53 protein-coding genes and 1 pseudogene (1 of these 54 cut by a window edge) are annotated in these 57,134 nt (G+C 52.8%); 24 read left to right on the forward strand and 30 right to left on the reverse strand.

Features of this window, described 5'->3' with window-relative positions:
- The first annotated feature begins 164 nt into the window (after window positions 1-164).
- On the forward strand, window positions 165-371 hold the full coding sequence (locus tag OGW44_RS07295; RefSeq protein WP_016154958.1) for a hypothetical protein: 207 nt from the start codon (window positions 165-167) through the stop codon (window positions 369-371).
- A gap of 12 nt (window positions 372-383) precedes the next feature.
- Here the strand turns inward: OGW44_RS07295 and mtlR are convergent, their stop codons facing one another.
- The 3 genes from mtlR to mtlA all read right to left on the reverse strand — a co-directional run bounded on the left by mtlR (window position 384) and on the right by mtlA (window position 4,256).
- The gene (gene mtlR / locus OGW44_RS07300) at window positions 384-974 is read right to left on the reverse strand and encodes a mannitol operon repressor MtlR (RefSeq protein WP_005120486.1); all 591 of its coding nucleotides are present in this window, start codon (window positions 972-974) and stop codon (window positions 384-386) included.
- Window positions 971-2,119, reverse strand: coding sequence for a mannitol-1-phosphate 5-dehydrogenase (gene mtlD / locus OGW44_RS07305; protein WP_016154957.1), 1,149 nt, complete (start codon window positions 2,117-2,119; stop codon window positions 971-973). The genes mtlR and mtlD overlap by 4 nt, the downstream gene beginning before the upstream one ends.
- A 220-nt stretch (window positions 2,120-2,339) precedes the next feature.
- Window positions 2,340-4,256, reverse strand: coding sequence for a PTS mannitol transporter subunit IICBA (gene mtlA, locus OGW44_RS07310; RefSeq protein WP_016154956.1), 1,917 nt, complete (start codon window positions 4,254-4,256; stop codon window positions 2,340-2,342).
- A gap of 533 nt (window positions 4,257-4,789) precedes the next feature.
- Here mtlA and OGW44_RS07315 point away from each other — a divergent pair.
- The 9 genes from OGW44_RS07315 to OGW44_RS07355 all read left to right on the forward strand — a co-directional run bounded on the left by OGW44_RS07315 (window position 4,790) and on the right by OGW44_RS07355 (window position 14,922).
- Window positions 4,790-5,152, forward strand: coding sequence for a DUF3302 domain-containing protein (locus tag OGW44_RS07315; RefSeq protein ID WP_016154955.1), 363 nt, complete (start codon window positions 4,790-4,792; stop codon window positions 5,150-5,152).
- Window positions 5,153-5,154: 2 nt separating this feature from the next.
- A complete protein-coding gene (locus OGW44_RS07320) occupies window positions 5,155-6,291 on the forward strand; it encodes an HlyD family secretion protein (RefSeq protein WP_016157740.1) in 1,137 nt (378 codons plus the stop codon).
- Between the two features lie 70 nt (window positions 6,292-6,361).
- The gene (locus OGW44_RS07325; protein WP_016157739.1) at window positions 6,362-6,970 is read left to right on the forward strand and encodes a glutathione S-transferase; all 609 of its coding nucleotides are present in this window, start codon (window positions 6,362-6,364) and stop codon (window positions 6,968-6,970) included.
- A gap of 98 nt (window positions 6,971-7,068) precedes the next feature.
- Complete coding sequence (gene selA / locus OGW44_RS07330; RefSeq protein WP_016154951.1) at window positions 7,069-8,460, forward strand: L-seryl-tRNA(Sec) selenium transferase; 1,392 nt, start codon at window positions 7,069-7,071, stop codon at window positions 8,458-8,460.
- The gene (gene selB / locus OGW44_RS07335) at window positions 8,457-10,301 is read left to right on the forward strand and encodes a selenocysteine-specific translation elongation factor (RefSeq protein WP_185654913.1); all 1,845 of its coding nucleotides are present in this window, start codon (window positions 8,457-8,459) and stop codon (window positions 10,299-10,301) included. The genes selA and selB overlap by 4 nt, the downstream gene beginning before the upstream one ends.
- 188 nt (window positions 10,302-10,489) lie before the next feature.
- Entirely contained in the window at window positions 10,490-11,641 is a 1,152-nt protein-coding gene (gene yiaY, locus OGW44_RS07340) for an L-threonine dehydrogenase (RefSeq protein ID WP_016157737.1), read from the forward strand.
- A 92-nt stretch (window positions 11,642-11,733) separates the two neighbouring features.
- Window positions 11,734-13,272, forward strand: a complete 1,539-nt coding sequence (aldB, locus tag OGW44_RS07345; protein WP_019078065.1) for an aldehyde dehydrogenase AldB — start codon at window positions 11,734-11,736, stop codon at window positions 13,270-13,272.
- Between the two features lie 184 nt (window positions 13,273-13,456).
- Window positions 13,457-13,780, forward strand: coding sequence for a DUF3302 domain-containing protein (locus OGW44_RS07350; protein WP_003024200.1), 324 nt, complete (start codon window positions 13,457-13,459; stop codon window positions 13,778-13,780).
- A gap of 5 nt (window positions 13,781-13,785) precedes the next feature.
- A complete protein-coding gene (locus OGW44_RS07355; RefSeq protein ID WP_016154946.1) occupies window positions 13,786-14,922 on the forward strand; it encodes an HlyD family secretion protein in 1,137 nt (378 codons plus the stop codon).
- Between the two features lie 48 nt (window positions 14,923-14,970).
- On the opposite strand, the gene OGW44_RS07360 is transcribed toward OGW44_RS07355, so the two are convergent.
- Window positions 14,971-15,924 (reverse strand): LysR family transcriptional regulator, encoded by a 954-nt coding sequence (locus OGW44_RS07360; protein WP_016157735.1) that lies wholly within the window; start codon window positions 15,922-15,924, stop codon window positions 14,971-14,973.
- 121 nt (window positions 15,925-16,045) lie between these two features.
- On the opposite strand from OGW44_RS07360, the gene OGW44_RS07365 reads away from it, so the two are divergent.
- Window positions 16,046-16,786: a MipA/OmpV family protein gene (locus OGW44_RS07365; protein WP_016154944.1), complete on the forward strand. Its 741-nt coding sequence runs from the start codon at window positions 16,046-16,048 to the stop codon at window positions 16,784-16,786.
- Between the two features lie 108 nt (window positions 16,787-16,894).
- Window positions 16,895-17,374, forward strand: a pseudogene (locus tag OGW44_RS07370) (helix-turn-helix domain-containing protein); the annotation flags it as partial.
- A 4-nt stretch (window positions 17,375-17,378) separates the two neighbouring features.
- Here OGW44_RS07370 and araD read toward each other — a convergent pair.
- The 8 genes from araD to yiaK all read right to left on the reverse strand — a co-directional run bounded on the left by araD (window position 17,379) and on the right by yiaK (window position 24,955).
- Window positions 17,379-18,074: an L-ribulose-5-phosphate 4-epimerase gene (gene araD, locus OGW44_RS07375; RefSeq protein WP_047359020.1), complete on the reverse strand. Its 696-nt coding sequence runs from the start codon at window positions 18,072-18,074 to the stop codon at window positions 17,379-17,381.
- Window positions 18,068-18,928, reverse strand: coding sequence for an L-ribulose-5-phosphate 3-epimerase (locus OGW44_RS07380; RefSeq protein ID WP_047415838.1), 861 nt, complete (start codon window positions 18,926-18,928; stop codon window positions 18,068-18,070). The genes araD and OGW44_RS07380 overlap by 7 nt, the downstream gene beginning before the upstream one ends.
- On the reverse strand, window positions 18,921-19,583 hold the full coding sequence (ulaD, locus tag OGW44_RS07385; RefSeq protein WP_185654954.1) for a 3-keto-L-gulonate-6-phosphate decarboxylase UlaD: 663 nt from the start codon (window positions 19,581-19,583) through the stop codon (window positions 18,921-18,923). Before ulaD ends, OGW44_RS07380 begins: the two co-directional genes overlap by 8 nt.
- Window positions 19,583-21,085: an FGGY-family carbohydrate kinase gene (locus tag OGW44_RS07390; protein WP_185654914.1), complete on the reverse strand. Its 1,503-nt coding sequence runs from the start codon at window positions 21,083-21,085 to the stop codon at window positions 19,583-19,585. Before OGW44_RS07390 ends, ulaD begins: the two co-directional genes overlap by 1 nt.
- A 98-nt stretch (window positions 21,086-21,183) precedes the next feature.
- Window positions 21,184-22,503 carry an MFS transporter gene (locus OGW44_RS07395; protein ID WP_075848034.1) on the reverse strand — a complete coding sequence of 440 codons (1,320 nt, stop codon included), beginning with the start codon at window positions 22,501-22,503 and terminating at the stop codon, window positions 21,184-21,186.
- A 31-nt stretch (window positions 22,504-22,534) separates the two neighbouring features.
- Window positions 22,535-23,467, reverse strand: a complete 933-nt coding sequence (locus OGW44_RS07400; RefSeq protein ID WP_047415844.1) for a DUF4862 family protein — start codon at window positions 23,465-23,467, stop codon at window positions 22,535-22,537.
- 13 nt (window positions 23,468-23,480) lie between these two features.
- Window positions 23,481-23,945 carry a YhcH/YjgK/YiaL family protein gene (locus OGW44_RS07405; RefSeq protein WP_115190069.1) on the reverse strand — a complete coding sequence of 155 codons (465 nt, stop codon included), beginning with the start codon at window positions 23,943-23,945 and terminating at the stop codon, window positions 23,481-23,483.
- 11 nt (window positions 23,946-23,956) lie between these two features.
- Window positions 23,957-24,955, reverse strand: coding sequence for a 3-dehydro-L-gulonate 2-dehydrogenase (gene yiaK / locus OGW44_RS07410; RefSeq protein WP_137366826.1), 999 nt, complete (start codon window positions 24,953-24,955; stop codon window positions 23,957-23,959).
- A 217-nt stretch (window positions 24,956-25,172) separates the two neighbouring features.
- Between yiaK and yiaJ the strand changes: the two genes are divergently transcribed.
- Both yiaJ and OGW44_RS07420 read left to right on the forward strand, forming a co-directional pair.
- A complete protein-coding gene (yiaJ, locus tag OGW44_RS07415) occupies window positions 25,173-25,988 on the forward strand; it encodes an IclR family transcriptional regulator YiaJ (protein WP_016154934.1) in 816 nt (271 codons plus the stop codon).
- Window positions 25,989-26,105: 117 nt separating this feature from the next.
- A complete protein-coding gene (locus OGW44_RS07420; RefSeq protein ID WP_049042776.1) occupies window positions 26,106-26,579 on the forward strand; it encodes a 4Fe-4S binding protein in 474 nt (157 codons plus the stop codon).
- A 36-nt stretch (window positions 26,580-26,615) separates the two neighbouring features.
- Here the strand turns inward: OGW44_RS07420 and avtA are convergent, their stop codons facing one another.
- The gene (avtA, locus tag OGW44_RS07425) at window positions 26,616-27,866 is read right to left on the reverse strand and encodes a valine--pyruvate transaminase (RefSeq protein WP_353622526.1); all 1,251 of its coding nucleotides are present in this window, start codon (window positions 27,864-27,866) and stop codon (window positions 26,616-26,618) included.
- 176 nt (window positions 27,867-28,042) lie between these two features.
- The gene (gene malS / locus OGW44_RS07430; protein ID WP_080859287.1) at window positions 28,043-30,073 is read right to left on the reverse strand and encodes an alpha-amylase; all 2,031 of its coding nucleotides are present in this window, start codon (window positions 30,071-30,073) and stop codon (window positions 28,043-28,045) included.
- A gap of 316 nt (window positions 30,074-30,389) precedes the next feature.
- On the opposite strand from malS, the gene OGW44_RS07435 reads away from it, so the two are divergent.
- Window positions 30,390-31,214, forward strand: a complete 825-nt coding sequence (locus tag OGW44_RS07435) for a protein bax (protein WP_016154930.1) — start codon at window positions 30,390-30,392, stop codon at window positions 31,212-31,214.
- 42 nt (window positions 31,215-31,256) lie between these two features.
- Here OGW44_RS07435 and xylR read toward each other — a convergent pair whose 3' ends face one another.
- The 4 genes from xylR to xylF all read right to left on the reverse strand — a co-directional run bounded on the left by xylR (window position 31,257) and on the right by xylF (window position 36,318).
- Complete coding sequence (xylR, locus tag OGW44_RS07440; protein ID WP_016154929.1) at window positions 31,257-32,435, reverse strand: D-xylose utilization transcriptional activator XylR; 1,179 nt, start codon at window positions 32,433-32,435, stop codon at window positions 31,257-31,259.
- An 80-nt stretch (window positions 32,436-32,515) separates the two neighbouring features.
- Window positions 32,516-33,697 carry a xylose ABC transporter permease XylH gene (xylH, locus tag OGW44_RS07445; RefSeq protein WP_016154928.1) on the reverse strand — a complete coding sequence of 394 codons (1,182 nt, stop codon included), beginning with the start codon at window positions 33,695-33,697 and terminating at the stop codon, window positions 32,516-32,518.
- Entirely contained in the window at window positions 33,675-35,216 is a 1,542-nt protein-coding gene (locus tag OGW44_RS07450; protein ID WP_046275786.1) for a xylose ABC transporter ATP-binding protein, read from the reverse strand. The genes xylH and OGW44_RS07450 overlap by 23 nt, the downstream gene beginning before the upstream one ends.
- 109 nt (window positions 35,217-35,325) lie before the next feature.
- Window positions 35,326-36,318, reverse strand: a complete 993-nt coding sequence (gene xylF / locus OGW44_RS07455) for a D-xylose ABC transporter substrate-binding protein (protein WP_016154926.1) — start codon at window positions 36,316-36,318, stop codon at window positions 35,326-35,328.
- Between the two features lie 365 nt (window positions 36,319-36,683).
- Between xylF and xylA the strand changes: the two genes are divergently transcribed.
- The 4 genes from xylA (at window position 36,684) to yiaA (ending at window position 40,505) form a co-directional block, all read left to right on the forward strand.
- Window positions 36,684-38,006 (forward strand): xylose isomerase, encoded by a 1,323-nt coding sequence (xylA, locus tag OGW44_RS07460; protein ID WP_185654916.1) that lies wholly within the window; start codon window positions 36,684-36,686, stop codon window positions 38,004-38,006.
- A gap of 71 nt (window positions 38,007-38,077) precedes the next feature.
- Window positions 38,078-39,532 (forward strand): xylulokinase, encoded by a 1,455-nt coding sequence (gene xylB / locus OGW44_RS07465; protein WP_185654917.1) that lies wholly within the window; start codon window positions 38,078-38,080, stop codon window positions 39,530-39,532.
- 166 nt (window positions 39,533-39,698) lie between these two features.
- Window positions 39,699-40,067 (forward strand): inner membrane protein YiaB, encoded by a 369-nt coding sequence (gene yiaB, locus OGW44_RS07470; RefSeq protein ID WP_103283330.1) that lies wholly within the window; start codon window positions 39,699-39,701, stop codon window positions 40,065-40,067.
- Window positions 40,068-40,505: an inner membrane protein YiaA gene (gene yiaA, locus OGW44_RS07475; RefSeq protein WP_016154922.1), complete on the forward strand. Its 438-nt coding sequence runs from the start codon at window positions 40,068-40,070 to the stop codon at window positions 40,503-40,505.
- A gap of 40 nt (window positions 40,506-40,545) precedes the next feature.
- Here the strand turns inward: yiaA and OGW44_RS07480 are convergent, their stop codons facing one another.
- Window positions 40,546-41,541, reverse strand: coding sequence for an acyltransferase (locus OGW44_RS07480; protein WP_109017937.1), 996 nt, complete (start codon window positions 41,539-41,541; stop codon window positions 40,546-40,548).
- Between the two features lie 173 nt (window positions 41,542-41,714).
- On the opposite strand from OGW44_RS07480, the gene OGW44_RS07485 reads away from it, so the two are divergent.
- The 3 genes from OGW44_RS07485 (at window position 41,715) to glyS (ending at window position 45,109) form a co-directional block, all read left to right on the forward strand.
- The gene (locus OGW44_RS07485; RefSeq protein WP_016154920.1) at window positions 41,715-42,023 is read left to right on the forward strand and encodes a YsaB family lipoprotein; all 309 of its coding nucleotides are present in this window, start codon (window positions 41,715-41,717) and stop codon (window positions 42,021-42,023) included.
- A 95-nt stretch (window positions 42,024-42,118) separates the two neighbouring features.
- Window positions 42,119-43,030 (forward strand): glycine--tRNA ligase subunit alpha, encoded by a 912-nt coding sequence (gene glyQ / locus OGW44_RS07490; protein ID WP_185654918.1) that lies wholly within the window; start codon window positions 42,119-42,121, stop codon window positions 43,028-43,030.
- A 9-nt stretch (window positions 43,031-43,039) separates the two neighbouring features.
- Entirely contained in the window at window positions 43,040-45,109 is a 2,070-nt protein-coding gene (glyS, locus tag OGW44_RS07495; protein ID WP_016157728.1) for a glycine--tRNA ligase subunit beta, read from the forward strand.
- A 63-nt stretch (window positions 45,110-45,172) separates the two neighbouring features.
- On the opposite strand, the gene cueP is transcribed toward glyS, so the two are convergent.
- The 3 genes from cueP to OGW44_RS07510 form a co-directional block, all read right to left on the reverse strand.
- Complete coding sequence (gene cueP, locus OGW44_RS07500; RefSeq protein WP_104651747.1) at window positions 45,173-45,712, reverse strand: copper-binding periplasmic metallochaperone CueP; 540 nt, start codon at window positions 45,710-45,712, stop codon at window positions 45,173-45,175.
- A 187-nt stretch (window positions 45,713-45,899) separates the two neighbouring features.
- Window positions 45,900-46,112, reverse strand: a complete 213-nt coding sequence (gene cspE, locus OGW44_RS07505) for a transcription antiterminator/RNA stability regulator CspE (RefSeq protein WP_000014594.1) — start codon at window positions 46,110-46,112, stop codon at window positions 45,900-45,902.
- A 279-nt stretch (window positions 46,113-46,391) separates the two neighbouring features.
- Window positions 46,392-46,682: an HTH-type transcriptional regulator gene (locus OGW44_RS07510; protein ID WP_016157726.1), complete on the reverse strand. Its 291-nt coding sequence runs from the start codon at window positions 46,680-46,682 to the stop codon at window positions 46,392-46,394.
- Window positions 46,683-47,062: 380 nt separating this feature from the next.
- Here OGW44_RS07510 and OGW44_RS07515 point away from each other — a divergent pair, with 380 nt between their 5' ends.
- The gene (locus OGW44_RS07515; RefSeq protein ID WP_016154915.1) at window positions 47,063-47,773 is read left to right on the forward strand and encodes a DUF3053 domain-containing protein; all 711 of its coding nucleotides are present in this window, start codon (window positions 47,063-47,065) and stop codon (window positions 47,771-47,773) included.
- Window positions 47,774-47,831: 58 nt separating this feature from the next.
- On the opposite strand, the gene ghrB is transcribed toward OGW44_RS07515, so the two are convergent.
- The 6 genes from ghrB to OGW44_RS07545 all read right to left on the reverse strand — a co-directional run bounded on the left by ghrB (window position 47,832) and on the right by OGW44_RS07545 (window position 53,751).
- A complete protein-coding gene (gene ghrB, locus OGW44_RS07520; RefSeq protein WP_016154914.1) occupies window positions 47,832-48,806 on the reverse strand; it encodes a glyoxylate/hydroxypyruvate reductase GhrB in 975 nt (324 codons plus the stop codon).
- A 22-nt stretch (window positions 48,807-48,828) separates the two neighbouring features.
- Window positions 48,829-50,109: an MFS transporter gene (locus OGW44_RS07525; protein WP_003827389.1), complete on the reverse strand. Its 1,281-nt coding sequence runs from the start codon at window positions 50,107-50,109 to the stop codon at window positions 48,829-48,831.
- Between the two features lie 70 nt (window positions 50,110-50,179).
- Window positions 50,180-51,118, reverse strand: a complete 939-nt coding sequence (locus OGW44_RS07530) for a sugar kinase (RefSeq protein WP_046275780.1) — start codon at window positions 51,116-51,118, stop codon at window positions 50,180-50,182.
- Between the two features lie 3 nt (window positions 51,119-51,121).
- Entirely contained in the window at window positions 51,122-51,871 is a 750-nt protein-coding gene (locus OGW44_RS07535) for a sugar phosphate isomerase/epimerase family protein (RefSeq protein WP_185654919.1), read from the reverse strand.
- A 99-nt stretch (window positions 51,872-51,970) separates the two neighbouring features.
- Window positions 51,971-52,987 carry a LacI family DNA-binding transcriptional regulator gene (locus OGW44_RS07540; protein ID WP_005133828.1) on the reverse strand — a complete coding sequence of 339 codons (1,017 nt, stop codon included), beginning with the start codon at window positions 52,985-52,987 and terminating at the stop codon, window positions 51,971-51,973.
- Window positions 52,988-53,088: 101 nt separating this feature from the next.
- A complete protein-coding gene (locus tag OGW44_RS07545; RefSeq protein ID WP_016157720.1) occupies window positions 53,089-53,751 on the reverse strand; it encodes an OmpA family lipoprotein in 663 nt (220 codons plus the stop codon).
- A gap of 159 nt (window positions 53,752-53,910) precedes the next feature.
- Here OGW44_RS07545 and OGW44_RS07550 point away from each other — a divergent pair, with 159 nt between their 5' ends.
- Window positions 53,911-56,244, forward strand: coding sequence for a molybdopterin guanine dinucleotide-containing S/N-oxide reductase (locus OGW44_RS07550; RefSeq protein ID WP_185654920.1), 2,334 nt, complete (start codon window positions 53,911-53,913; stop codon window positions 56,242-56,244).
- On the opposite strand, the gene OGW44_RS07555 is transcribed toward OGW44_RS07550, so the two are convergent.
- Both OGW44_RS07555 and tag read right to left on the reverse strand, forming a co-directional pair.
- Complete coding sequence (locus OGW44_RS07555) at window positions 56,213-56,653, reverse strand: N-acetyltransferase (protein WP_016157718.1); 441 nt, start codon at window positions 56,651-56,653, stop codon at window positions 56,213-56,215. The two genes, OGW44_RS07550 and OGW44_RS07555, sit on opposite strands and share 32 nt — an antisense overlap.
- A protein-coding gene (tag, locus tag OGW44_RS07560) for a DNA-3-methyladenine glycosylase I (RefSeq protein ID WP_016154908.1) crosses the window boundary here: on the reverse strand, window positions 56,643-57,134 show its 3' portion. Its footprint extends 78 nt past the window's final position; 492 of the gene's 570 nt are visible here — the last part of the coding sequence; its start codon lies off the right edge, out of view; its stop codon occupies window positions 56,643-56,645. The genes OGW44_RS07555 and tag overlap by 11 nt, the downstream gene beginning before the upstream one ends.

Raw genomic sequence — 57,134 nt, forward strand, 5'->3', positions numbered from 1 at the left:
TTTGATTAATAAGGAATTTTAAGTGATAAGGTCGGCCGTGGTGCTTTTTATTGACGGGTTCATAGTGAAGCACGTTTTCCTCAATATAATCGCCCAACCGATCCTAAACTTAAATGAGCAACCGCGCAGGCTGAGCGCGGTTAATACATGGAGGAGGGAAGATTATGGCGAAAATAGGTGAGAACGTTTCGGCCCTTATTGATAAGACGGTCGATTTTATGGCTTCAAGCCAGGCTTTTCGCGAATATCTGAATAAAACACCACCGCGCAACGTTGTCCCTACTGAAATACCGCAGGAGAATGCGCAGCTGTATCTGCAACGTCTGGCGTATTATCGGCAGCTGTATCGACCGCAGCAGGAAGAGAAGTAAGCCTGCAGGGTCTTATTTTTGAAAGGCTTTTTTTAAGCTGATTTTAGAAATCAGCTCGGTCAGGGAAAGTACCATCGTGGAGCGTACCATCTGCTGGTAGCGCTGAATCTGCATTGCGTGCAAACCTGAGTCTGAGGTATCAAACTGCGGTGGCGGCGGGAGTGCCGTCACGCAGTGGAGTTCGCCAAACGGGCCAAGAATTTCGTCGTCGGTGAACGCGTATTCATTACCGTCATGGTTTAACTCTTCCCGCAGCGCCATCAGAAGCTCCGCATCTTCATACTCCGGCCGGCTGAGTACGCCCAGACCGTAAATTAGCTTCAGACGAACGGAAAGATCGCCCAGCGGACCGTCGCCGTCGAGCAGGGGTTCTACGGCATATTTTACCGCATAGTCATCTTTGCGAAATACCTGAAGCACAAGGATATTCACCGCTTCGGTGAGCAGTTCTACGGCGGTGATGAGGAAGCTGCGTACGGTTTTGCCAGCATTCAGACGCTCAAGCACACGATTTTCAAAGGCCTGCGTTTGTTCCATTATTGCCTGCATATCTGACAATCTGTCATTTGGGCGCAGGCTGACCTGCGCCACATTCTCTATCATTTGGTTGCGTTATATGCGTTAACCGCCTCCGCCACCACATCACTGTTGGCATCCAGACCGGAAACCTGCGCCAGCGCGGCCTGTGGACCTTTTTCGTCAATCAGCGCGGCCAGTTCCTGGGCCTGCGGATCTTCTTCACTGCGATAGTGCATCGCTGCAGCAATACCGGTGACCAGATTCGCGTGCGGCAGGCCATACTCCAGCGTGCCCAGCAGCGGTTTAATCAGACGGTCGCCCGCGCTCAGTTTACGCAGCGGCTGACGCCCCACGCGCTCAACGTCATCTTTCAGATACGGGTTTTCAAAGCGACCGAGGATTTTCTGAATGTATGCCGCATGTTTTGCTGCATCAAAGCCATAGCGTTTGATCAGTACCGCGCCGCTCTCTTCCATCGCACCTTTTACCACTGCACGGATTTTCTCGTCGAGAATCGCGTCACGGATGGTCTGATGACCGGTCAATTTTCCGAGGTACGCGGTTATAGCATGCCCGGTGTTCAGCGTGAAGAGTTTACGTTCGACAAATGCCATCAGGTTATCAGTTAATTCCATTCCCGGGATGTCAGGCAGTTCGCCTTTGAACTGTGTTTTGTCGACAATCCACTCACTGAAGGTTTCGACGGTGACTTCCAGCGGATCGTTGGTCGCAGAAGCCGAAGGGGGAACAATGCGGTCCACGGCGGAATCGACGAAGCCAACATGTTCTTCAACCCAGGATTTGTCTTCATCTGCCAGCGCGTTCATAACGTGGCCTTTCAACTGGGTGGTTCCGCGCACCATGTTTTCACAGGCGATAATATTCAGCGGAGTGGCGATGCCCTGCGCCTTGCGTTTAACCAGCCCTTTGGCGATGGCCGGAGCGATACGCTCAAGCACGACCGGACCGACGGCGGTAGTGACTAAATCTACGTGGGCAATCAGGTCGACAACATCATCGCCGATGCTGCTTACGGCGTTGACGCCGGAAACGGTATCAACCTGCTCGTTTTCACCCACCACATGAACCTGATAGCTATGACGGGCATTCAGGGCATCGAGCACGACCTGGTTTACATCCGCGAACGTCAGTTGTATCCCCGCGTCCGCCAGCAGTTTGCCGATAAAGCCACGACCGATATTACCTGCGCCAAAATGTAATGCTTTCATAGTATTAACCTTCATTAATGATTTTACCCAAGAGGGCTGGGGTGAGGCGTTTCCCTCAACCTAACCCTCTCCACAAGGGAGAGGATATCGCCTTCATATTTCGAACTGCAGATGCGTTGGCTCTCCTCGCTCACCCCAGTCACGTACTTATGTACGCTCCTGGGGATTCGCTGCGTTGCCGCCTTTCTGCAGCTCGAACTATTTTGGAGATACTTAATGGTTAAGCTTTTTTACCAGCCAGCAGTTCCAGAACTTCATCCACGCTGGTGGTATGGGCCAGACGTTCGATCACGGATTCGTCATCCAGAGCGTTGGTCAGGCTGGTGATCACCTGGATATGTTCATTGTTACGTGCGGCGATACCAATGACCAGGCGGGCAATGTCGTCTTCTTCTTCACCGAAGCGCACGCCTTCTGGGTACTGGCAGAACACCACGCCGGTTTTCAGCACGCGGTCTTTGGCTTCAACCGTACCGTGCGGCACTGCGATGGACTCACCGAGGTAAGTCGGGGTCAGTTTTTCGCGGTCCAGCATCGCCTCGACGTATTCTGGCTCAACGTAGCCGCCTTTCACCAGTTGCTCACCGGCAAAGCGAATCGCTTCTTCTTTGTTAGTGGCTTTACGGCCGAGGAAGATATTCTCCGCACCCAGTTTGAACAGGTGGGTATCACCCTCTTCAAAGCTGTCTTTCAGGTGATCGCGGACTTTCTCTTCGTTCACGTTGTGGCGCTGTGCTGCAACCAGACGTTCGGTCAGGCTGGCGTACAGGCCGCTGTCGAGGAAGTTGGTCAGCGAAATGTGCTGTGCCTGAGGCACCTGGCGCATCGCACGTTCGGTCAGGTCACGGTGAGTAATGACCAGATCGACATCCGGCGGCAGATTGTTAATCGCGCTGTTGGTGACGGAAATCTGAGACAGACCGGCATCCTGCACTTTCTTGCGCAGTACGCCCGCACCCATGGCGCTGGAGCCCATACCCGCATCGCAGGCAACGATGATTTTACGCACATGGCTCAGGTCGTTAGTCACGTCGCCAGCCGCCAGCGGAGATGCACCTTTGGATTCCGCTTTCATGTCGTGCATACGACGAGTTGCGGCATCAATGTCATCATCTTCTTTCACTTTGCTGGTTTTCAGCAGAATGGCTGAGACGACAAAGGAGACAGCCATTGCGGCACAGATAGCAGCGATGTTCGCGAAGTAAGCACCCTTCGGCGTCATTGCCAGCACGGCCAGGATAGAACCCGGAGAAGCCGGAGAAACCAGGCCGCCGTTCAGGATAGTCAGGGTAAATACGCCAGTCATACCGCCGAGGATAACGGCCAGGATCAGACGCGGGTTCATCAGCACGTACGGGAAGTAAATTTCGTGGATACCACCCAGGAAGTGGATGATAGCCGCGCCGCCTGCGGACTGCTTAGCGCTGCCGCGACCGAAGAACATGTATGCCAGCAGAACGCCCATACCCGGACCCGGGTTAGCTTCAATCAGGAAGAAGATGGATTTGCCCATCTCGTGGGACTGCTGAATACCCAGCGGTGAGAAAATACCGTGGTTGATGGCGTTGTTGAGGAACAGGATTTTCGCCGGTTCAACGAAGATAGACGCCAGCGGCAGCATGTCATGGACAACCATGAAGTTAACGCCTGCCGCCAGGATTTTGGACAGTGCTTCAACCAATGGGCCAATGCCAAGGAATGCCAGAATGGCGAGGATCATCCCGATGATGCCTGCGGAGAAGTTATTCACCAGCATCTCAAAACCGGACTTGATCTTACCGTCTACCCAGTTGTCGAAATGTTTGATAGCCCAGCCGCCCAGCGGACCTGCGATCATCGCGCCGAGGAACATTGGCATATCGGCACCGACGATAACGCCCATGGTGGTGATAGCACCCACCACGCCGCCACGCTCGCCGCCAACCAGCTTACCACCGGTATAACCGATCAGCAGCGGCAGCAGATAGGTGATCATTGGGCCGACAAGCTTCGCCAGCGTTTCGTTCGGCAACCACCCTGTCGGAATGAATAATGCGGTGATAATACCCCACGCGATAAACGCGCCGATATTTGGCATCACCATGTTACTGAGGAATCGACCAAAGCTTTGCACTTTGATCTTAATATCGGATGACATAAAAACACCCCTTCTTATGTTTGCTGTCGCGCAGGCTAAAAGCCCGAGGTTTGTTAATGTAGCGGCAGGAGGTAGCCGGACCCTGTAGATACTGCGAAATCTGGCACTGAATCGTTCAACTGTCCAGTCGACGGCTTTTTATGTGACGTTTGTCACGTAAATATAGGGTGTATGGCGTTAGTTAATGTGATTTTCATCACAAAATATCGGTACAAAAAAACATCACAGGTCAAAGATTGTCTAAAAATGGGCGTTAAGTGTGAAGTTGTTCACGTTTTTGCTTTGGCTGTTTGTTGAGTATTTGTGATCTACTTCGCAATAAATATTTGTCTGGATTTTTCCTGGTGTGATCTGGAGCGGATTCTGTTTCATCACCTATTTCTTGCAACTACCCCGCAAGCCATCAACCTGAAAATTTATACCCTGGTGGTATGGCGGAAATGACTAACTGCAATTATGTTCAAATTACCAGCCATGACTCCTTTCGGCTGCCTGCAATTGAAAGCTCTGATTAGCGTGAATACGAGGCGGGTATGTTTCTAAACTATTTCGCGTTAGGTGTGCTGATCTTCGTTTTTCTGGTTCTGTTTTACGGAATCATCGCCATCCATGATATTCCCTATAACATGGCTAAGAAGCGCAACCATCCCCATGCCGATGCCATCCATACGGCGGGTTGGGTGAGTTTATTTACGCTGCATGTTATTTGGCCCTTCCTGTGGATCTGGGCCACGCTCTATCAGCCAGAACGAGGCTGGGGAATGCAGTCACACATCACTCCGTCCGGGAAGGAACCTGACCCTGAAATTGCCGCGCTGGCCGCGCGCATCACCCAGTTGGAAAATAGACTGGATGGGGAGAAAAAAAACGATAACTCCACCTTTCCGGAGATTTGATCATGGACTTGTTGATTGTCCTGACCTATGTGGCATTCGCCTGGGCCATTTTTAAAATATTCCGTATTCCGGTAAATCAATGGACGCTTGCTACCGCCGCATTAGGTGGGGTGTTTATTGTGGCGGGACTGATTTTATTAATGAACTATAACCACCCGTATACCTTTACGGCGCAAAAGGCGGTTATTTCAATTCCTGTTACCCCACAGGTCACCGGAATTGTTAGTGAAGTGACAGATAAAAATAATCAGCTGATTAAAAAAGGCGAGGTGTTATTTAAACTCGATCCCGTTCGTTATCAGGCGCGGGTCGACAGGCTACAGGCCGACCTGGTGACCGCTACGCACAACATCGACAATATGAAAGCGCAGCTGTCTGAAGCCGTAGCCAATACCACCCGCGTTTCCGCTGAACGAGATCGCCTGTATAAAGATTATCAACGCTATTTGAAGGGTAGTCAGGCGAAGGTTAATCCATTCTCTGAAAGCGACATCGACAATGCCCGGCAAAACTATCTGGCGCAGGATGCGCTGGTCAAAGGCTCCGTTGCTGAACAGACGCAGATTCAGAGCCAGTTAGACAGTATGGTCAATGGAGAGCAATCTCAGGTTGCGTCTCTGCGCGCCCAGCTCGCTGAAGCCAAATACAATCTTGAGCAGACTATCGTACGTGCGCCCAGCAACGGTTATGTAACACAGGTGCTTATCCGGCCCGGGACCTATGCCGCCGCGCTGCCTCTGCGCCCGGTGATGGTATTTATTCCGGAACAAAAACGGCAAATCGTGGCGCAATTCCGCCAGAATTCGTTGCTGCGCCTTAAACCGGGTGATGAAGCGGAAGTGGTCTTCAACGCGCTGCCAGGCCAGGTATTCTCCGGCAAGCTTACCAGCATTCTGCCGGTTGTTCCGGGCGGTTCTTATCAGGCGCAGGGAGCATTACAGTCCTTAACGGTGGTGCCGGGTACCGATGGCGTGCTGGCCACGATTGAGCTGGCTCCCAATGCCGATGTGGATGCGCTGCCGGACGGTATCTATGCCCAGGTGGCGGTCTATTCCGACCATTTCGCTCACGTTTCAGTGATGCGAAAAGTGCTGCTGCGCATGACCAGTTGGATGCATTACCTTTATTTGGATCATTGAGACCGTCATCACCTGCCATTTGCACTGACCTGAGCCATACTGATATTTTTGTTGGCAAAAAGGACCCGGCATGAAACTCATTGGCAGCTATACCAGCCCTTTTGTGCGTAAAATTTCTATTCTGTTACTGGAAAAGGGCATCACTTTCGAATTTGTGAATGAACTCCCCTATAACGCAGATAGCGGCGTGGCACGCTATAACCCGTTAGGAAAAGTGCCCGCGTTGGTTACCGATGAGGGCGAGTACTGGTTTGACTCTCCGATCATCGCGGAATACATAGAACTGCTGGATATTGCGCCAGCGATGCTGCCGCGTGAACCACTGGCGGCGCTGAAGGTACGCCAGTTGGAAGCGCTGGCCGATGGCATTATGGATGCCGGTTTAGTCTCGGTACGCGAACAGGCTCGCCCCGCCGCGCAGCAGTCAGAAACCGAACTGTTACGCCAGCGAGAGAAGATTACCCGTAGTCTGGATATGCTGGAAGGTTATCTGGCGGAGGGTACGCTGAAAACGGATACGGTTAACCTGGCAACCATTGCGATTGCCTGTGCCGTCGGTTATCTCAATTTCCGTCGGGTTGCGCCCGGCTGGTGTGTTGATCGCCCGCGTCTGGTCAAACTGGTGGAAACGCTCTTTCAACGCGAAAGTTTTGCCCGTACGGAACCGCCAAAGGCTTGATACACATTATACTCGCCTAAGCAAAGTCACGGTACAATCCTTCCTATATCGATATCCCTCTCCACGGTGGAGAGGGCCACCAACAGCCAGGCCCTTTCATGACAACCGACATGCGTTCACTCTACAGCCAGCTTCCTGCGATCGATCGTTTATTGCGCGATAGCGCCTTCCCAGCTTTACGTGAGTCTCACGGTCATACCCGGGTGGTTGACCTGCTGCGTCACATGCTCGACGAAGCCAGAGAAGCTATTCGCGACACGCACGCGCTCCCGGCATGGTGTGAGGACTGGGCGCAAGAGGCCTGCGCCCGGCTGGAACGAGAATCGCAAAGTGCGCTGCGTCCGGTGATTAACCTGACCGGAACGGTGCTGCATACCAATCTTGGTCGCGCATCGCAGGCCGAAGAAGCGATCGAGGCGGTGGTGCAGGCGATGCGCACGCCGGTGACGCTGGAATACAGCCTGGATGATGCCGGGCGTGGACATCGGGATCGGGCCCTGGCGGATTTACTCTGCCGTCTGACGGGGGCGGAAGACGCCTGTATCGTCAATAACAATGCGGCAGCAGTTTTGCTGATGCTGGCGGCCACGGCTAACGGCAAAGAGGTGGTCGTTTCACGCGGAGAACTGGTAGAAATTGGCGGCGCATTTCGTATTCCGGACGTGATGTGTCAGGCCGGATGTATTCTGCGCGAAGTGGGTACCACCAACCGGACCCACACGAAAGATTATCGTCAGGCGGTAAATGAAAACACCGGTCTGCTGATGAAAGTACATACCAGTAATTACAGCATCGAAGGCTTTACGAAGTCGGTGGATGAGGCAGAGCTGGCCACTATTGGCAAGGAGCTGGATGTTCCGGTAGTGGCGGATCTCGGCAGCGGCTCGCTGGTTGATCTCAGCCAGTATGGATTACCGCAGGAGCCGATGCCGCAACAGCTGATTGCCGCTGGCGTTAGCCTGGTGAGCTTCTCTGGCGATAAATTACTGGGAGGGCCGCAGGCAGGGATTATTGTCGGTAAAAAAGAGATGATCGCGCGCTTACAGAGCCATCCGCTGAAACGTGCATTACGGGCTGATAAAATGACGCTGGCTGCGCTGGAAGCGACGCTGCGGCTCTACCTGCACCCGGAAGCGCTGGCAGCGAAGTTGCCGACGTTACGCCAGCTCACCCGCTCGCAGGAGGCTGTCCACGCGCAGGCACAACAATTACAGGCACGGCTTGCTGATCATTACGGCGACGAATTCGCCCTGAACGTTATGCCTTGTTTATCGCAGATAGGCAGCGGTTCGCTACCTGTTGATAGGCTGCCCAGCGCGGCATTAACCTTTACTCCACATGACGGGCGCGGTAGCCGCCTCGAAGCACTGGCCGCCCGTTGGCGTGCGCTGCCCGTGCCGATCATTGGGCGAATTTATGATGGTCGCTTATGGCTGGATCTGCGCTGCCTTGAGGACGAGACCCGGTTTATGGAGATGATGCTGAAATGATTATTGCAACCGCCGGACACGTTGACCACGGAAAAACAACGTTATTACAGGCGATTACCGGCGTGAATGCCGACCGTTTGCCGGAAGAAAAAAAGCGCGGCATGACCATCGATCTCGGTTATGCCTACTGGCCGCAGCCGGACGGAAGGATTCTGGGATTTATCGATGTTCCCGGACACGAAAAGTTTTTGTCCAACATGCTGGCGGGTGTCGGCGGGATCGACCATGCGCTGCTGGTGGTGGCGTGTGATGACGGCGTGATGGCGCAAACGCGTGAGCATTTGCAAATTCTGCAACTGACGGGCAACCCGCAGATCACCGTGGCGCTCACGAAAGCCGATCGCGTGGATGACGATCGCATCAACGCGGTACGTACTGAGGTGCATACTGCGCTTGAAAACTATGGATTCGCCGATGCGGTTCTGTTCGTGACGGCGGCCAGTGAAGGTCGTGGAATCGAAGAACTGCGCGATCATTTACAGCAATTAACGTCGCGCGAGCATGCCCGCGATCGCAGCTTTCGCCTGGCGATTGACCGTGCCTTTACGGTCAAAGGCGCGGGTCTGGTGGTGACCGGGACGGCGCTTAGCGGTGAGGTGACTGTTGGTGACACGCTGTGGCTCACGGGCGTCAACAAACCGATGCGCGTACGTAGCTTGCATGCGCAAAATCAGGCCACCGATCACGCGCAGGCGGGGCAACGTATTGCGCTGAATATTGCCGGTGATGCACAAAAAGAAGAGCTTAACCGCGGCGACTGGCTGCTGTCCGATGCACCGCCAGAGGCGTTTACCCGCGTGATTGTCTCTTTAGAGCATGCCGCGCCGCTGATGCAGTGGCAACCGCTGCATATTCACCACGCGGCCAGCCACGTCACCGGCAGAATCTCCCTGCTTGAAGGGACGCTGGCGGAACTGGTGTTTGATACACCGCTCTGGCTCGCCGATAACGACCGTCTGGTGCTACGCGATATTTCGGCCCGCACGACGCTGGCTGGCGCGCGTGTGGTAACGCTCAATCCGCCGCGTCGCGGGAAGCGTAAGCCGGAATATTTGCAATGGCTGGCAGCGCTGGAGAAGGTACAGAGTGACGGCGAAGCTCTGGCGCTGCATCTGACGCGCGGGGCGGTGAATATTCCTGACTTCGCCTGGGCGCGTCAGCTCAACGGCAACGGTATGCGTCCGTTGATTGAGCTGCATGGCTTTATTCAGGCGGGATACAGTCTGTTGAATGCTGCCGTTGCAGCGCGCTGGCAGCGGAAAGTCCTTGATACGCTGGCAACGTACCACGAGCAGCACCGTGATGAACCAGGACCTGGGCGAGAACGCCTGCGCCGTATGGCTTTGCCGATGGAAGATGAAGCGCTGGTCCTGCTGCTGATTGAAAAGATGCGTGAGAGCGGCGCCATCCATAGCCATCATGGCTGGCTGCATTTGCCGGATCATAAGGCCGGTTTCAGCGAAGAGCAGCAGGCTATCTGGCAAAAAGCAGAACCGCTTTTTGGCGATGAGCCGTGGTGGGTGCGCGATTTGGCAAAACAGACGGGCACAGATGAGCAGATGATGCGTGTGGCGTTACGACAAGCAGCGCAGCAGGGCATCATCACCGCGATCGTCAAAGATCGCTATTACCGTAACGATCGGATTGTGGCCTTTGCCAATATGATCCGCGAACTGGATCAGGAGAAAGGATCGACCTGTGCTGCCGATTTCCGCGACAGGCTTAACGTTGGACGAAAATTGGCTATCCAGATTCTGGAATATTTTGACCGCATTGGTTTTACGCGTCGCCGGGGAAATGATCATTTATTACGCGATGCTTTGTTGTTTCCCGAAAAGTAATGAAACAATTAATTCAGGAATTAAATGAATTAATACAAAATAAATATTGATTGAAATAAGCACATTAGATTATGAACCTAATGTGCTTTTTAATTGTGGGTGTTATTAAAATAACAACCACGATCATATTTTGTTGGATATTTCACTCGTATGCTTCCTGACTCTTTAGAGTAATTAAGGATCGTACAATGGCTGCTTCAACATTTTTTATTCCTTCCGTGAATGTAATCGGCGCTGATTCATTAAAAGACGCAATGAATACAATGGCGGAATATGGTTTTCGTCGTACGCTGATTGTCACGGATGCCATGCTGACAAAATTAGGTATGGCTGGCGAGATTCAAAAAGCATTACAGGAACGTGATATTTTCAGCGTCATTTTCGACGGTACGCATCCTAATCCCACGACCAGTAACGTCGCTGCTGGCCTGCATATACTGAAAGAAAACGAATGTGATAGCGTTATTTCCCTCGGCGGCGGTTCTCCGCACGATTGTGCGAAGGGCATTGCGCTGGTGGCGGCTAACGGCGGCGATATTCGCGATTACGAAGGTGTGGACCGTTCTGCAAAACCACAACTGCCGATGATCGCCATTAACACCACCGCGGGCACGGCATCTGAGATGACCCGTTTCTGCATCATTACCGATGAAGTACGTCACATTAAAATGGCGATTGTGGATAAGCACGTTACGCCGCTGCTGTCCGTTAATGACTCCTCGCTGATGGTCGGCATGCCGAAGTCCCTGACAGCGGCAACCGGTATGGATGCGCTGACCCACGCCATTGAAGCCTACGTTTCTATTGCTGCAACGCCGATTACCGATGCGTGCGCGTTGAAAGCGGTCACCATGATTGCGGAAAACCTGCCGGTCGCCGTTGCAGATGGCAGCAATGCTCAGGCGCGCGAAGCCATGGCTTACGCGCAGTTCCTCGCGGGCATGGCCTTTAACAACGCTTCTCTTGGTTATGTGCACGCAATGGCGCACCAGTTGGGCGGCTTCTACGATCTGCCGCACGGTGTATGTAACGCAGTGCTGCTGCCGCATGTGCAGGTCTTCAATAGCAAAGTGGCTGCCGCTCGCCTGCGTGATTGCGCTGAGGCAATGGGCGTGGATGTTGCTGGCTTGAGCGCAGAGCAAGGGGCGGAAGCCTGCATCGCGGCGATCCGCGAACTGGCGCAGAAAGTGAATATCCCGGCCGGTCTGCGTGAGTTGAACGTGAAGGAAGAGGATATTGCCGTACTGGCGACCAATGCTCTGAAAGATGCCTGCGGTTTCACTAACCCGATTCAGGCGACTCATGAAGAAATCATGGCGATTTATCGCGCTGCTATGTAATTCGTGATACCTGTCGTAAAGCAGTAAATGGCTGGCGAATAATTCGCCAGCCCCGTCTACCCTTGTAGTACCCCTACAGCAAGGAGATGGTCATGACCAATAACCCCCCTTCAACGCGTATTTATCCCGGCGAGTATGGTTACCCTCTGAAGTTAAAAGCCCGATACGATAACTTTATCGGCGGTGACTGGGTTGCCCCGGTGGACGGCGAGTATTACCAAAACCTGACGCCGGTAACCGGGCAATTACTGTGCGAAGTGGCCTCTTCCGGCAAAAAGGATATCGATCTGGCACTGGATGCCGCGCACAAAGTAAAAGACAAGTGGGCACAGACATCCGTGCAGGACAGGGCAGCGATACTGTTCAAAATCGCCGATCGTATGGAGCAAAACCTGGAACTGCTGGCGACGGCAGAAACCTGGGATAACGGTAAGCCCATCCGCGAAACCAGCGCGGCAGATGTTCCGCTGGCGATTGACCATTTCCGCTATTTCGCTTCCTGTATTCGTGCGCAGGAAGGGGGAATAAGCGAGGTTGATAGCGAGACCGTGGCTTATCACTTCCATGAACCTCTTGGCGTGGTAGGGCAAATTATCCCGTGGAACTTCCCGCTGCTGATGGCCAGCTGGAAGATGGCGCCCGCGCTGGCGGCGGGTAACTGCGTCGTGCTTAAACCCGCGCGCCTCACGCCGCTGTCCGTGCTGTTGCTGATGGAAGTCATCGGCGATCTGCTCCCGCCGGGCGTGGTGAACGTGGTAAACGGTGCGGGTGGGGAAATCGGTGAGTATCTGGCGACGTCTAAACGCATTGCGAAAGTGGCGTTTACCGGCTCAACGGAAGTTGGGCAGCAGATCATGCAATACGCCACGCAGAACATTATTCCCGTCACGCTGGAGCTGGGTGGGAAATCGCCCAATATCTTCTTCGCTGATGTGATGGATGAAGAGGATGCGTTTTTTGACAAAGCGCTGGAAGGTTTCGCGCTGTTTGCCTTCAATCAGGGTGAAGTGTGTACCTGTCCGAGCCGTGCGTTAGTACAGGAATCTATTTACGAACGTTTTATGGAAAGAGCTATTCGCCGGGTGGAGAGTATTCGCAGCGGCAACCCGTTAGACAGCGTGACGCAAATGGGTGCGCAGGTCTCGCATGGTCAACTGGAAACCATTTTGAATTACATCGATATTGGTAAGAAAGAAGGGGCTGATGTTCTCACCGGTGGGCGGCGCAAGCAACTGGATGGCGACTTAAAAGAAGGTTATTACCTCGAACCAACCATTCTGTTTGGCAAGAACAACATGCGGGTTTTCCAGGAAGAGATCTTCGGGCCCGTGCTGGCCGTCACGACCTTTAAAACCATGGAAGAGGCGCTGGAAATCGCCAATGACACCCAATATGGGCTTGGCGCTGGTGTCTGGAGCCGTAATGGAAATCTGGCGTACAAGATGGGCCGTGGGATTCAGGCGGGGCGTGTTTGGACCAACTGTTACCATGCTTACCCGGCCCATGCGGCATTCGGTGGCTATAAGCAGTCGGGCATCGGGCGCGAGACGCATAAGATGATGCTCGAGCATTATCAGCAAACCAAATGTCTGCTGGTGAGCTACTCAGATAAACCGCTGGGACTATTTTAATTTCTCATCACTTATTGCCCGGTTTTGCGCCGGGCATATCTTTATTCTGCAGTTATATATAAACCCATATATCGTTATATAAATAAGACGATTGCATCCAATCTGGTCATTCCACTACTATTATCAACTCTATTGTGTAAATCAAATTGCAGCCGAATTTTCAATTTAAATCCCTGAGGCAAATATGTTCCTTAATTATTTTGCATTAGGAGTGCTTATTTTTGTATTCCTGGTCATTTTTTACGGGATTATTATTCTGCATGATATTCCCTATCTCATTGCAAAGAAACGTAACCATCCTCATGCTGACGCAATACATGTCGCGGGCTGGGTGAGTTTGTTTACCTTACATGTCATTTGGCCCTTTTTATGGATCTGGGCAACGCTTTATCGCCCGGAACGCGGGTGGGGTATGCAAAGCGCGGATTCTTCCCTGATTCAGTTGCAGGCCAGGGTTGCCGATCTGGAAAAGAAACTGGGTGAGGCGAAGACCTCTCCGGCGGAGTAATATCGATGGATTTATTGATCGTTCTGACCTATGTGGCGTGCGCATGGTCAATATTTAAGATTTTTAAAATTCCTGCCAATAAATGGACAGTACCCACTGCAGCATTGGGCGGTATATTCATTGTTTGCGGGCTTATATTACTGATGAATTATAACCATCCGTATACATTTAAGGCGCAAAAGGCGGTAATTTCTATTCCCGTAGTACCGCAGGTCACGGGGGTCGTGACGGAAGTGACGGATAAGAAGAATACGCTGATCAAAAAAGGTGAGGTACTGTTTAAACTTAATCCGGGACGTTATCAGGCACGAGTTGATCGCCTGAAAGCTGATATTGTCACCGCACAACATAAAGAGCAGGTGCTGGTGGCGCAGTTAGACGAAATGCAAGCCAACACGCAGCGGGCAAAGGCTACGCGTGACAAGCTAGCTAAAGATTACCAGCGCTATGCGCAGGGGAGCCAGGCGAAGGTCAATCCTTTTTCTGAACGCGATATCGATGCTGCGCGGCAAAACTATCTGGCGCAGGAAGCAGCGGTGAAATCCTCCGTTGCGGAACAACAGCAAATCCAGAGTCAGTTAGACAGCCTGGTGCAGGGTGAGAATTCGCAAATTGCCAGCCTGAAAGCGCAGTTAGCCGAAGCGGAGTTCAACCTGGACCAGACAGTGGTTCGCGCGCCCAGCGATGGTTACGTTACGCAGGTGCTGATGCGACCGGGAACCTATGCCGCCGCGCTGCCTATGCGTCCGGTGATGGTGTTTATTCCGGATCAAAAACGGCAAATTATCGCCCAGTTCCGGCAAAACTCGTTGCTGCGATTGGAGCCAGGCGATGAAGCTGAAGTGGTGTTTAACGCCCTGCCGGGTAAGGTTTTCAGCGGCAAACTGGCTGCCATCAGTCCGGCCGTACCGGGGGGAACATACCAGTCGAATGGGGCGCTGCAATCCTTAAATTCTACGCCCGGATCGGAAGGGGTGATCGCCACAATTGAGCTGAATGATAATGTGGATGTGAACGCTCTGCCTGATGGGATTTATGCGCAGGTCGCGGTTTATTCTGATCACTTCACCCATGTGTCAGTGATGCGTAAGGTTCTGCTGCGTATGACCAGTTGGGTGCATTATCTGTATCTCGATCACTAGGCGCAGGCTATTTTGCTTACCATTTTGAACCTGGTACCCTAATTTCGCTTACTCAGGCTGCTGTTCCAGCGCCTGAGTAAGTTGCTGGCGGATCTCTGCCAACATCTCATCAAGAATAAACTGTACCCGCCATGGCTGATATTCACGTTTGCGGAAAATCACCACCAAATCCAGCCACCATTCATGTTGTTCTGAGAAACATGGAACCAGCGACCCGGATTCAACATCTTTTTGCACACTCGCATTTGGCGCAAAAACAATGCCCAGATGGTTACGTGCCAGCGCCAGTGCAGATTGTGTATTGTCGCAGACATAATTTCCGGTTACCCGATAATCGTGCATCTCCTTGCCTCCGGCAGAAGTGAAACGCCAGATATTAGCCTCATCTATCATCATGGAATCAATCAGGATACAGGAATGTTCTTCCAGTTCATCAGGGCTACTAATAGGATGTGCTTTGATATACTCAGGGCTGGCAAAAGCCGTCACCGCATACTTAGTAATGAAACTGGCAACCAGAGATTCATCTTTAGGATGCGCATAGGTAATTAAAATATCACAATCTTCAGGGAAGTCGACACCTTCAAAAAATGCCTTTCGTTCCAGGTTACATGTTTTAAGTGAGAGGCTAATTCCACCGATATCCTGAATTTTTGCGATCACATGTTGCGATAAATAAGCAATTATGCCCGTCGGAGCATATACGGTTACCCGGCCACGTTTTTCGTGCTTATAATCAGCAATGAAATTATTGAGCTGATCGTTTCTGTCCAACATGTCATTGATGTAAGGAAGCAGCGCTGTACCAAACGGTGTGAGGGTGAGCTGTCGAGTGGTGCGATCAAATACCTTTAGTCCAACTTTGGATTCAAAATCAGCAAGATACTTACTAACGTTGGCTTGTGCGATGCCGAGAACCGTAGCGGCATGACTGATGTTTTCACTGGCAGCAATTACCGAAATAATCTTCAGTTCCCGGTGTTTGAGTTGTAATTTGTTCATTGCCAAACCCAATATATATATGTTTGTATATATTACTATATAAATATGAATCTTGCACCGATGAAATTGTAAGCATTATTATGCACGCGTTTTGTATCTTATTTTAAAATGGAATGTGGGCATGTTAATTAAACGCAATATTGTGGCGCTATTCGCCTTTTCATTTATGGCGAGCGCAACTGCCGCAGAATTTTCTATTGGCGGCGGCGCTGTATATAACGAATCTCCTTATCGTGGATATAATGATAACGTTCACGCAGTACCGCTTGTCAGTTATGAAAGTGAATCATTTTATTTTAGGCAAACAACGTTAGGTTATATTCTTTCAAAAAATGAAAGTAATGAATTTAGCATTACTGCCTCGTACATGCCGCTTGAGTTTGATCCGGGTGATAACGACGATCAAGCGATGAAGCAACTGAACAAGCGTGACGCAACCGCGATGGCGGGTGCTGCATGGTATCACCATGAGAAATGGGGCAGCGTGAAAGTCTCCGCAGCAGCGGATGTGCTGGACAACAGCAACGGTTGGGTTGGCGAAATGTCTCTGTTTCGCCAAATGCCGATGGGCAAGCTGACGCTGACGCCGGCGATTGGCGTGCTCTACTATGACGAAAACTTCAACGAATATTACTACGGCATCTCTGGCAATGAATCCCGCCGTAGTGGGTTATCAAGCTACTCCCCTGGCGATAGCTGGACACCGTATGTTGGTCTGTCCGCTAAATACGCATTGACCAGCAATCTGACGCTGCTGGCCAGCGCCAACTATAGTGCGCTGCCAGATGATATTAAAAATAGCCCGATGGTTGACCGTGATGACAGCTTTACCTTTATGTCCGGTCTGACCTGGCGTTTCTGATTCTCACCCGTTTGTCCTCAGGGAGGAGGGCAATCTTTTCAATGCGGTAGACCGGATAAGACCCGAAGCATCGTCATCCGGCATGCCTTCAGTTACTACTCGTTTACCCAGATACGCATTTCGCTGTTTCGCCAGTTCTTACGCGAGCAGGAAAATATTCATCGCAGCGTTGCGTTGGAACTGATCCTACTGCTGATTTTGCAGCAAATCTCCGCGGCGGCTAGCGAGCAACCCGCAGATAGCCCCGGTAATGCGCTGGCATGGAAAGCGCAACAAATAATCCACACCCAGTTCCACCTGCCGATTAGTGCTTCAACTCTGGCGAAAGAGCTGCATTGCAATGCGGATTATCTGGGGCGTGTATTCCGTAGCGCTTTCAGGCTGACGCTAACTGAAGCATTGCATCGCCAGCGGGTAAGAGCGGCAGAAAAACTGTTGATCAGTGGCTCGCTGTCGCTTACCGAAGTGGCGATAAAATGTGGATTTAATGATGTGGGTTACTTTCGCAAAATCTTTCGCAAGCATACCAGCCTGACACCCGCAGCGTGGAAACGGCGCTATTGCAAAGAGCATATTAATAGCGCCTGACCCGTTACTGCCCGTAATACGCGTTCACACCGTGTTTGCGCAGATAGTGTTTATCCAGCAACTCCGACTGCATATCCGGCAACTGAGGGGCTAACTGGCGCGAGAACAGCCCCATATAGGCGCACTCTTCGAGCACCACGGCGTTATGTACGGCGTCTGCGGCATCTTTACCCCAGGCGAACGGACCGTGTGAATGCACTAATACCGCCGGAACCTGCAGCGGATTAAGATCGCGTTGCTCAAAGGTCTGAATAATGACCTCACCGGTTTGATATTCATATTCGCCGTTAATCTCCTCAACGGTCATCAGACGAGTACACGGAATAGAACCATAGAAATAATCGGCATGTGTGGTACCCCATGCCGGGAGATCAAGACCCGCCTGTGACCAGATCGTCGCGTGGCGTGAATGGGTGTGGACGATCCCACCGATTTCAGGGTAGCGACGGTACAGCGCCAGATGGGTTGGCGTGTCTGAGGAGGGTTTTTTACTGCCTTCAACCACATTGCCGCTGGCAATATCCACCACCACCATATCGTCGGCGGCCATCACGTCATATTCCACGCCGGACGGCTTAATCACCATCAGCTTACGCGTTTCATCCACCGCGCTGACGTTACCCCAGGTAAAGGTGACTAAACCATGAGCCGGAAGCGCCAGATTGGCCGCCAGCACCTCGGCCTTCAGTTGTTCTAACATGGAAATCCTCCTTCCTGCATACGTGCTTCTATCCAGCGTCGCGCCTGGATAATTTCCAGTACCGGCTCATTCGCTTTTTCAGTCCACATTTCAATCAGAAACGATCCGCGATAGTTCAGCTCATGCAGCGTTTTGAAGATACCGACAAAGTCCACGCACCCTTCGCCAAAAGGCACATCGCGAAACTGGCCCGGATGGGTTTCGGTTACCGGTAGCGTGTCTTTCAGGTGGATAGCGGCGATACGGTCGATGCCCAGCGTCAATTCGGCAGTGACGTCATTTCCCCAGGCGCTGAGATTGCCTACGTCCGGATAGACGGTGAACCACGGCGATGACAGCATTTCGTCCCACTTTTTCCACTTGCTAATCGAGTTCATAAAAGCGGTATCCATAATTTCTACCGCCAGCATGACCTGCGCGGCGGCGGCTTGCTCGACTGCCCATGCCAGCCCTTCGGCAAAGCGCTGCTGCGTACCTTCGTCATGTTCCTCGTAATAGACGTCGTAACCTGCCAGTTGAATGGTGCGAATACCGAGATCGCGCGCCAGACGAATGGCTTTGGTCATGATGTCGCGCGCCCGAACGCGGACTGATTCATCGCGGCTGCCAAAGGGAAAACGGCGGTGGGCGGACAGGCACATTGAGGGGATTGCCACGCCGGTTTCCAGCATCGCGCTCACCAGCGATGCGCGCTGAGCGGGGCTCCAGTCGAGACGCGACAGACGTTCATCGGTTTCATCCACCGACATCTCGACGAAATCAAAACCGCAGCTTTTCGCCAGCACCAAACGCTCCGGCCAGGAGAGGTCTTTCGCCAGCGCTTTTTCATAGATACCTAACGGATGATTACGCATATTGTGCTCCCCAGATGGCGTCGATTTGCGCATGGAATTCAGCGGCAACCTGCGTTGGGTTTTGCGCCCCAGCCAGCGCGCGTCCGGCGATAAAGGCTTTGACGTTGATATCGCGAAACAGCGGCAGGTTGGCGGGCGTAATCCCGCCGGTAATTGACAACTCCAGACCGATATCGGAAAGCGCTTTCATGCGCGCCAGATCCGCTTCTCCCCACTGTTGCCCGCTGGCCTGGGCATCGCGCCCACGATGGTAAATCGCCTGGCGAACCCCAACGCGATACCAGTCACGGGCGTCATCCAGCGTCCAGTTGCCGAACAGTTCCATCTGAATTTCGCCGCCGCAGGACTGCGCGACGCCATGGCCTTTCTCTACTGTCGCCAGCGGCGCAGCGCAGATGATGGTCATCCAGTTAGCGCCAGCGCCAAACGCTTGCTGTGCAAGGGTTTCGCCCGCATCGGCTACCTTCCAGTCGGCGACGATGATTTTATTTGGGCACTGGGCGCGCAGCGCTTTGACGGCGCTAAGGCCTTCGGTTAAGCAGAGAATCGTTCCCGCTTCAACGATATCGACACTTTCTTGTAGCAGTGCGACATCGCGCTGGGCTGCCTGCAGGTTGGTGTGGTCGAGCGCCAGTTGCAGTAATGGTCGACTCATCATTCATGCTCCTTAATGCGGGCGTGATAGCCCTGTAGTGCGGTAATTAAATCTATGTATTGGCGATATTTACGCTGGTAGCTCGCATGCGCGGCGGCGTCTGGCAGCAGTGTGCGCACTGGGTGCTGTAAGCTGCGCTGCGCGTCGCTGAAATTGTGATAAACGCCGGTGCCTACGCGGGCGGCGAGCGCTGCGCCAAAGCAGCCGGTCTCTTCAATCTGCGGCAGCTCGATACGTAAGCCGCTGACGTCTGCCAGCATTTGCATCCAGATGTCGGAGTGCGCCGGACCTCCGGTGACGCGCAGGGTATGTGCTTGCGTAAAACGTTCACGCATGCGGTTCAGGTGGGTCATGTGGCTGAAAACCACGCCTTCGTAGATGGCCTGTAATAAGTGGGCGCGAGTGTGTATAGCCTGCATGCCATAAAAGCCGCTGGTCATCTCCAGCCCGGCGTTACTGCCGTACAAAAAGGGCAGGAAGAAAAGCGCGCTACCGGCTTTCGGTAAACTGGCGACGGCCTGATTGATCTCATCAAAAGAGAGTTCGCCCCACTGAGCGGTAAACCATTCCAGATTGCCGGAGGAGGTCGGACTGGCTTCATGAACGATGTACTGCCCGTCATTCACATAGCGGCCATAAACATAGGGATGAGGCTCGTGGTCGCGCAGCCTGTGAGCGATCCCGCTGGTGACAGCCCACGTTCCCATCACCGCATTAAGGGTGTGCTCATCTTCGATACCGGCGCAGAGTGCGGTGGAAACCACATCAAACAGGCCGCCGACGACGGGCGTACCCGCCGCCAGACCGGTGATGGCGGCTGTCTGAGCGGTGATTTCCCCGCATATTTCTGCTGACCCCACGATGGGGGGCAGGGCATGGTCGATTTCACTGATACCCAGCCACTGAGTCAGCCTCGGGTCGTACTGACCCGTGGTCATGTTGTAGAGGTTCGACTCGGAGATATTGCTCTCTTCGCAGCCTTTGACGCCGGTTAAGCACCAGCGCAGGTAGTCATGACCCATCATGACGCTACCAATTTGCGCGTAGCGCTGAGGGGTGTTCTCTTTCACCCAGCGCAGGAGCGATGCCGGATGCCCGGTCCACAATGTCTGGCGGGTGACCGGGTAGAGCTGCTCAGGGATCCCATCCTGCTGCCAGCGCTGTACGATGTCCATCGCACGTCGGTCAGAAGAGAGAATGGCATTACCTAGCGGCTTATCTTGCTTATCAAGTAGGAACAGGCCTTTGCCATGAGCGGATATACCGACACCTTTGATTTGCTCGCCGCAGACACCTGTACGCTTTAACAGCCCGGCAATGGTCGCGACGCACTGTTGCCACAGTTGATGCATATCGCGTTCGGCGTACCCGGGTAATGGCGATATTGTCTGCAGCGATTGCCGGTTAATTCCCTGCTCATGACCTTTGGCATCATACAAACCCGCTTTCAGATAGGTCCCGCCGCAATCAATACCCAGCCAGAAGGTCGCTTTCTCACTCATCTTTGTTATCTCATTTTTGCCGGATGGCGCTACGCTTATCCGGCCTACGACGGTTGCTACCTGTAGGCCCGGTAAGCGAAGCGCCACCGGGCATTGTTTTAAGCTGTACGTTTATGTGGATTCAGCGTCTTTAGCGGCGCGGCGCCGGCATCGCATTTCGCTGGCAGCAGCAGGGCCATCAGCGCGGCCAGAGCCAGTGAAATTGCCAGGCAGTAAACGCCCGCATCTTTGCTGTACAGGGTGATGAGTACGCCGACCGCGTAAGGACCGCAAAAGCCACCGAGGTTGCCGAGAGCGTTGATGACCCCACGTGCGCCACCGGCCATTTCCGCGCTGAACAAACGCGCCGGAATAGTCCAGAACACGCCCGCAGCCGATTGCAGGAAGAATCCGCAGCCGACCAGCGCGGCATAAGCCAGCCAGACGTTATTTTTCAGCGCCACAGAGAGGAACATGCACAGGGCAAAGCCAGTCAGCGGCAGGCAGACGAACAGCTTGCGTTTACCGGTGCGGTCAGAGAGAGAAGAGAACAGGAACATCCCGGCAATTGCGCCGACGTAAGGCAGAATGGCGAGCATGCCGACCTGCCCCATGCTGCTGTGAGTCAACTCTTTGAGAATGGTCGGCAGCCACAGGGTGTAACCGTAAATCCCGGTCTGATAGAAGAAGTTCAGCGCGATTAGCTGCCACATGGTTTTATCGGAAAGTACTGCGCCCAGAGAGGCATTTTTGACTTCGGTTCCGGCAATGGCTTTTTGCTCGGCGGCCAGCGTTTCCACCAGGTAATTTTTCTCGGCGTCAGAGATCCAGCGCGCTTCCTGCGGACGGTCGTAAACGGTATAGGCCCACAGCACCAGGACGACGACAGACAGTAAACCTTCAATGATAAACAGCCAGCGCCAGTCGAGCACGGTGATGATCCAACCCGAGAGCGGGGCGGTAATGATCCCGGCAATCGGCACAAACATAATCACAATCGCATTGGCGCGACCGCGTTCGGCATCGGGGAACCAATTACTGATCATCGTCAGCACGACCGGCAGCATGCCGCCTTCGGCAACGCCGAGTAAGAAGCGCAAAACCAGCAGTTGATACTGATTCGTGATCAACCCCGTCAAAACGGAAATGACCGCCCAGGCAACCAACGACCAGCCGATAAATTTCTTGCCGCTGCCGTGTACGGCAATTTTTCCGCCGGGAACCTGTAAAAACAGATAGCCGATAAAGAAAATACCACCGGCCAGACCGGCCATGGTGGCGGAAATACCTAATTCCTCATCCATTCCGCCGGGCATCGCGAATGCGATATTGACGCGGTCCATATAAGAAATAATACAGGCGATGAGAATAGGTGGAATAATCCGTAGCCAGCGCTGACGGGGTATGTCTTGAAGTGTAGGGCGAGAGGTCATGTTCATATTAATATTCTCGTAGAGTAGTATTTTATTTTTATAGTTTTGCTTTATTTAATGCGGCGATACCGTCGCGCAATATCGCTACACGATGGTTCACATCTGCACTGGCATTTATTTCCAGCAATTTAATGCCAGAAAATTGCAATGGGTCTGCTCCTGCGCAGGCGAATAATTCGCGGGCATGGTCGGTGGCCATCAGACCTTCTGGACAGAAAGGGGCAAACGGTGCGTGTAAGTCCTGCCACTCGCCGTATTCCCCCGCAAGCGTGGTACCGGAAAACATCAGTGCGCCCAGTTTTCCAGCCCGTTGGGCCTGCTGCGTGTGGGTCAGCGGTAGGGTGAGGTTCCGTCCTTCAATGGCCGAGCGCGCCCAGTTAATGCACACGCTGATGTCATACCCGGCAATGACCTCCAGCACGTTGTCCAACGGCAGAAAACCTTTGCGCGGCGCAATACCGGTCATGGCATCACAATGTTCCAGCACCAGATCGCAGGACCAGTCCCAATTGGCTATCTCTTTAAGCGAACGGGCGAATGCGTCGGTGGCCTGCGCAACATCTGGATTGCTGGCACAGGGTGCGGCATGCAGCTCCAGCGCGATTACTTTTCCGCCGTTGGCTGCATTGATATGGTTGATTTTCTGCTGCAGATGGCGGTAATACGCCACGCAGGCTTTACGTTGTTCTTCGTCGCTGGAAGCCAGCCCAAAAGCGCTGTTTGCGCCACGACGGCGCATGGTTTCCATTATAGCTGTGACCACGATTTGCCAGTCGCCCGGTGTATGACGTAATAACCATTCGTCGCCTAACGGGTGAAGATGTTCAAGGCAGGGCTGCTCCAAACCGCGAATATCCGGGGTATCGGCGAGTTGTCGCCAGAAATCCTTCTCTTCCTCTTCACTCTTTTGGTGAAATGAGGGTGCACAGGGGTACGCACCGATAATATAACCGGCATTATTAACGCTCATGTTGTGCTCCTTTTTATAAAACTGAAATAGCGACCTTCACAACTATTTTACGGATCGGCGTGGCGACAGTTTTATGACATCCAGGGCGGTGAACATCCTGCGGGAAAAATATGGCATAACTTCCCGGAATCATTTCAATGAAAGATTCATGTTCGCTGGCGTGATAAAAAATAATATCGCGCTGTTCTAATAACGATTCACTGATTTGGTTATTCCCGGTATCAATGGCGATCCCGATTTTCTCTTCACCCCAGGCCAGAAACTGAATATCCAGATAGCGGCGATGCACCTCAGGACGATTTTCGGCAACGTCACGGGTGGTTAAATCGATAATTTGCGCGAAGATATTTTTACCGTCGATCTCCACCACGCCCGGCTCCAGTTTTTGAAAATCTGTGGTGCGCAGAAAGTCGAGCGCCCTTTCAATCGCAGCGGGCAAACGGCATGGGTTAGGTTGAGCAATATGTCCGAAGATCATGGTGTTGCTCCTTACAGGGCCTGAATTTTTGCCCAGACGCTGTCGTCAACGGTGATACCGTTCCGGCGATTTTCTTCCAGTAGCTTTGTAAACTCGTGGCCCGGCAGACGGACAGGCGTGTTTTCATCTGCGCGTTCGGCGGTGATGATGAAATCCATAATCCGCTGTAGCTTGGCATCGCGGGTGGCGCCGTCGATCAGCTTATCAACTTCAATGGCGATAAAAATCTGTGAAACGCCATATTCATCGCTGTTATCCTGGGTGACTTCCGCAACGGAGGAGCCATCAGAAAGCAGGGTGGCAATCATATCCAGCACAATCGACAGACCTGAACCTTTCCAGTAGCCCATTGGCAAAATGCGGCGGTTTTTTTCGATAACACCCGGCTCTTTGGTGAGATTGCCTTCATCATCAAAGCCACCATCTACCGGCAGTTGGCGACCGGCCAGGCGATTCACTTCCAGCATGCCGTAGGAGAACATCGACATCGACATATCAACCATGGTGATTGGTGATGAGGGGATCGCGACGATCAGCGGGTTAGTACCAATGCGGCACTCTTTCGAACCCCACGGTGGCATGACGGCAATCGAGTTAGTCCAGCAGATACCGATGTAACCTTTCTCCGCCGCCTGCCAGCCATAGCTACCGCCGCGCATCCAGTGGTTGGCGTTACGCAGTGCGACCAGGCCAATACCGTGATCGGAGGCCAGCTCAATGGCTCTGTCCATCATCTTTTTCGCCGTCAGGTTGCCGATCGAACGCTGGGCATCCCATTGTTCAATCGCCCCCAGGCTGGTAATGCGTTGCGGTTTGGCCTCAGGAATGATGTCGCCGTTATCCAATTGCTGAATAAAACGAGGAAAACGATTCACACCGTGCGAATAAACGCCGGACTCGGTGGTGCGCGCAAACATTTCGGCACAGGCATCGGCGGTTTCAACGGCAATACCGCGTGCCAGCAGTACCCGCTTGAACGCATCTTTCAACTGCTCAAAAGTGACTTTCATTCCTGTTTCCTTGTTTAAATTTGATCGCTTTTTTATCTCTAAATTTCACTATGCGAAATCTGATTTCAAATATAGCGATCAAATTTTGACAGATCAACGGGGTGGTCTATTTTTTAAAATCATCAAAATCAAATGGTTGTGTTTTTTCGGTTCAGATCGTGAACTGAAACACACTTTGCGCTACCATCAGAGCGCGACGAAAAGGGGAGCGGAAGCGATGGGCACAAAAGAGAGTGAAATGACGCAAGACAAAGAGAGGCCAGCCGGAAGTCAGAGCCTGTTCCGTGGTTTAATGTTGATTGAGATTCTGAGTAACTATCCGAATGGGTGCCCACTGGCCCATCTGTCTGAACTGGCCGGGCTGAACAAAAGTACTGTGCATCGACTCCTGCAAGGGCTGCAGTCCTGCGGATATGTCACGCCTGCACCTGCTGCGGGTAGCTATAGGTTGACCACTAAATTTATCGCCGTGGGTCAGAAGGCACTATCTTCACTGAATATCATCCATGTTGCCGCACCGCACCTCGAAGCGTTGAACATTGCCACGGGTGAAACAATCAACTTCTCAAGCCGTGAAGATGACCACGCGATTCTGATTTATAAGCTGGAACCGACGACGGGCATGCTGCGTACCCGCGCTTATATCGGTCAACATATGCCGCTGTATTGCTCCGCGATGGGTAAAATTTACATGGCGTTTGGACATGCGGATTATGTGGAATCTTATTGGGAGAGCCATCAGGATCTTATTCAGCCGCTGACCCGCAATACCATTACCGGTTTGCCGGCGATGTACGACGAATTGGCGCAGATCCGCGAAAGCAGTATGGCGATGGATCGGGAAGAGAACGAACTGGGCGTTTCCTGTATTGCTGTACCGGTGTTTGATATTCATGGTCGGGTGCCGTACGCGGTGTCAATTTCACTCTCTACTTCGCGACTTAAGCAGATAGGGGAAAAAAATCTACTCAAGCCGCTACGGGAAACCGCGCAGGCGATTTCCAATGAGCTGGGTTTTACCGTTCGCGATTAGGCGGATCGCCATAGTTGTTCAGGCACCTGACAATATTTAACCGTTTCCCCTGTCCGATCAAGGCGTCAGGGGCAACCTCTCTGGCACTCTGTGGTTTTCACGCAGACGGAGGGAGCAATGAACACGTTTATTATGGCGGATGCGGCAAAATGTATTGGGTGTCGTACCTGCGAAGTTGCTTGCGTCGTCGCGCACCAGCAGAACCAGGACTGCGCGTCGGTCTCTTCCACTGCGTTTACCCCGCGCATCCGCGTGATCAAAGACGACGCCTTTACGACGGCAGTCGCCTGCCATCAATGCGAGGACGCTCCCTGTGCAAATGTCTGCCCGACGCACGCAATTCGTCGTGAACATGGGCATATCTTCGTTGAACAGACGCGTTGTATTGGCTGTAAAAGTTGTATGCTGGCCTGCCCGTTTGGGGCAATGAATGTCGTCGCCCGCTCGTCACGGGTGCAGGCGATAAAATGCGATTTATGCTGGCACCGTGATGCGGGACCCGCGTGTGTCGAAGCCTGCCCGACCAGCGCGTTGCAGTGTATTGATGCCGTCAGTATTCAGCGCCAGCGTCTGTGTTCACTACCACAGTAATGTGAGTCCCGACCTGTGGTTAGGTCGGGACTTGCGTTAGCCTTCCTGCCAGGCGCGTTCGATCTCTTCAGCCAGAATCTTCACTCCAGCTTCGATTTTCTCAGGTTCTGGCACGTAGTTCATCCGCATGCACTGATGCGTATGCGGCCAGGGTTTATCCAGACCAGGGAAGAAGTAATCACCGGGAACCATCAGCACGCCGCGCGCTTTCAGACGCTGATACAACAGTTCGGTGGTGATAGGCAAATCTTTGAACCATAACCACAGGAAAATCGCGCCCTCCGGTTTATGAATAAGGCACCGATCTTCAGATAAATAGCGGCGAATGATCGCAATCGTCTCCTGAACGCGCTGATAATAAAACGGCTTAATCACCGTCTCGGACAGACGCAGAAGGTCGTTGCGCTTAATCATTTCGCACATGATTGCCGGACCCATTCCGCCAGGCGCGAGGCTGATAATGCCGTTCATGTTGGTGATGGCGGTGATGATTTTATCATTCGCGATAATGATGCCGCAGCGGGAGCCTGGCAGACCCAGCTTGGAAAGGCTCATGCACAGCACAATGTTGGGGTTCCACAGCGGGCGCGCTTCGCTAAAGATGATGCCGGGGAACGGTACGCCATAGGCGTTATCAATCACCAGCGGGATCCCATGCTGGTTGGCCAGCCGGTCCAGCTTCATCAGCTCTTCATCGGTGATCACGTTGCCTGTCGGGTTTGTCGGACGTGACACGCAGATCATGCCCGTCTCTTCACCGATGTGCAGGTGTTCAAAATCAACGTGATACTTAAACTGACCTTCTGGTAACAGTTCGATATTTGGACGCGCGGAGACAAAGAGATCCTCTTCCAGCCCGGAATCGGCATAGCCAATGTATTCCGGAGCTAACGGGAACAACACTTTTTGCGTTGTTCCGTCGGCGCGGCGTCCGGCGAACAGATTGAATAAGTAGAAAAATGCGCTCTGACTGCCATTTGTCAGTGCAATATTTTGTGGCTCGATATCCCAACCCTGCTTCTCACGTAGCAGTTTCGCCAGCTCAGTCAGCAGCTCGGTTTTACCTTGTGGACCATCGTAATTGCAAAGCGCATCAGTGGCTTTGCCGTTTTCCAGCATATCTGCCAGCAGAGATTGAAAGTAATTTTGCATCTCTGGAATTTGCGCCGGATTGCCGCCACCGAGCATGATGGCGCCTGGGGTGCGTAAACCGTCGTTAAGGTCCTCCATCAGGCGTGTGATGCCTGAATGGCGGGTAAATTTGTCGCCAAAAAGTGAGAATGTCATAGCAGGTGGTCTGTCGAACTGAGTAGTAAAGTGGCTAACCATAGCGCTACCCATGGCAGGGTGCAAATCAGGGGTAGCAGGCCGGATTGAGATTTTGTGCTACTGATTTTTATTTGGCTGGTTTTTAATGTTGAGTAAGGCTTCCCGCTGCGTGCACAGCGAGAAGCCTGCCGGGATCAGGGCTGACCGGCCCACACCACCATCACCTTATCGTCGCCATGCTCACGAATAAATCCGTATCCCTGCGTCAGCGGCAGCGTGATTTGTTTACCGGCGCCAATGGCGGGATGCCTGGCCCTGAACTGACTGATTCGCTGCCAGTGGGCGACGCTGGCGGCAGATTTCCCGGTCACATCCTGCCAGTTCATTTCTGAGCGCGTACCCTGTAATGGGTCTGAGCCGGTTGGGCCAAAGGGGCGGGCCGACTCGTCGCCATAAAAGAGTTGAACCGCGCCAGGTGCCAGCAGCAATAGCTCGGCGGCGTTGTCTCCACCTTCGCGGAACAGACGTGTATCGTGCGAGGAGAGATAGCTCAGGACGTTGAAGTCCTGCAATTTATCCGCCATCTGCTGCCAGGTGGGGTCCATATTTGCCAGACAATCGACGGCCTTTGCCGCCTGCTCCTGGTAGTCGAAATTGATCATCGCATCGAAGCCGTGACGGTAATAGTCGCTTTGCATCACACCGTGACCCCAGGCCTCGCCAGTCATCCAGAAGGGGTTATCATCCAGCGCTTTTTCCGGATTGGCTTTCTTCCATTCGACCAGCGCCGCGCTGGCTTGTGTTTTTAGCTGCTGCCAGGCGGGAAGCTCGACGTGTTTAGCGGTGTCGACCCGAAAGCCGTCAATCCCATAATCACGCACCCACTGACTGAGCCAGTGCGTCAGATAATCCCGGGGCGTGTAACCGGCGATGGCTTTGGCGTGCGTATCCGGCTTGTGCTGATAAAAGTTTGGCAGCCCGGAAGGCGTGGTGGATTCGGTTTTCAGATCGGGCAGGAAAGCCAGCGACATCGTCAGGTCGTCAAAGCCAGGATTGTCGTAATCGCCAATATCGGTGCGGATCCAGTTTTTTCCCCACCATTTTTCCCAACCAGCTTTATCGCTAAAGTTGATGTAATCATTGAAACTGTGCCAGCTTTGCCCGGCGGATGGCTGCCAGTCCGTCCAGCGTTCCCCGAGCGTTTTTTTCAGTTCATCGCCCGATAGGTACAGTGCCCCAAACTGATACTCCTGCATATCCGCCAGCGTGGCGTAGCCGGTATGGTTCATCACCACATCAAACAAGACACGGATGCCGCGCTGGTGTGCGCCATCAACCAGCGCGCGCAGGTCCGCTTCGTTTCCCATATTGGCGTCAAGCGTGGTCCAGTCCTGGGTGTAGTAGCCGTGGTAAGCGTAATGGGGGAAGTCCCCTTTGGCGCCACCGCCGACCCAGCCGTGGATTTGCTCAAACGGCGCGCTGATCCACAGGGCGTTGACGCCTAACTGTTGCAGGTAGTCGAGTTTGCTGGCGAGCCCGCGCAAATCGCCACCGTGGAACGTGCCAATTTCCTGCATGCCGTCGTTGCGACGCCCATAGCTATGGTCGTTACTCGGATCGCCATTCACAAAGCGGTCCGTCAGGACGAAATACACCGTGGCGTTATGCCAGTCGAAGGCTGCGGGGGCATCGGTTTCCGCCCGTTCCAGTAGCAACAGCCCGTTACTGGTTGCGGCGGGCTGTAGGGTAATCGACCCGTTTTTTACCGTTGCCGTTTGCTGGCTGTAGAAATCACGCACCACGGCACCTTCCGGGAAGGTCTGGCTCACGTCCAGCGTTAAGGGTGAACCGTCCCATTTCGGGCATTGGCGAATCTGGGTGGTGACGGTGTCCTTAGCACTTTTTACCAACAGCATCAGCGTCGGCGTACCGGAGCGGGTATCGATTTCCAGCGTGTAATCGCCGTCTTTGAATAAACGCCACTGTGGCGGCGTGCCTTCACAAGGTTTTAGCGACAGCATCTGGTTGAGTTTTATCGCATCAGCAGGCTGCCAGCACTGTTGGTCAAAATTCAGGGTTAAAGGACGGGTACCCTTCGTCAACGCTGCATGGCTGACGAATTTACCCGTACCTTCCGCTTCGAAGGTGGGAAGTCCTTGAGACGTCCATGATGAGGCGATGGCAATGCCGGGCATTAGCGCCAGCGCAACGGCGGCAAGTTTCATAGTGCTGTCCTTGATGCTGCGATTTTCGCCAGTTTGCCAGTGAAATCAGGCCGGAAACTCCTCCTTTGAGTTGATTCCGCCAGGAGGAGAAGTGAGGGTGAGCGACCGCGCGCAAAAAATGAACTGATTTTGCGATAACCTCCACATTTTCTTCGAATTAATGGCACCCAGAACTGTTAATACGTGACATAGTTTCAGAATTGGACTATTCCTGTGGGTGCTCTTGACGGCTATTTTTGATATGATTTGAGATTCATCTCTCATTTTTGTGAAAAATATAAGGTGTTGGAATGTATAAATCCGACCAGGAGACCTAATGATATTGACTCCCATTCGACGATATGGGGCAATGATTCTTATGTTACTCACCGTTGCATTTTCGGGTGAGGTGCTGGCAAAGACACACACGGCGACAACGAGTCACAAGCCCCAGATAACCAAGGCAAGTAATAAACAGGTTAGCAGTAAACAAGAGTATTCTCGCAATAGTGCAAAGAGTAGTTCACTTCCTGATTTGCGAAAATACCCTTCCGGAACACCAAGGAAAAAAGCGTTTCTCCGGACGGTTATGCCTTATATTACCAGTCAAAATGCTGCCATTACGGCGGACCGTAACTGGCTGATTTCAAAACAGTACCAGAACCGCTGGTCACCGACTGAGCGTACGCGTATGAAAGACATCGCGAAGCGCTACAAGGTGAACTGGTCTGGTAACACGCGTAAAATTCCGTGGAATACGCTGCTTGAGCGTGTAGACATTATCCCGACCAGTATGGTGGCAACCATGGCTGCGGCAGAAAGCGGCTGGGGTACGTCGAAGCTGGCGCGTAGCAACAACAACCTGTTTGGCATGAAATGTGGCAAGGGTCGTTGTAACAATGCACCGGGTAAGGTGAAAGGCTACTCACAGTTTGAATCAGTGAAAGAGTCGGTGAATGCTTACGTCATTAATTTGAATACGCATCCGGCCTACTCTTCCTTCCGTAAGTCACGTGCGCAGTTGCGTAAAGCCGATCAGGAAGTCACCGCCACCGCGATGATCCATAAGCTGAAGGGTTATTCCACTAAGGGACAGAGTTATAACAACTATCTGTTCGCAATGTATCAGGACAACCAGCGTTTAATCGCCGCGCATATGTAATTTCGAGTGCCGGATGGCGACTTCGCCCTCCGGCTATCATCTTTATAGCAACACTTCACTGTTCACATCGCGATACTCTTTTGGCGTCGTGTCGTACTCTTTCTTGAATACCGAATAGAAATACTGCAGAGATGGGTAGCCGCACATCTGTGAAATTTCGTTGATTGAAAGCGTGGTAGAAATCAACAGGCTGCGCGCCTTTTCCAGCTTTTCGGCATGAATCACGGCGTGAATGGTCTCTCCGACCTCTTCTTTAAAGCGTTTCTCCAGATTCGAACGTGAAATCCCTACTGAGTCCAACACTTGATCAACCTTGATACCTTTGCAGGCATGGTTGCGAATGTAATGCATCGCCTGAATAACGGCAGGATCGGTAAGTGAACGATAATCTGTAGACTGACGCGCAACAACGCGTACAGGAGGAACCAGAATGCGCTGTAGGGGAATCTCTTCGTGAGCCAGCAGGCGGTGGAGTAGTTTGGCTGCCTGATACCCCATTTGTCTGGCCCCCTGAGCGACGGAGGACAAGGCGACTCGTGACAGGTAACGGGTCAGCTCTTCGTTATCGATACCAATGACGCACAGTTTTTCCGGTACCGGAATATGCAGATGTTCACAGGCCTGCAGAACGTGCCGCGCACGTGCGTCGGTGACGGCGATAATCCCGGTTTGTGGAGGTAAGGTTTGCAGCCAGTCCGCCAGCCTATTTTGCGCGTGCTGCCAGTTTTCTGGCGCGGTTTCCAGACCTTGATACACCACGCCGCGGTACTTCTCTTTGGCAACCAACTGGCAAAACGCATATTCACGTTCTGCGGCCCAGCGTTTACCGCTTGAAGCCGGAAGACCATAAAATGCAAACCGGTTAATCCCTTTCTCTTTCAGATGCAGGAAGGCGCTTTCTACCAGCGCGTGGTTGTCGGTGGCAATGTAATGTACTGGTGGATAATCTTGCTGCAGATGGTAGGAACCCCCAACGCCAATGATCGGAACATCCACATCGACAAGTAATTGCGCAATATCATCATCGTCATAATCGGCAATAACGCCGTCGCCTAACCACTCTTTAATGTTATCAATGCGAGCACGAAAATCTTCTTCTATGAAGATATCCCACTCCGATTGCGACGCTTGCAGATACTCGCCAACCCCTTCAACCACCTGACGGTCGTAGGCTTTATTGGCATTAAATAACAACGTAATACGATGACGTTTATAAAACATGGTTCTTTTCCTGCTGAATCATGTAGATAAGACAATGCCGGTTGCATTAACCGGCATTGAGATACACCCACTTCTTAAATTCAGGAACGACGTTTGGTTGCTGAGTCCATCCATACCGCCAACAACAATATCGCTCCTTTCACTATGTATTGCCAGAAGGTGGGGACGTCCATCATACTCATTCCATTATCGAGAGAAGCCATAATGAATGCGCCCATGACGGCGCCGGCAACACTCCCGACCCCTCCCGCCAGGCTGGTTCCCCCGATGACACATGCGGCAATGGCATCCAGTTCTGCAATGTTCCCTGCGGAAGGGGAACCTGCGCCAAGCCGGGAGCTAAGAATGAGCCCGGCAATGGCGACCATCAAACCATTAATAGCGAAGACGGCAAGTTTGGTGCGTTCAACGTTGATACCAGAAAGGCGGGCGGCTTCCAGGTTCCCGCCAATGGCGTAAATTCTCCGACCGAATGCCGTGCGCGTGGCCATAAACATCCCACCGAGCAGCAGCAGCGTCAGCAGCAGGACGGGCGTTGGAACACCACGATAATCGTTTAATAGCCAGATTGCCCCTAAGACGACAATGGCTGTGAATGCCTGGCGACCCACAGCCGACGTTGATGCGGGAGTGGCAAGGCCTAACGCCTGGCGACGCATACGGCCTCGCCATTGCCAGCCAACAAACGCCATTAAGCCGAGAGCACCGATGACAAAGCCTGTGCCATCAGACAAGTAGCTCTGACCAATCTGAGACATTGCTGCGCTGGTGGGGGATACGGTGGTGCCGTTGGTGATGCCAATCAGAATACCGCGGAAAGCCAGCATTCCCGCAAGGGTGACGATAAACGACGGAACCTTGCGGTAAGCAACCCACCATCCATTCCATGCCCCGAGGAGCAATCCCAGAGTCAGGGTTACGATCACCGTCAGCGGTAAAGGCCAGCCTAGCCAAACATCACAGATCGCCGCTACGCCGCCCAATAATCCCATCATGGAACCGACAGAGAGATCGATTTCAGCGGAAATGATCACAAACACCATACCCACGGCAAGAATACCGGTAATCGCAGTCTGTCGAAGCAGGTTCGAGACATTACGTGCGCTCAGGTATGCGCCATCAGTGGTCCACGTGAAAAACAGCATAATCACGATAATCGCCGCAATCATGACGAAGACTTGCAAGTTAAGCGATTTTATTGCTGGGAAACCACCTGTGATAGAGGGAGAAAGTTTCGCTTCAGACGGATTGTTTTTCGACATGATGTTCGCTCCTTAATGCGGCTTCCATCACCTGCTCCTGAGTCAGGTTATGATTTACCAGGTTAGCTTTCAGTTTTCCTTCATGCATCACGAGGATGCGATCGCTTAGTCCGAGCACTTCAGGTAATTCAGAGGAGATGACAATCACGGCAATGCCTTCCTGGACGAGCTGGTTGATGAGTTTGTAGATTTCATATTTGGCGCCGATATCAATACCCCTGGTGGGTTCATCAAGAATGAGAATCCGGGGATTTAACAGGAGGCAACGTGCGAGAATCGCTTTTTGCTGATTCCCTCCGCTCAGACGCCCGATCGCAAGGTCGGGGGACGATGTTTTTACTTTGAGCTGTTGAAGCGATTCCAGAATGCATTTTTGTTCAGCGGCATCATCAAGATGGCTCATGCCCCCGGTAAATTTATCGAGTGCAGCCAGCGTGATATTTTTCCCCACAGCCATCACCGGAACAATGCCATCTTTTTTTCTGTCTTCAGGCACCATGGCGATGCCATGAGCAATAGCTTGCTGGCAGTTATGGATATGCACCTGAGTGCCTTCAATAAAAATCTTTCCCTCCCAACGACCAGACCAGACGCCAAACAGACACTGTACGGCTTCGGTACGTCCTGCACCGACGAGTCCGGCAATGCCGAGAATTTCGCCCTGCTTGAGTGAGAAAGAAATGTCGTTGACGCGTTTTATATGGCGATTGACGGGATGCCAGGCTGTCAGATTCTCAACCCGTAAAATCTCTTCTCCCGTGGTATGAGGCTCGCTGGGGTAAAGTGCGGTGAGCTCACGACCAACCATCATGGTGATAATATCGTCTTCAGTCATGTTGGTCGCATCGCGTGTGCCGATGTGTTTACCGTCGCGAATAACGCAAATGGTATTCGAGATGGCCTTAACTTCATTCAGTTTGTGTGAAATATAAATGCAGGCGATATCATGCTGTTGTAGGTCACGTATAATATTCAGCAGTATTGCAGTTTCCTGCTCGGTGAGGGAGGCCGTTGGTTCATCCAGAATAAGTAAGCGGACCTGCTTATTCAGCGCTTTTGCAATTTCTACCAGCTGTTGTTGCCCTAATCCTAAATCGCCCACGCGCGTATCTGGCGAAATAGACAAACTGACCTGATCGAGTAATTTTTGACAGCGTAACGTCATCATCTCGTAATCAAGAACGCCGTTACGGGTCATTTCGTTACCGAGGAAAATATTTTCCAGTATTGTTAACTCTTTCACCAGGGCTAATTCCTGGTGGATGATCGCAATACCCTTACGTTCGGTATCACGAATATGGCTGGCACGGATGGCTTCGCCAGCAAAAATGATCTCGCCTTCGTAGGTTCCATGCGGGTAAATTCCGCACAGAACTTTCATTAGCGTCGATTTACCCGAACCATTTTCACCGCATAATGAAATGATTTCGCCAGCATTGATCCTAAGGCTAACGTTATCAACCGCCTTCACTACGCCGAATGTCTTGGTAATGTTTTTCATTTCAAGAAGATATGGCATAACTGCTCCACATAAGCCAATAAGAGAACCCTGCGTGGACATTCACGTTTATCCGTGGCGAATTTGACACCACGTTTTATTGCCCTCTGATTTGCAGAGGGCACATGGCTTACAGATCGCTTTTCTTGTGGAATCCGTCTTTAATGACGGTCTCGTTAATATTGTCTTTGTTAACATCAATAGGTGTGAGTAGTCGGGAAGGGACATCTTTCAGGCCATTATTCAGCGAAGTATCTGCTTTAGGCTGTTGATCATTTCCCAGTTCGACGGCGATTTCCGCAGCAGTATTTGCGAGCAATGTAATAGGTTTATAAACCGTCATGGTTTGAGTCCCGGCGACAATGCGCTTGATGCCTGCAAGGTCAGCATCTTGTCCGGAAATAGCGACTTTTCCTGATAATCCTTGCGCACTCAGCGCCTGAATCGCACCGCCAGCTGTGGCGTCATTTGAGGCAACTACTGCGTCAATTTTGTTATTGTTGGCGGTTAGCGCATTTTCCATAATCTTCAACGCATTCTCCGGTAACCAGCCGTCAACCCATTGATCGCCCACCACCTTAATTTTTCCGCTGTCGATATACGGTTTTAATACTTTCATTTGTCCAGCGCGGAACAGCTTCGCGTTGTTATCAACGGGTGAGCCACCCATCAGGAAATAATTCCCTTCGGGAACAATATTGACTAATGATTGAGCCTGTAATTCACCTACTTTTTCATTATCGAAAGAGATATAAAAATCGATGTCAGCATCATTGATCATGCGATCGTAAGCCAGCACCTTGATCCCTTCTTGTTTTGCTTCTTTGATAACATTGCTTAATACCTGGCCGTTGTAAGGGATTATCACAAGGACATCCACGCCCCGGTTTATCATGTTTTCAATCTGCGACATTTGGGTTTCTTCATTACCATTCGCTGATTGTACAAATACTTTCGCACCAAGCGATTCAGCTTTGTTGACGAAAATATCGCGATCTTTCTGCCAGCGTTCCAGGCGGAGATCATCAATCGCCATACCGATTTTTACTTCTTTGGCATGACCTGCGACGCTGGTGAGTAAAAGGGACGTGCAAACAGCAAGTAAAATGTTCTTCATCTTCATAATCGTGATGCCTTTTGTAGGGGAGAAACAGCAGTAAAAGTAACAATCACAGCATAAGACGTAGCAGAGTTTTAACAGGTAACGGCGGGAAGGCAATTATAGATTTTTATCTTCCAATTACGTTTTTTGGTTTATTTCTTGATTTATGACCGGGATCGTATTTTAAATGATTCGTTACCTGGGTTGCATTTAAGTTTGATAAGTAACAATTTTTAAATTGGTCAGATTTTATTTTGAGAAGTAGCGCACACTTGTGAATTATCTCAATGGCAGTATGAAATAACATAATTGAGCAATGGGTGGGGAGTGCCCAATATTACGACATTATCCATCACCCGCCGCATTACCTGATTATGGAGTTCATTATGCCAGCCTATTTTGACCAGCTTGAGCGCGTTCGTTATGAAGGCACCAAATCAACTAATCCATTAGCATTTCGCCACTACAACTCTGATGAGTTAGTGTTAGGCAAGCGTATGGAAGATCACCTGCGATTTGCTGCCTGCTACTGGCACACTTTCTGCTGGAATGGTGCAGATATGTTTGGTGTTGGTGCATTTAATCGCCCGTGGCAGCAGCCCGGTGGAGCGCTGGAATTAGCGAAGCGCAAGGCGGACGTGGCGTTCGAGTTTTTCCACAAACTGAACGTGCCCTACTACTGCTTCCATGACGTGGATGTCTCGCCGGAAGGTGCGTCGCTGAAAGAGTACAAAAACAATTTCGCGCAGATGGTTGATGTACTGGCGGCAAAACAGGAGCAGAGCGGCGTGAAGCTGCTGTGGGGAACGGCAAACTGCTTCACCAACCCACGTTACGGCGCGGGCGCGGCCACGAACCCGGATCCGGAAGTGTTCAGCTGGGCCGCCACTCAGGTGGTTACGGCTATGGATGCCACGCATAAATTAGGCGGTGAAAACTACGTTCTGTGGGGCGGTCGTGAAGGCTATGAAACGCTGCTGAATACCGATCTGCGTCAGGAACGTGAGCAAATTGGTCGCTTCATGCAACTGGTCGTGGAACACAAACACAAAACCGGTTTCCAGGGCACTTTGCTTATCGAGCCGAAGCCGCAGGAACCGACCAAGCACCAGTACGATTACGATGCGGCGACCGTATACGGATTCCTCAAGCAGTTCGGTCTGGAAAAAGAGATCAAACTGAATATCGAAGCCAACCACGCCACGCTGGCGGGTCACTCGTTCCATCACGAAATCGCCACCGCTATCGCGCTGGGTCTGTTTGGCTCTGTCGATGCCAACCGTGGGGACGCGCAACTGGGCTGGGACACTGACCAATTCCCGAACAGCGTAGAAGAGAATGCGTTGGTGATGTACGAAATCCTGAAAGCCGGCGGCTTCACCACCGGTGGCCTGAACTTCGATGCCAAGGTTCGTCGTCAGAGTACCGATAAATACGATCTGTTCTATGGTCATATTGGTGCGATGGATACCATGGCGCTGTCGCTGAAAATTGCGGCGCGTATGATTGAAGACGGTGGTCTGGATCAGCGCGTGGCTAAACGTTATGCCGGTTGGAATGGTGAGCTGGGCCAGCAAATTCTGAAAGGGCAGATGACGCTGACGGAAATTGCGCAGTACGCTGAACAACACAACCTGGCGCCAGTGCACCAGAGCGGTCATCAGGAATTGCTGGAAAATCTGGTGAACCATTATTTGTTCGACAAATAACGGGTCTCTGAGTATGTCCGTAAGCCCGGTCAGCTCGCGCGACCGGGCCTTTCTTTAAGGAACGATGCCCTATGTATATCGGGATAGATCTTGGCACATCAGGCGTAAAGGCCATTCTGCTCAACGAGCAGGGCGATGTGGTCGCTTCGCAAACAGAGAAACTCACCGTCTCGCGCCCGCACCCGTTATGGTCAGAACAAGACCCAGAGCAGTGGTGGCTGGCAACGGATCGCGCTGTGAAAGCCCTGGGTCGGCAGCATTCACTTCGCGAGGTGAAAGCGTTGGGGATTGCCGGACAGATGCACGGCGCGACGCTACTGGATGAACAACAGAAGGTATTGCGCCCGGCTATCCTGTGGAACGATGGTCGCTGCGCCGAAGAGTGCGTCATGCTGGAGAGCCTGGTTCCGCAGTCTCGTGCCATCACCGGCAACCTGATGATGCCTGGCTTTACCGCGCCAAAGCTGCTGTGGGTACAGCGCCACGAACCGGAGATTTTTAGCCGGGTTGATAAAGTCCTGCTGCCGAAAGATTACCTGCGCCTGCGTATGACCGGCGATTTCGCCAGCGATATGTCTGATGCGGCTGGTACCCTGTGGCTGGATGTTGCGAAGCGTGACTGGAGTGATGTCATGCTGGAAGCCTGTAAGCTGACTCGTGCGCATATGCCTGCGCTCTATGAAGGCAGTGAGATTACCGGAACATTGTTGCCAGCAGTCGCCAGGGCCTGGGGAATGCAGGAGGTTGCGGTGGTCGCCGGAGGTGGGGATAACGCAGCGGGGGCGGTTGGCGTGGGCATGATGAATGCCGGTCAGGCGATGCTATCGCTGGGTACTTCCGGGGTCTATTTTGCGGTCAGCGACGGCTTTCTCAGCAAACCGGAAAGCGCGGTCCATAGCTTTTGCCATGCCTTGCCTGAACGATGGCACCTGATGTCTGTGATGCTAAGTGCGGCATCCTGCCTGGACTGGGCGGCAAAATTAACCGGACTGGCGAGCGTTCCTGCGTTGATTGCCGCAGCGCAACAGGCGGATGAACACGCTGAGCCGGTCTGGTTTTTACCCTATCTGTCCGGTGAACGTACGCCGCACAACAACCCGCAGGCAAAGGGCGTATTTTTCGGTCTGACGCATCAGCATGGTCCGGCGGAGCTGGCACAGGCGGTGCTGGAAGGCGTTGGTTTTGCATTGGCTGAGGGTATGGACGTGGTACACGCCTGCGGCGTGCAGCCCTCCAGCATTACGCTGATTGGCGGCGGGGCGCGCAGCGAATACTGGCGTCAGATGCTGTCTGACATCAGCGGATTGCAGTTGGATTACCGTACCGGCGGCGATGTTGGTCCTGCTCTCGGTGCGGCGCGTCTGGCGCAGATTGCCATTAATGCGCAGCAGCCATTATCAGACCTTCTACCTCAGCTTACGCTGGAGCAGGCGCATTATCCTGATGCCGAGCGCCATGCCCTTTACCAACAGCGTCGGGAAACCTTCCGCCGAATCTATCAGCAATTACACCCGCTGATGTCCTGACCCTAAATCCCCTCTGGTAAACAGCGGGGATTTATCAAATATATATTTCAATCTAATTAATAATTAGCGCGCATGAATTTATTCTGAAAGTCCGGCGTAGTGGCCTTTTCTGTGTTGTCTTTAGTGGGTTATTCATATTGTATCCATGATGGATAAGGAGGTCCCAATGAAGACGACAAGGCTGTTGCCATGGATATTATTCTTCTCTGGTGCATTTATTTACGTTATTGGCTTATGGCGGGCATGCCCGTTATTGAGTAGCAAAGGCTATTTTTTCGCCGTGCTGATGACGGGAATGTTTGTGACGTACGTTTATCAGCGTGCAGAAAATCTCAATCAGAACGATGAACACTTCGCCTCTGTATGTCAGATGGTGGCGCTCATCACGGTAGGGGTGCTGTTGGTGGGCGTATTGAATGTCCCATTATCACCCCTCGAAAAGGGGCTGTTCCCGCTGGCATTCATCGTATGTTTACTGGGGCAAGTTTTACTCATGCGTTCAGCAGAATATTTATCTAAAGGACCGGAACTCTAAATGGAAAACAGGACATCAACTTATTCACCGGCATTTAGTATTGTGTCATGGGTCGCGCTTCTCGGCGGCATTGTGGTTTATCTGCTGGGGTTGTGGAATGCCGATATGCAGTTGAACGAAAAGGGGTATTACTTTGCTGTTTTGGTGCTTGGTTTGTTTTCTGCTGCGTCGTATCAAAAGACGGTACGGGATAAATATGAGGGGATCCCGACTACGCCGATTTACTACATAACCTGTCTTGCCGCGTTTATTATTGCGGTTGCATTGTTGGTTATCGGTTTGTGGAATGCCACGCTGCTGCTAAACGAGAAAGGGTTTTACGGCCTGGCCTTCTTTTTAAGCCTGTTTGGTACCGTTGCGGTGCAGAAAAATATCCGTGATAGTGGCTTTGAGCATCCAAAAGAAACGCTGGCAGTCGCAGACGATTTTACGGAGTGATCGTATGCCCTCGATGGTTACCGATCGAGGGCTTTTATTGTTAGCTCACCAGTCTGCGCGTATCGATGCGCTGCAACAATACAGACAACAGTAAACTTCCCGCCAGCGTGGCGCTAAAAATCCACAGCATATCCAGCGGCGGCCAGTTTTTGAGTTCTACACCGTTGGTGCGTAGCGCGTGAATGATCAGCGCATGAAAGCCATAAATGCCCAGGGAGTGGCGGGAAATAAGGCCCAGTACCGGCAGAGTGCGCGTACTGAGCGTATTTTTGACCAGCGTCAGGAGGGAGGCAGCACAAATAAACACCGCCGGGCCGCAATAGAGATACCAGGTATCGGCAAAATTGCCTCGCCAACGCAGTTCATGCAACGTGCCTCGAGAAATAATAAACACTGCGATGATAAACAACGCCGCACAGAGCCAGGTAAGTGCGCGCTTGTGCGTATCCATCATACCAATCGCTCGGCCTAGCATACCGTACACGATGTAGTAGAACGTGTCGCCACTGATGTACAGGTTGATGGGAAGCCACTCAAAACCGCCAATTTTTTGTGAGACGGTATTGGGATTGGCAATCACCCCAATCACCACCATAAGCGCCAGCAGCATCTTGCCGCTGATATTTTTTACCTGTATCAGCGGGGAAACCAGGTAGATTACGGCGATCGCGAAGAAAAACCACAGGTGATAGAACACCGGCTTTTGCAGCAGGTTTTTCAGCGACAGCTCAGCGTTGATCGAGGTAAACAGCAGGATGTAGGCCAGCGCCACGCTGCTGTAAAACAGGATGCAGAGCGCAATGCGCATGAAATGGCGCGGTTTGGCGCTGCGCTCGCCAAAAAACAGATAGCCCGAAATCATAAAGAACAACGGGACGCTGACGCGAGAAGCTGAATTGAGCACATTGGCCAGATCCCAATTCAATGGGCTGACGCTTTGCGCATTGGTGATGTACCAGGCCGTGGTGTGGATCATCACAACCATGAGACAGGCTATCCCGCGCAGGTTATCAATCCAGAATATTTTGGGCTGCATCAGTTCCTCTGTATTCATTAAAAAAAGTCTGACCGAAATTTTGCGAGCGTAGCTCACTGGAAAAATCCGAGTTCTTACGCTAAAGCTTGAGATGGTCTGATGAGATTCTCAAAATAGCATCCGTTTCCAGACACTTAATAATAAGACTGACCAGCAAACCAGGCGCTAATAAAATGATGATGAAGTATTTCTTTTCCGCGATCGTTACCCTTTTACTGGTTGCGTGCGCCGACACCCAGCCGCCTGCACCCGCGCAGAAGGCGCAAAAGATCAAAGTCAGTGCAACACGTTCGCTGGATATGGAGTCACTGTGTAAAAATGAGGCGGCACAAATCTACAACACTGGTGTGCAGAAAATTGATATCTCCGGTCTGGAACAATTTCAGGGCAGCTATGAGATGCGTGGTTCTACCTTCCGTAAAGAGAGTTTTGTCTGCTCTTTTGATGCAGACGGGCAGTTTTTACACCTTTCCATGCGCTAAGTTCCCCCTTTTTCCCGTTTCGTACTGTATATCTTGCAGCCAGCGGGTATACTGACCGCTTCCTTTAAATCCACACGTATCCAGCACGAAATAATATGCAAAAGTTTGATACCAGGACCTTCCAGGGCTTGATCCTGACCTTACAGGATTACTGGGCTCGCCAGGGCTGCACCATCGTTCAACCATTGGACATGGAAGTCGGCGCGGGGACATCTCACCCAATGACCTGCCTGCGGGCGCTGGGGCCGGAACCGATGGCGACTGCTTATGTGCAGCCTTCTCGTCGTCCGACCGACGGCCGCTATGGCGAAAACCCGAACCGCTTACAGCACTACTATCAGTTCCAGGTAGTGATTAAGCCGTCTCCGGACAACATTCAGGAGCTGTACCTGGGTTCTCTGAAAGAGCTGGGTATGGACCCGACCATTCACGATATCCGTTTCGTGGAAGATAACTGGGAAAACCCAACGCTGGGTGCCTGGGGTCTGGGTTGGGAAGTGTGGCTGAACGGCATGGAAGTCACGCAGTTCACCTACTTCCAGCAGATTGGTGGTCTGGAATGTAAACCAGTGACCGGGGAAATTACCTACGGTCTGGAACGTCTGGCCATGTACATTCAGGGCGTAGACAGCGTTTACGACCTGGTCTGGAGCGACGGCCCGCTGGGTAAAACCACTTACGGCGACGTGTTCCATCAGAACGAAGTGGAGCAATCCACCTACAACTTCGAATACGCCGACGTGGACTTCCTGTTCACCTGCTTCGAGCAGTACGAGAAAGAAGCGCAGCAGCTGCTGGCGCTGGAAAATCCGCTGCCGCTGCCTGCGTATGAACGTATTCTGAAAGCCGCCCATAGCTTCAACCTGCTGGATGCGCGTAAAGCCATCTCCGTCACCGAGCGTCAGCGCTATATCCTGCGTATTCGCACCCTGACCAAAGCAGTGGCAGAAGCTTACTACGCTTCCCGTGAAGCCCTTGGCTTCCCGATGTGCAACAAAGACAAATAAGAGGCGGCCATGTCTGAGAAAACTTTTCTGGTGGAAATCGGCACTGAAGAGCTGCCACCAAAAGCACTGCGCAGCCTGGCTGAGTCCTTTGCTGCGAACTTTACCGCGGAGCTGGATAATGCTGGCATCGCGCACGGCAACGTGGAGTGGTTCGCCGCGCCGCGTCGTCTGGCGTTGAAAGTCGCTGCCCTGGCTGAAGCACAACCCGACCGTGAAGTAGAAAAACGCGGCCCGGCTATCGCCCAGGCGTTTGACGCCGAAGGTAAACCGAGCAAAGCGGCCGAAGGTTGGGCGCGTGGCTGTGGCATCACGGTTGATCAGGCTGAGCGTCTGACCACCGACAAAGGCGAGTGGCTGCTGTATCGCGCGCATGTGAAAGGCGAAAGCGCTGAAGCGTTGCTGCCGAATATGATCGCCACCTCACTGGCGAAGCTGCCGATCCCGAAACTGATGCGCTGGGGCGCGTCTGACGTTCACTTCGTGCGTCCGGTTCACACCGTGACCTTGCTGCTGGGCGACAAAGTTATTCCGGCAACTATTCTGGGTATTCAGTCCGATCGCGTGATCCGCGGGCATCGCTTTATGGGCGAGCCGGAGTTCACCATCGATAATGCCGATCAGTACCCAGAAATTCTGCGTGAGCGCGGCAAAGTGATTGCGGATTACGCTGAGCGTAAAGCCAAAATCAAAGCCGATGCCGAAGACGCGGCGCGTAAAATTGGCGGCAACGCCGATCTGAGTGAAAGCCTGCTGGAAGAAGTCACCTCGCTGGTGGAATGGCCGGTCGTGCTGACCGCGAAGTTCGAAGAGAAATTCCTCGCTGTTCCGTCCGAAGCGCTGGTTCACACCATGAAAGGTGACCAGAAGTACTTCCCGGTATACGCGAACGACGGCAAACTGCTGCCGAATTTTATCTTCGTTGCCAACATCGAATCCAAAGACCCGCAGCAAATCATCTCCGGTAACGAGAAGGTGGTTCGTCCGCGTCTGGCGGATGCCGAATTCTTCTTCAATACTGACCGTAAAAAACGTCTGGAAGACCATCTGCCGCGTCTGCAAACCGTGCTGTTCCAACAGCAACTGGGTACGCTGCGCGACAAGACTGACCGTATCCAGGCGCTGGCGGGCTGGATTGCTGGTCAGATTGGCGCTGACGTTAACCACGCAACGCGTGCTGGCCTGCTGTCCAAGTGTGACCTGATGACCAACATGGTCTTCGAGTTCACCGATACCCAGGGCGTGATGGGCATGCACTACGCGCGTCACGATGGTGAAGCGGAAGATGTCGCTGTGGCGCTGAACGAGCAGTATCAGCCGCGTTTTGCCGGTGATGACCTGCCATCTAACCCGGTTGCCTGTGCCGTGGCGATTGCCGATAAGATGGACACCCTGGCGGGTATCTTCGGTATCGGTCAGCATCCGAAAGGCGACAAAGACCCGTTTGCGCTGCGTCGTGCCGCGCTGGGCGTATTGCGCATCATCGTTGAGAAGAACCTGAATCTGGATCTACAAACGTTGACCGAAGAAGCGGTTCGTCTGTATGGCGACAAGCTGACTAACGCCAACGTGGTGGATGATGTGATCGACTTTATGCTCGGTCGCTTCCGCGCCTGGTATCAGGATGAAGGTTACACCGTCGATACCATTCAGGCAGTACTGGCGCGTCGTCCGACTCGTCCGGCTGATTTCGACGCACGTATGAAGGCGGTTTCGCACTTCCGTACGCTGGAAGCCGCGTCCGCGCTGGCTGCAGCGAACAAGCGTGTATCGAACATCCTAGCGAAGTCTGAAGAGACGCTGAATGACCGTGTAAATTCGGCAACGCTGAAAGAGCCGGAAGAAATTGCGCTGGCGCTGCAGGTTGTGGTGCTGCGCGATAAGCTGGAGCCTGTCTTTGCAGCTGGTCGTTACCAGGAAGCGCTGGTTGAGTTGGCGGAACTGCGTGAACCGGTTGATGCGTTCTTCGAGAAAGTGATGGTCAACGTGGAAGATAAAGATCTGCGTATTAACCGTCTGTCTATGCTCGCAAAACTGCGCGAACTGTTCCTGCGCGTAGCGGATATTTCTCTGCTGCAGTAACGCTCCTGAGCTGACTTTGAAAAGCCGGATAAGCATTGTGCCATCCGGCTTTTTTGTATGTTGTTAGCGCAGCTGTAATTTTGTCAGACAGGTCTGGCTGTCTTCCATCGTCTTGATGGGATACTCTGCCGTTTTACCGTTGTAACTTACCGCGATTGTGCCTGCCATATTGCGCGGTAGCCATACCCCGACGAAGCCATTTCGACCACTCTTCATCACTTTTTGTACCATCACCTCACCCTTGTTATCCGTCACTTTGACATTGAATGCCTTCTCCGGCATTTCGCCCTGGCAGCCAGAAAGGCTGTGGTTGAAGCAAGGATGTGTTTGCCATTCATAGGGGGCAAATGACAGATAGAACTTGTCACCGAGCGGTAGGGTATAAATCTGATCGCCCGAAGAGAGCTTCAGTTCGGTACTGGTGATAGATGCTGAGTACGGCAGCGGGCGGTTCTGCGGCGACTGGTCAATGGTCTCGACGATTTGCTCGACGGATTTACCGCTGAGCCCGTGTTCCGCCAGAAAAGCAGCTTCCGGAGTTGCTGCGAACGCGCTACCGGTTGTGAGCAAACCTAAAACCAGCAGCAGTGAGGATTTCGACATAACTTCAATTCCTTGTGAATATTGTGGAATACAGACTGGCTCACTATAAAGCTTGCCCTTAGGGAAAGGTCAAAGGGAGGACGGGTAAAGTAATGCAAAGAAGCGTTTGGGCGGGGAGTCTTGCGAAGTACAGATAAAAAAAATCCCCGCCGTTTGGCAGGGATTCAGAATTTTGAGCTTTTTAAGCTTACAGGCTGGTTACGTTGCCAGCTGCCGGGCCTTTAGCGCCGCTTTCGATGGTGAAGGAAACTTTCTGACCTTCGTCCAGAGATTTGTAGCCATCGTTCTGGATAGCAGAGAAGTGTACGAACACGTCTTTAGAGCCATCGTCAGGAGTGATGAAGCCGAAACCTTTGTCAGCGTTGAACCATTTTACGATACCAGTCATTTTACCGGACATAGTGTATTACCTTTTAAAAAATAAGTGTGCCTTTCGGCGATATGGCGTGCTTTACAGATTTTTTAACAGTAAAGGAAATGCTCACTACGAAGGGTATCAACGATAACTCTTGAAGGGACTTGCCTTACTAACTGCTGTAATGGTCTGTACGTCAAACCGTTGAGGGCATTAACTCATTTTACGCATGTGGATGCAACTACTATTTTCTTTTTTGTGGATAACCCCCTTAAGGGAACGGCCCTTTTACAGGACCGTTCATAAGTAAAATTGAAAAATAGTTCAATCCATCAGTTGCTTACTTAATCTTGGGTCTGCCTGAATCAGGCGCATTAACTTCAATTCGGTATTGGAAGGCTTTACGCGTTTAGACTCCCATTCATGAACCGTCGCGACCGTCACGCCCATCACTCGGGCAAAATCATCTGTTTTTAAACCTGTCCCTCGTCGTAGCTGTTCAAATTCGGTGAAAGGGTTGGTTTTTTGCGTCAGAGTAACCGTCTGCGATACATCTTTAAAAACAATCTGCTCCAGACTGCTCAGCAGTTCAAACATAGGATCTTTGTATTCCATTGAGAACTCCTACAAATCACACAGCGGGATCGTGAATTTCATCGAAGCTCATTAAGAGTAGTCGGAAAAAATGAAGCCGGATTTTAGGTTTGCGTGATGGATACGTTTCAGCGGATCGGGGTCGACAATCTTTTGCAGGCTAACGAACTGATAAAGGTCGGGATCTGCGAACGATCGATCCCGATTGTAAAGATGACTAAAATATGACGTCGTGTGGTAAATGGCGCATTGTTTAGCAAAACGATGGGTGGCGGGAGCGGTTATTTTCCCCCACAAGATTACGCGGAAAGGGTATCTTGCGGGGCTGACCTGGACTATCCTTGTCAACGTCAGGCACGCGGGTGTCGTTGTGCGCATTTTTGGGTGAAAGGAGTATTAAAATGGCGACAGGTAAGTCCTGCTCTCGCTGGTTTGCGCCTGTTTTGGCGCTCTTAATGGTAGTTGGCCTGAGTGGGTGTTTTGATAAAGAAGGCGATCAACGCAAAGCGTTTATCGATTTTCTGCAGAATACTGCAATGCGTAGCGGAGAGCGTTTACCAACGCTGACCGCCGATCAGAAAAAACAGTTTGGCCCGTTTGTGTCCGATTACGCGATTCTGTATGGCTATTCGCAGCAGGTTAATCAGGCAATGGACTCCGGTCTGCGCCCGGTGGTTGATAGCGTAAATGCGATTCGTGTTCCTCAGGATTATGTGACTCAGCGTGAACCGCTGCGTCAGGCAAATGGTGCGTTGGGCGTATTAGGGCAACAGTTGCAGAATGCGAAACTGCAGGCAGATGCTGCGCATGGCGCGCTGAAGCAGGGCGAGGATCTGAAGCCGGTCTTTGACCAGGTCTACAATAAAGTCGTCACTGTACCTTCAGAGGCGCTACAGCCGCTGATCCCTGCCGCGCAAATCTTCACGCAGCAGTTAGTTCAGGTTGGTGATTTTGTGGCACAGCAGGATACGCAGGTGAGCTTTGTCGCTAACGGTATCCAGTTCCCAACTTCACAGCAGGCAAGTCAGTACAACACGCTGATTGGCCCGTTGGCCTCTCAGCATCAGGCATTTAATCAGGCCTGGACTGCTGCGGTGAATGCCGCTCAGTAATGAAGGCGCTGTAATACATAAAAGGCCGGGTAAGCGTAAGCGCTACCCGGCCTTTTGTTTATGGCGCGACCTGCGGGTTCACGCAATTCTTCTCAACGCGTCCTTGCAGCGCATCGATTAAGTTATCCACCGCACAGGCCGCCATGTTATAGCGCGTTTCATGCGTCGCTGAACCTATGTGCGGTACGGCTACCACGTTTGGCAGCGCCAATAGCGGTGAGTCTGCTGGTAATGGCTCCTGCTCAAACACATCCAGGCCTGCGGCATGAATTTCCCCGCTTTGCAGGGCGGCAATCAGCGCTTTTTCATCGACCACTGGCCCACGCCCGGCGTTAATGAAAATGGCGGAGGACTTCATTTTGGCAAACTGTTCGGTACTAAACAGATGATGCGTTTCTGCGGTTAACGGCAGGATCAGGCAGACAAAATCGGACTCCTGCAACAGCGTATCGAGGTCGCAGTAACGCGCGTTGAAGCGTTCTTCCGCCTCCTGGTGATGACGGCGCGCGTTATAAAGAATCGGCATGCTAAAACCAAAATGCGCGCGTTGCGCCAGCGCCAGACCAATACGGCCCATGCCGACAATCCCCAGCGTTTTGTGGTGTACATCCGTACCAAACCAGTCCGGCCCGATACTTTTGGTCCACTCGCCAATTTTCACCCGTTCAGCAACTTCTACCACGCGGCGAGCGGTGCTTAACACCAGCGCCATTACCGTATCGGCGACAGTTTCCGTCAGCACGGTTGGCGTGTGCATCAACAGCACCTTGCGCGCGTTGAGGGCATCGACGTCGAAGTTGTCATAACCTACGGAAATCGTGGATGTCGCACGAAGCCTGGGCATTCTCTCCAGTAGGGCGGTATTGACGGCTTCACTGGAACCCAGCAGACCTTCCGCGTTGGCAAAAGCCTCGGCGTGCTGTGCGACCGTTTCCGGGCGCAGGTTAGGCACATGAGTCACAGTAAAATGCTCTTCCAGGCGATGCAGTAAATCGTCAGGTAACGCTTTATAGAGAATAATGGACGGCTTCATGCGAATCTCCGTAAGTTAAAATTTAAGCGTGGCGTGCGCCAATAGGTAATTGCTGATTATTAGCAGGCTTAACAATTAAAGTTAGCCATACTGAGACAAAAAGCGCTACCCCCATAAATATGTACGAGGCGGATGGGCTGCCGGTTGCGCCATTGAGGTAGCCGACAAACCATGAACCAAAGAATGAGCCTAGCGCGCCCATGCTGTTAATCAGCGCCATTGCACCCCCGGCGACGTTGCGCGGCAGCATTTCCGGGATGATGGCGAAGAAGGGGCCATATGGGGCGTACATTGCCGCACCCGCAATAACTAACAGCGTGTAAGAAATCCAGAAGTGGTCTGCACCCACGGCCCAGGAGCCGATAAAAGCGAAAGCGGCTATCAATAACAGCGGCCAGACAAACAGTTTACGGTTTTGCAGCTTATCGGAGGCCCAGGAGACGAGGATCATCGCCGCCGTCGCCGCCAGATAAGGTACGGATGACAGCCAGCCAACCTCTACCATGCCCAGATTTGCGCCGCCGTTGCGGATAATCGACGGTAGCCACAGGACAAAACCATAGACGCCAATACTCCAGGCGAAATACTGCATGCACAGCAGGATGACGTTACGTGAGCGGAAGGCCTCGCTATAGTTACGCACGGCTTTGATGCCTTGCTGCTCTTTTTCCAGTTGCGCCTGAAGGGCGGCTTTTTCAGATTCTGACAGCCAGCCGACCTGAGACGGTTTGTCTTTTACCAATACCCACCAGCAGAACGCCCAGATGATGGCCGGGAAGCCCTCGATGATAAACATTTCCCGCCAGCCCAGCGCCTGGATCAGATAACCGGAAACCACAGACATCCACAGGACGGTAACCGGGTTACCGAGGATCAGGAAAGTGTTAGCGCGCGAGCGCTCGGATTTCGTAAACCAGTTGCTGATATAAATCAGCATTGCGGGCATCACCGCGGCTTCAACGACGCCAAGAATAAAGCGGATGGCGGCAAGCATTGGAATATTGCTGACCATACCGGTTAACGACGCGCATGCGCCCCAAAGGATCAGACAGACAAAAATCAGTTTTCGTACGCTGCGCCGTTCTGCGTAAATCGCGCCTGGGATCTGAAAGAAGAAATAGCCGAGGAAAAACAGAGCGCCCAGCAGGGAAGAGATCCCTTTGGTAATGCCGAGGTCCTCGTTGATACCGGCGGCGGAGGCGAAGCTGAAGTTCGCACGGTCAAGGTACGCCAGGCTATACGTGATAAACACGATTGGCATAATGTACCACCAGCGTTTTGCTGCATTAGTTGAGCTATTCATAGACTGCCCTCTGGTTATGCTGATACGCCGCCTCTGTATGTAGGGTACAGAGACAGAGTTGGCCGGGAGTTTATTCCCCTAATTGTTCACGTGTGGGTAATCCTTCGCTGTCGCCCTGAACCTGAATGGCCAGTGCGCCGATTTTATTGCCGCGGGTCACCGCCTGATGCAGCGAACGGCCTTCCAGCAGGGCGCTGATAACGCCCACGGCAAAGCCATCGCCTGCGCCGACCGTATCGACCACGTTGTCGACTTTTACCGGTGCAACGCAACCTTGTTCACCGCTGGCTGTTTTGTACCAGGCGCCATCAGCCCCGGTTTTGATGATCACGGCCTTCACTCCGTGACGCAGATAAAAGTCGGCGATGGCTTCAGGCGTCTGTTGGCCGGTTAAAATCATCCCCTCTTTTAATCCAGGTAAAACCCAGTCAGCCTGGAATGCCAGCCGGTTCAGTTTTTCCACCATCTCGGCTTCGCTTTTCCACAGCACCGGACGCAAATTTGGGTCGAACGAGATGGTCTTCCCCTGGGCTTTCAGCGTGCGGGCGGTGTGCGCCAGTAGTTCATAGGAGCTGGCAGAAAGCGCAGCCGCCACGCCGCTCAGGTGCAAGTGGCGCGCGCTGGCGAAATAGTCCTCGTGATAATCCTCAACGCTGAGGTGGCTGGCGGCGGACCCTTTGCGGAAATACTCCACAATGGGATCGGTTCCATTTTCGACCTTAGATTTAAGCTGAAAGCCGGTAGCGTAACGCCCGTCCTGGGTAACTCCCTGCGCATCTATCCCTTCTTTTTCCAGCGACTTAACGATAAAACGACCAAAACTGTCGTTGCCTACGCGGCTCACCCAGCCGACCTTCAGGCCCAGACGAGCAAGACCGGTCGCCACGTTGAGTTCAGCGCCTGCAACGCGCTTGATAAACTGCTCTACATCCGTCAGTTCGCCGGTTTGCGTGGCGACAAACATCGCCATCGCTTCACCAATAGTGACCGCATCCAGTGAATTTTTCATGTGTTACTCCTCGCGTAACAGCTCGACGTAGTGGCGGGTAACCGCCGTCAAATCCTGCCCTTCCAGGGGGAACTCAATACCGCGCGGAACATCGTTGGGCAGCGTTTTTAACAGCGCCAGCCAGCGTGAATCTGCTTTATCAGGTGGTACGGCACGGTAGCTATCGCGATGCGTAACAGCGGCTTTGACATGGATATATCCGACGGTTGGCGCCAGGTTCTGCGCGGCCTGTTCCGGGGAGTCGCCAACCCACAGCCAGTTGCCCATATCGAAAGTCAGAGATATCGGCAGGTTTTGCGTCTGACAGGCTTCATTAAAGCGTTGCATCGGCTGCAGGCGTCCGCAGGCGGTCTGATCGTTTTCCACAACCAGCTCCATACCGCTGTTGTCCAGCCATTCACGTAAATCGTCGAACTGTTCGGTATGGGAAAAATGACCGAGAGAGACTTTTAACCACAGCGCCTGTAGGGCCTGCGCTTCTTCGAGGAGCTGCGGAAGTCGGGGATTCAGGTTCCCATCCTCAAGGAATAACGGTTCAGGCGCTGAATAACAGGCCAGCAGGCCGAAGAGTTCGATTGCAGAGGCCGTTGTGGACAGCGTTTTCAGCTCGGCGTCGGTTAATAACTCGCGGCGGATTTCGACGCCGTCAGCACCGGCTTCGGCAATGATGGGTAACATTGCCGTTTGCCCGCCTGCGGCCCGCACCTGGTCGTAGCCGTAGGCGGCGGTAACCACCATAATTTTTCTTTTCATGGAAACTCCAGACTAGCATTCTTGTTATAACGCTAGATGGAACCGGTTCCAAAGAAAAGCTCATGATGTCGAATTTATGATCACCATCACGAAGGAAATTTAACGGGCAGTTGAGCCGCGCACGATCAGCTCGCCGGAGAATACCTGTTCCTGAATGGCTGCAGAGCCGCCATCAATTCGGCGTACAACCTGCTCAACGGCGGTGTAGCCAATCTGCCATGTGGGTTGTTTCAACGTGGTGATACCGACGCCCGCCAGCTCCGCCCATTCCAGTTCGTCAAAACCGAGCAGGCCGATATCGCTGCCCCAGTTAAGGCCAATGCGCTTCAGGGCGCGGGCAACCTGCAGCGTGAGAGCGCCGTTGGCAGAGATAACGGCTTTGCGCATCCCCCGATGCTGCTGGTGAAACTGGCGCAGCGTGTCATCCAGTTGCGTATTGTCCGTTAGCGGGACTTCGGCATTTTGCGCGATAACGCCGGGGTACTGTGCGAGCGTGGCGCGAAAAGCGCTCAGGCGTTCGCGGCGGGTATTCACCATGCCCAGCGGCTCGCTGAGGAACAGGATGGCTTCAAAACCTTGCTCGACCAGATGTTCAGTGGCAACCGTTGCCGCTTGGGTGTTATCCAGCCCGACCATATCACAGGCAAAATCGGGAATTTTACGGTCAATCAGAACCATCGGCAGCGCAGACTGTTGCAGGCGGTTCAGCCCCTCTTCGCGCATTCCAACGGCGTTGACCACAATCCCTTCGACCTGGTAGCTGCGCAGCAGGTCGAGATAATGCAGCTCCTGATCCACTTCGTTGTTGGTGTTACACACCAGCGGGGTAAAGCCCTTATCGCGACAGGCGGCTTCAATCCCGCTTAACACGTTGACGGAGTAGGGATTAGTAATATCGGCGATGATCAGACCAATCAGACGGGTACGACCGTGTTTCAGGCCTCTTGCCATCAGGCTGGGACGGTAGTCGAGATCGGCAATGGCTTGTTCAATGCGGGCCAGTAGCGCGTCGGAAAGCAGGTGCTTTTCACCGTTGAGGTAGCGTGAAATGCTGGTCTTGCCGGTTTTTGCGGCTTTCGCCACATCGCTGATGGTTGCCCGTGTTGATTTGCTCATCGCTGATTTCCCTAAATTTGGTGACAACACCTTAACGCGAAAATCAACGATGGCAAGTGCTTCATGCCGGATAAGACGCTGCCATTATCCGGCACAAAACGTTACTGGAGCGGGCTTAAGGTGATCTCTACGCGGCGGTTTTGTGCTTTACCTTCCGCCGTGCTGTTACTGGCGATCGGGTTTGCCGGGCCCATACCCTGAGTGCGGATACGGTTAGCGGCGACGCCTTGAGTGATTAAGGCGCTGGCCACGGAGTCCGCGCGCTGTTGCGACAGGCGCATATTCAGATCCTGACTGCCGGTGCTGTCGGTGAAGCCGAGCACGTTGACGGCGGTTTTATTGTACTCTTTCAGTACCATTGCCACGCCGGTCAGGGTGTTGGCACCCGCAGGTTTCAGGTTGCTGCTGTTGCTGTCGAAGGTGACGTTATTTGGCATATTCAGGATGATGTTATCGCCACTGCGCGTCACGCTGACGCCCGTTCCCTGCATTTTGTCGCGCAGTTTTGCTTCCTGCACGTCCATGTAATAGCCGACACCGCCGCCAACGGCCGCGCCAGCCGCCGCACCAATCAGAGCGCCTTTGCCGCGATCTTTCTTCGAAGAAGAGAGTGCGCCAATACCCGCGCCGACCAGAGAGCCAATACCCGCGCCAATGCCGGATTTACCCGCTTCGCGTTCTCCGGTGTAAGGGTTTGTTGTGCAGCCAGAAACCGCCAGGGCGCCGCTCACGATGGCAGCAATAACAAAAACACGTTTCTTCATCTTAATTCCTTAATGACTTTTTCTTCTTTGCCACAGCGACCGTGGCGGTTGATTATGACGTGTGAACATGAAGAAAATTCCAGGGAAGACTCTGAAATTTGTAAGTAACATTGAACGGCATAATAAATAAGCCGTCACATCGCATTCAGGAGCGCCATCTTGGCTAATTCACCCGCACATTACTCGGTGTTAACCGCCGCCCACTGGGGACCTATTCTCGTCGAAACCGATGGCGAGACGGTTTTCTCCTCTCGCGGCGTGCTGCCCACCGCCCATCCCAACTCTTTGCAAACCGTGGTGCGCGACCAGGTACACAGTAAAACGCGGGTACGTTTTCCCATGGTGCGTAAAGGCTTTCTCGCCTCGCCGGAGGATCCGCAGGGTGTGCGCGGGCAGGATGAATTTGTTCGTGTCAGTTGGGACTACGCGCTGAATCTTATCCATACGCAGCATAAACGCATCCGTGACAGCTACGGCCCGGCCTCGATTTTTGCCGGTTCCTACGGCTGGCGTTCCAACGGCGTGTTACACAAAGCCGCAACCCTGCTACAGCGTTATATGGCGCTGGCGGGTGGTTATACCGGGCATCTGGGGGATTACTCGACGGGTGCTGCGCAGGCCATCATGCCGTACGTGGTGGGCGGTAACGAAGTTTACCAGCAGCAGACCAGTTGGCCGGTGGTGCTGGAGAACAGCGAAGTGGTGGTGTTATGGAGCGCCAATCCGCTGAATACCCTGAAAATTGCCTGGAACGCCTCCGACGAGCAGGGCCTCGCTTACTTTGAGGCACTGCGTGGCAGCGGGAAGCGGTTGATCTGTATCGATCCGATGCGATCGGAAAGCGTCGATTTCTTTGGCGAGAAGATGGAATGGATCGCTCCGCATATGGGGACCGACGTGGCGCTGATGCTGGGTATCGCGCATACGCTGGTGGAAAACGGCTGGCACGACGCGGACTTTCTCGCCCGGTGTACGACCGGATATGACCGTTTTGCCGACTATCTGCTGGGCAAATCTGACGATGTTGCAAAAACGGCAGAATGGGCCGCTGAAATTTGTGGTGTTCCGGCGGCGAAAATACGTGAACTTGCGGCGATATTTCACCAAAATACCACCATGCTAATGGCGGGATGGGGTATGCAACGCCAGCAGTATGGCGAGCAGAAACACTGGATGATTGTCACGCTGGCTGCCATGCTCGGGCAAATCGGGACACCTGGCGGCGGCTTTGGGCTGTCGTACCATTTTGCTAACGGCGGCAACCCAACGCGCCGCGCTGCGGTGCTGGCTTCAATGCAGGGCAGCGTTAAAAACGGTACCGACGCGGTAGATAAAATCCCGGTGGCGCGAATTGTTGAAGCGCTGGAGAACCCCGGTGGTTTTTATCAGCACAACGGTATGGACCGCCATTTCCCGGACATCCGTATGCTGTGGTGGGCGGGCGGCGCCAACTTCACCCATCATCAGGACACCAACCGTCTGATTCGCGCCTGGCAAAAACCGGAGCTGGTGGTTATCTCGGAGTGTTTCTGGACAGCCGCAGCGAAGCATGCCGATATCGTGCTGCCGGCGACGACGTCTTTTGAGCGTAATGATTTGACCATGACCGGCGATTACAGCAACCAGCATCTGGTGCCGATGAAGCAGGTTGTATCGCCGCAGGATGAAGCGCGAAATGATTTTGATGTCTTTGCCGAGCTGAGTGAACGCTGGGAGAAGGGCGGGTATGAGCGATTTACCGAAGGCAAAAGCGAGCTGGAATGGCTGGAGACTTTTTACAACATTGCCGGGCAGCGTGGGGCTAGCCAGCAGGTGACGTTGCCGCCATTCACCGAGTTTTGGCAGCGGAATGCGCTGATCGAAATGCCAGAAAACGCCGCCAGCGCGCAGTTTATCCGTTTCGCGGATTTTCGCCGCAACCCACAGGCGCATCCGCTGAAAACGGACAGCGGTAAAATTGAAATCTACTCCGCGAGGATTGCCAGTTACGGTTACGCGGACTGTGCGGGGCATCCGATGTGGCTGGAGCCGGATGAGTGGTTCGGTAACGCCGAGTCGGGCCAGTTACAGCTGCTTTCCGCCCATCCGGCGCACCGTTTGCACAGTCAGCTTAATTACAGCGCGTTGCGCGAACAGTATGCGGTAGCGGATCGTGAGCCCGTCACGATTCATCCGCAGGATGCCAAAGCGCGCGGTATTGCGGATGGCGACACGGTCAGGGTGTGGAACCAGCGTGGGCACGTTCTGGCGGGAGCGGTCGTGACGACGGGAATTAAACCCGGTGTCATCTGTATTCATGAGGGCGCCTGGCCTGATTTGGACCTCGCCGCCAACGGTATTTGTAAAAATGGCGCCGTCAACGTGCTGACCAAAGATCTCCCCAGCTCGAAGCTGGGGAATGGCTGTGCGGGCAACACTGCGCTGGCGTGGCTCGAAAAATACAGCGGACCAACGTTGACGCTTACGGCGTTTGATCCGCCTGCCAACCCATAATCCACGTGGGATGGTGAGTCTCTTCCTGCCATGCGCCATCTTCAATGCGAAAACCCAGCGCATGGTAGAAGTTCACCGCTGATTGATTCTTCTGGTAGACCTCGAGGCTGAGTAACGAAAAGCGCTGCTGTACATGCTGCACCAGCGCTTTGCCGATCCCGCTTCTGATGGCGGCAGGCGCGACGAACAGCGCGCCGAGAAAGCGGTCGTCAATGACGCTGGCAAAGCCTTTGAGCACCCCTTCTTCTTCCCATACCCAGGTTTGTGCGGCTGGCAGGTAAACATCCCGCACGATGGATTCACTTTCGCGCCAGTAGCGTTCTTCGATAAACGGATGGGCATGGATCGTGCTTTCCATCCACAGCGCCAGAATCGACGGTAGATCGTCAGCCTTTGATTCACGAATCATGTTGTTCTCCCGGGTAACAGATACAGGTGGTGACATGGTCGTTGACCAGGCCGCATGCCTGCATAAAGGAGTAACAGATGGTGGTGCCGACAAACTTAAATCCGCGTTTTTTTAACGCTTTAGACAGTGCATCTGACGCAGGTGTAGAGGTGGGGATATCGCTCAGGTTGGCGGCGCGGGTCAGTTGCGGTTGGTTATCAACAAACGACCAGACGAACTCGCTAAACGATTCTCCGTTTTGCGCCATGGTCAGAAAGGCGCGAGCGTTGCCGATAATGGCCTGAATTTTTCCTCTATGGCGAATAATGCCGGCATCCAGTACCAGTCTTTCCACATCCTCTTCGGTCATGGCCGCCACTTTTTCCGGGTCAAAATGGTGGAAGGCGTGGCGATAATTTTCCCGTTTCTTTAGCACGGTGATCCACGATAAACCGGCCTGTTGGCCTTCCAGACAGATCATTTCGAACAGCTTGTTGCCATC

This window comes from Citrobacter sp. Cb023, assembly GCF_030336805.1.
Taxonomy (GTDB): domain Bacteria; phylum Pseudomonadota; class Gammaproteobacteria; order Enterobacterales; family Enterobacteriaceae; genus Citrobacter; species Citrobacter braakii.

What these genes read in the sequence shown, in the direction of transcription:
- OGW44_RS07295 (WP_016154958.1), top strand. Translation starts at nt 165, where the DNA reads ATGGCGAAAATAGGTGAGAACGTTTCGGCCCTTATTGATAAGACGGTC.
- mtlR (WP_005120486.1), bottom strand. Translation starts at nt 974, where the DNA reads ATGATAGAGAATGTGGCGCAGGTCAGCCTGCGCCCAAATGACAGATTG.
- mtlD (WP_016154957.1), bottom strand. Translation starts at nt 2,119, where the DNA reads ATGAAAGCATTACATTTTGGCGCAGGTAATATCGGTCGTGGCTTTATC.
- mtlA (WP_016154956.1), bottom strand. Translation starts at nt 4,256, where the DNA reads ATGTCATCCGATATTAAGATCAAAGTGCAAAGCTTTGGTCGATTCCTC.
- OGW44_RS07315 (WP_016154955.1), top strand. Translation starts at nt 4,790, where the DNA reads ATGTTTCTAAACTATTTCGCGTTAGGTGTGCTGATCTTCGTTTTTCTG.
- OGW44_RS07320 (WP_016157740.1), top strand. Translation starts at nt 5,155, where the DNA reads ATGGACTTGTTGATTGTCCTGACCTATGTGGCATTCGCCTGGGCCATT.
- OGW44_RS07325 (WP_016157739.1), top strand. Translation starts at nt 6,362, where the DNA reads ATGAAACTCATTGGCAGCTATACCAGCCCTTTTGTGCGTAAAATTTCT.
- selA (WP_016154951.1), top strand. Translation starts at nt 7,069, where the DNA reads ATGACAACCGACATGCGTTCACTCTACAGCCAGCTTCCTGCGATCGAT.
- selB (WP_185654913.1), top strand. Translation starts at nt 8,457, where the DNA reads ATGATTATTGCAACCGCCGGACACGTTGACCACGGAAAAACAACGTTA.
- yiaY (WP_016157737.1), top strand. Translation starts at nt 10,490, where the DNA reads ATGGCTGCTTCAACATTTTTTATTCCTTCCGTGAATGTAATCGGCGCT.
- aldB (WP_019078065.1), top strand. Translation starts at nt 11,734, where the DNA reads ATGACCAATAACCCCCCTTCAACGCGTATTTATCCCGGCGAGTATGGT.
- OGW44_RS07350 (WP_003024200.1), top strand. Translation starts at nt 13,457, where the DNA reads ATGTTCCTTAATTATTTTGCATTAGGAGTGCTTATTTTTGTATTCCTG.
- OGW44_RS07355 (WP_016154946.1), top strand. Translation starts at nt 13,786, where the DNA reads ATGGATTTATTGATCGTTCTGACCTATGTGGCGTGCGCATGGTCAATA.
- OGW44_RS07360 (WP_016157735.1), bottom strand. Translation starts at nt 15,924, where the DNA reads ATGAACAAATTACAACTCAAACACCGGGAACTGAAGATTATTTCGGTA.
- OGW44_RS07365 (WP_016154944.1), top strand. Translation starts at nt 16,046, where the DNA reads ATGTTAATTAAACGCAATATTGTGGCGCTATTCGCCTTTTCATTTATG.
- araD (WP_047359020.1), bottom strand. Translation starts at nt 18,074, where the DNA reads ATGTTAGAACAACTGAAGGCCGAGGTGCTGGCGGCCAATCTGGCGCTT.
- OGW44_RS07380 (WP_047415838.1), bottom strand. Translation starts at nt 18,928, where the DNA reads ATGCGTAATCATCCGTTAGGTATCTATGAAAAAGCGCTGGCGAAAGAC.
- ulaD (WP_185654954.1), bottom strand. Translation starts at nt 19,583, where the DNA reads ATGAGTCGACCATTACTGCAACTGGCGCTCGACCACACCAACCTGCAG.
- OGW44_RS07390 (WP_185654914.1), bottom strand. Translation starts at nt 21,085, where the DNA reads ATGAGTGAGAAAGCGACCTTCTGGCTGGGTATTGATTGCGGCGGGACC.
- OGW44_RS07395 (WP_075848034.1), bottom strand. Translation starts at nt 22,503, where the DNA reads ATGAACATGACCTCTCGCCCTACACTTCAAGACATACCCCGTCAGCGC.
- OGW44_RS07400 (WP_047415844.1), bottom strand. Translation starts at nt 23,467, where the DNA reads ATGAGCGTTAATAATGCCGGTTATATTATCGGTGCGTACCCCTGTGCA.
- OGW44_RS07405 (WP_115190069.1), bottom strand. Translation starts at nt 23,945, where the DNA reads ATGATCTTCGGACATATTGCTCAACCTAACCCATGCCGTTTGCCCGCT.
- yiaK (WP_137366826.1), bottom strand. Translation starts at nt 24,955, where the DNA reads ATGAAAGTCACTTTTGAGCAGTTGAAAGATGCGTTCAAGCGGGTACTG.
- yiaJ (WP_016154934.1), top strand. Translation starts at nt 25,173, where the DNA reads ATGGGCACAAAAGAGAGTGAAATGACGCAAGACAAAGAGAGGCCAGCC.
- OGW44_RS07420 (WP_049042776.1), top strand. Translation starts at nt 26,106, where the DNA reads ATGAACACGTTTATTATGGCGGATGCGGCAAAATGTATTGGGTGTCGT.
- avtA (WP_353622526.1), bottom strand. Translation starts at nt 27,866, where the DNA reads ATGACATTCTCACTTTTTGGCGACAAATTTACCCGCCATTCAGGCATC.
- malS (WP_080859287.1), bottom strand. Translation starts at nt 30,073, where the DNA reads ATGAAACTTGCCGCCGTTGCGCTGGCGCTAATGCCCGGCATTGCCATC.
- OGW44_RS07435 (WP_016154930.1), top strand. Translation starts at nt 30,390, where the DNA reads ATGATATTGACTCCCATTCGACGATATGGGGCAATGATTCTTATGTTA.
- xylR (WP_016154929.1), bottom strand. Translation starts at nt 32,435, where the DNA reads ATGTTTTATAAACGTCATCGTATTACGTTGTTATTTAATGCCAATAAA.
- xylH (WP_016154928.1), bottom strand. Translation starts at nt 33,697, where the DNA reads ATGTCGAAAAACAATCCGTCTGAAGCGAAACTTTCTCCCTCTATCACA.
- OGW44_RS07450 (WP_046275786.1), bottom strand. Translation starts at nt 35,216, where the DNA reads ATGCCATATCTTCTTGAAATGAAAAACATTACCAAGACATTCGGCGTA.
- xylF (WP_016154926.1), bottom strand. Translation starts at nt 36,318, where the DNA reads ATGAAGATGAAGAACATTTTACTTGCTGTTTGCACGTCCCTTTTACTC.
- xylA (WP_185654916.1), top strand. Translation starts at nt 36,684, where the DNA reads ATGCCAGCCTATTTTGACCAGCTTGAGCGCGTTCGTTATGAAGGCACC.
- xylB (WP_185654917.1), top strand. Translation starts at nt 38,078, where the DNA reads ATGTATATCGGGATAGATCTTGGCACATCAGGCGTAAAGGCCATTCTG.
- yiaB (WP_103283330.1), top strand. Translation starts at nt 39,699, where the DNA reads ATGAAGACGACAAGGCTGTTGCCATGGATATTATTCTTCTCTGGTGCA.
- yiaA (WP_016154922.1), top strand. Translation starts at nt 40,068, where the DNA reads ATGGAAAACAGGACATCAACTTATTCACCGGCATTTAGTATTGTGTCA.
- OGW44_RS07480 (WP_109017937.1), bottom strand. Translation starts at nt 41,541, where the DNA reads ATGCAGCCCAAAATATTCTGGATTGATAACCTGCGCGGGATAGCCTGT.
- OGW44_RS07485 (WP_016154920.1), top strand. Translation starts at nt 41,715, where the DNA reads ATGATGATGAAGTATTTCTTTTCCGCGATCGTTACCCTTTTACTGGTT.
- glyQ (WP_185654918.1), top strand. Translation starts at nt 42,119, where the DNA reads ATGCAAAAGTTTGATACCAGGACCTTCCAGGGCTTGATCCTGACCTTA.
- glyS (WP_016157728.1), top strand. Translation starts at nt 43,040, where the DNA reads ATGTCTGAGAAAACTTTTCTGGTGGAAATCGGCACTGAAGAGCTGCCA.
- cueP (WP_104651747.1), bottom strand. Translation starts at nt 45,712, where the DNA reads ATGTCGAAATCCTCACTGCTGCTGGTTTTAGGTTTGCTCACAACCGGT.
- cspE (WP_000014594.1), bottom strand. Translation starts at nt 46,112, where the DNA reads ATGTCCGGTAAAATGACTGGTATCGTAAAATGGTTCAACGCTGACAAA.
- OGW44_RS07510 (WP_016157726.1), bottom strand. Translation starts at nt 46,682, where the DNA reads ATGGAATACAAAGATCCTATGTTTGAACTGCTGAGCAGTCTGGAGCAG.
- OGW44_RS07515 (WP_016154915.1), top strand. Translation starts at nt 47,063, where the DNA reads ATGGCGACAGGTAAGTCCTGCTCTCGCTGGTTTGCGCCTGTTTTGGCG.
- ghrB (WP_016154914.1), bottom strand. Translation starts at nt 48,806, where the DNA reads ATGAAGCCGTCCATTATTCTCTATAAAGCGTTACCTGACGATTTACTG.
- OGW44_RS07525 (WP_003827389.1), bottom strand. Translation starts at nt 50,109, where the DNA reads ATGAATAGCTCAACTAATGCAGCAAAACGCTGGTGGTACATTATGCCA.
- OGW44_RS07530 (WP_046275780.1), bottom strand. Translation starts at nt 51,118, where the DNA reads ATGAAAAATTCACTGGATGCGGTCACTATTGGTGAAGCGATGGCGATG.
- OGW44_RS07535 (WP_185654919.1), bottom strand. Translation starts at nt 51,871, where the DNA reads ATGAAAAGAAAAATTATGGTGGTTACCGCCGCCTACGGCTACGACCAG.
- OGW44_RS07540 (WP_005133828.1), bottom strand. Translation starts at nt 52,987, where the DNA reads ATGAGCAAATCAACACGGGCAACCATCAGCGATGTGGCGAAAGCCGCA.
- OGW44_RS07545 (WP_016157720.1), bottom strand. Translation starts at nt 53,751, where the DNA reads ATGAAGAAACGTGTTTTTGTTATTGCTGCCATCGTGAGCGGCGCCCTG.
- OGW44_RS07555 (WP_016157718.1), bottom strand. Translation starts at nt 56,653, where the DNA reads ATGATTCGTGAATCAAAGGCTGACGATCTACCGTCGATTCTGGCGCTG.